Annotated in this window: 59 protein-coding genes (1 of these 59 cut by a window edge); 24 read left to right on the top strand and 35 right to left on the bottom strand. The window is 63.5% G+C overall.

Annotated elements, in window-relative coordinates:
* Positions 1–355: the 3' portion of a hypothetical protein gene (locus AB0H22_RS22910; RefSeq protein WP_358149236.1), read on the top strand. It extends 131 nt beyond the left edge of the window; only the last 355 of its 486 coding nucleotides appear in the window; the start codon falls outside the window, past its left edge; the stop codon is at positions 353–355.
* Positions 345–1010: a non-oxidative hydroxyarylic acid decarboxylases subunit B gene (locus tag AB0H22_RS22905; protein ID WP_358149234.1), complete on the top strand. Its 666-nt coding sequence runs from the start codon at positions 345–347 to the stop codon at positions 1008–1010. The genes AB0H22_RS22910 and AB0H22_RS22905 overlap by 11 nt, the downstream gene beginning before the upstream one ends.
* Here AB0H22_RS22905 and AB0H22_RS22900 read toward each other — a convergent pair.
* From AB0H22_RS22900 to AB0H22_RS22890, 3 genes are read right to left on the bottom strand one after another with little or no spacing between them, the layout of a single operon-like run.
* The gene (locus AB0H22_RS22900; protein ID WP_358149231.1) at positions 942–1838 is read right to left on the bottom strand and encodes a LysR family transcriptional regulator; all 897 of its coding nucleotides are present in this window, start codon (positions 1836–1838) and stop codon (positions 942–944) included. The genes AB0H22_RS22905 and AB0H22_RS22900 overlap by 69 nt on opposite strands.
* 18 nt (positions 1839–1856) lie before the next feature.
* Positions 1857–2309, bottom strand: a complete 453-nt coding sequence (locus tag AB0H22_RS22895) for an SRPBCC family protein (RefSeq protein WP_180750170.1) — start codon at positions 2307–2309, stop codon at positions 1857–1859.
* 28 nt (positions 2310–2337) lie between these two features.
* Positions 2338–2997, bottom strand: coding sequence for a TetR/AcrR family transcriptional regulator (locus AB0H22_RS22890; protein ID WP_180750171.1), 660 nt, complete (start codon positions 2995–2997; stop codon positions 2338–2340).
* A gap of 33 nt (positions 2998–3030) precedes the next feature.
* On the opposite strand from AB0H22_RS22890, the gene AB0H22_RS22885 reads away from it, so the two are divergent.
* From AB0H22_RS22885 to AB0H22_RS22860, 6 genes are read left to right on the top strand one after another with little or no spacing between them, the layout of a single operon-like run.
* Positions 3031–3561, top strand: a complete 531-nt coding sequence (locus tag AB0H22_RS22885; RefSeq protein WP_358149229.1) for a DUF4242 domain-containing protein — start codon at positions 3031–3033, stop codon at positions 3559–3561.
* Positions 3558–4607, top strand: a complete 1050-nt coding sequence (locus tag AB0H22_RS22880; RefSeq protein ID WP_358149227.1) for an acyl-CoA dehydrogenase family protein — start codon at positions 3558–3560, stop codon at positions 4605–4607. The genes AB0H22_RS22885 and AB0H22_RS22880 overlap by 4 nt, the downstream gene beginning before the upstream one ends.
* Complete coding sequence (locus AB0H22_RS22875; protein WP_358149225.1) at positions 4583–5308, top strand: ABC transporter ATP-binding protein; 726 nt, start codon at positions 4583–4585, stop codon at positions 5306–5308. Before AB0H22_RS22880 ends, AB0H22_RS22875 begins: the two co-directional genes overlap by 25 nt.
* Positions 5305–6474 carry an ABC transporter substrate-binding protein gene (locus AB0H22_RS22870; protein WP_358149222.1) on the top strand — a complete coding sequence of 390 codons (1170 nt, stop codon included), beginning with the start codon at positions 5305–5307 and terminating at the stop codon, positions 6472–6474. Before AB0H22_RS22875 ends, AB0H22_RS22870 begins: the two co-directional genes overlap by 4 nt.
* Complete coding sequence (locus AB0H22_RS22865) at positions 6471–7289, top strand: ABC transporter permease (RefSeq protein WP_180750176.1); 819 nt, start codon at positions 6471–6473, stop codon at positions 7287–7289. The genes AB0H22_RS22870 and AB0H22_RS22865 overlap by 4 nt, the downstream gene beginning before the upstream one ends.
* Positions 7290–7346: 57 nt before the next feature.
* On the top strand, positions 7347–7598 hold the full coding sequence (locus AB0H22_RS22860; RefSeq protein WP_180750177.1) for a hypothetical protein: 252 nt from the start codon (positions 7347–7349) through the stop codon (positions 7596–7598).
* Positions 7599–7605: 7 nt separating this feature from the next.
* Here AB0H22_RS22860 and AB0H22_RS22855 read toward each other — a convergent pair whose 3' ends face one another.
* Together AB0H22_RS22855 and AB0H22_RS22850 are read right to left on the bottom strand one after the other, a co-directional pair.
* The gene (locus AB0H22_RS22855) at positions 7606–8256 is read right to left on the bottom strand and encodes an enoyl-CoA hydratase-related protein (protein ID WP_358149219.1); all 651 of its coding nucleotides are present in this window, start codon (positions 8254–8256) and stop codon (positions 7606–7608) included.
* Positions 8253–8915 (bottom strand): TetR/AcrR family transcriptional regulator, encoded by a 663-nt coding sequence (locus AB0H22_RS22850; RefSeq protein WP_358149217.1) that lies wholly within the window; start codon positions 8913–8915, stop codon positions 8253–8255. The genes AB0H22_RS22855 and AB0H22_RS22850 overlap by 4 nt, the downstream gene beginning before the upstream one ends.
* Positions 8916–9051: 136 nt before the next feature.
* Here AB0H22_RS22850 and AB0H22_RS22845 point away from each other — a divergent pair, with 136 nt between their 5' ends.
* From AB0H22_RS22845 to AB0H22_RS22835, 3 genes are all read left to right on the top strand, one after another.
* Positions 9052–10650, top strand: coding sequence for a cytochrome bc complex cytochrome b subunit (locus AB0H22_RS22845; RefSeq protein ID WP_180750180.1), 1599 nt, complete (start codon positions 9052–9054; stop codon positions 10648–10650).
* An 80-nt stretch (positions 10651–10730) separates the two neighbouring features.
* The gene (locus AB0H22_RS22840; RefSeq protein WP_180750181.1) at positions 10731–11120 is read left to right on the top strand and encodes a ribonuclease domain-containing protein; all 390 of its coding nucleotides are present in this window, start codon (positions 10731–10733) and stop codon (positions 11118–11120) included.
* Positions 11117–11410, top strand: a complete 294-nt coding sequence (locus tag AB0H22_RS22835) for a barstar family protein (RefSeq protein WP_180750182.1) — start codon at positions 11117–11119, stop codon at positions 11408–11410. The genes AB0H22_RS22840 and AB0H22_RS22835 overlap by 4 nt, the downstream gene beginning before the upstream one ends.
* Before the next feature lie 60 nt (positions 11411–11470).
* On the opposite strand, the gene katG is transcribed toward AB0H22_RS22835, so the two are convergent.
* The 4 genes from katG to AB0H22_RS22815 all read right to left on the bottom strand — a co-directional run bounded on the left by katG (position 11471) and on the right by AB0H22_RS22815 (position 15595).
* Entirely contained in the window at positions 11471–13687 is a 2217-nt protein-coding gene (gene katG / locus AB0H22_RS22830; RefSeq protein ID WP_358149215.1) for a catalase/peroxidase HPI, read from the bottom strand.
* A gap of 39 nt (positions 13688–13726) precedes the next feature.
* Positions 13727–14185, bottom strand: coding sequence for a Fur family transcriptional regulator (locus tag AB0H22_RS22825; protein ID WP_180750184.1), 459 nt, complete (start codon positions 14183–14185; stop codon positions 13727–13729).
* A 140-nt stretch (positions 14186–14325) separates the two neighbouring features.
* Positions 14326–14733, bottom strand: a complete 408-nt coding sequence (locus AB0H22_RS22820; RefSeq protein ID WP_180750376.1) for a MarR family transcriptional regulator — start codon at positions 14731–14733, stop codon at positions 14326–14328.
* Between the two features lie 196 nt (positions 14734–14929).
* Positions 14930–15595: a GNAT family N-acetyltransferase gene (locus AB0H22_RS22815; RefSeq protein WP_180750185.1), complete on the bottom strand. Its 666-nt coding sequence runs from the start codon at positions 15593–15595 to the stop codon at positions 14930–14932.
* Between the two features lie 243 nt (positions 15596–15838).
* On the opposite strand from AB0H22_RS22815, the gene ripD reads away from it, so the two are divergent.
* Entirely contained in the window at positions 15839–16393 is a 555-nt protein-coding gene (gene ripD / locus AB0H22_RS22810; protein WP_358149210.1) for an NlpC/P60 family peptidoglycan-binding protein RipD, read from the top strand.
* A gap of 10 nt (positions 16394–16403) precedes the next feature.
* Here the strand turns inward: ripD and AB0H22_RS22805 are convergent, their stop codons facing one another.
* Positions 16404–16859 (bottom strand): SRPBCC domain-containing protein, encoded by a 456-nt coding sequence (locus AB0H22_RS22805; protein ID WP_180750187.1) that lies wholly within the window; start codon positions 16857–16859, stop codon positions 16404–16406.
* A gap of 114 nt (positions 16860–16973) precedes the next feature.
* Here AB0H22_RS22805 and AB0H22_RS22800 point away from each other — a divergent pair, with 114 nt between their 5' ends.
* Positions 16974–17645, top strand: coding sequence for a (2Fe-2S)-binding protein (locus AB0H22_RS22800; protein ID WP_358149208.1), 672 nt, complete (start codon positions 16974–16976; stop codon positions 17643–17645).
* Between the two features lie 29 nt (positions 17646–17674).
* Here AB0H22_RS22800 and AB0H22_RS22795 read toward each other — a convergent pair whose 3' ends face one another.
* Positions 17675–19156, bottom strand: a complete 1482-nt coding sequence (locus AB0H22_RS22795) for an NAD(P)/FAD-dependent oxidoreductase (RefSeq protein ID WP_180750188.1) — start codon at positions 19154–19156, stop codon at positions 17675–17677.
* Positions 19157–19225: 69 nt separating this feature from the next.
* Complete coding sequence (locus tag AB0H22_RS22790) at positions 19226–20677, bottom strand: amidase (RefSeq protein ID WP_358149206.1); 1452 nt, start codon at positions 20675–20677, stop codon at positions 19226–19228.
* Between the two features lie 146 nt (positions 20678–20823).
* Between AB0H22_RS22790 and AB0H22_RS22785 the strand changes: the two genes are divergently transcribed.
* The 3 genes from AB0H22_RS22785 (at position 20824) to AB0H22_RS22775 (ending at position 24079) form a co-directional block, all read left to right on the top strand.
* Positions 20824–21306 carry a hypothetical protein gene (locus tag AB0H22_RS22785; protein ID WP_180750190.1) on the top strand — a complete coding sequence of 161 codons (483 nt, stop codon included), beginning with the start codon at positions 20824–20826 and terminating at the stop codon, positions 21304–21306.
* Positions 21307–21464: 158 nt separating this feature from the next.
* Positions 21465–22712 (top strand): MFS transporter, encoded by a 1248-nt coding sequence (locus AB0H22_RS22780; protein ID WP_180750378.1) that lies wholly within the window; start codon positions 21465–21467, stop codon positions 22710–22712.
* Complete coding sequence (locus tag AB0H22_RS22775; protein WP_358149203.1) at positions 22709–24079, top strand: LLM class flavin-dependent oxidoreductase; 1371 nt, start codon at positions 22709–22711, stop codon at positions 24077–24079. The genes AB0H22_RS22780 and AB0H22_RS22775 overlap by 4 nt, the downstream gene beginning before the upstream one ends.
* On the opposite strand, the gene AB0H22_RS22770 is transcribed toward AB0H22_RS22775, so the two are convergent.
* The 5 genes from AB0H22_RS22770 to AB0H22_RS22750 all read right to left on the bottom strand — a co-directional run bounded on the left by AB0H22_RS22770 (position 24068) and on the right by AB0H22_RS22750 (position 33132).
* Positions 24068–24358 (bottom strand): hypothetical protein, encoded by a 291-nt coding sequence (locus AB0H22_RS22770; protein WP_180750192.1) that lies wholly within the window; start codon positions 24356–24358, stop codon positions 24068–24070. The two genes, AB0H22_RS22775 and AB0H22_RS22770, sit on opposite strands and share 12 nt — an antisense overlap.
* 166 nt (positions 24359–24524) lie before the next feature.
* Positions 24525–25361 (bottom strand): hypothetical protein, encoded by an 837-nt coding sequence (locus AB0H22_RS22765; RefSeq protein ID WP_358149200.1) that lies wholly within the window; start codon positions 25359–25361, stop codon positions 24525–24527.
* Positions 25351–27093, bottom strand: a complete 1743-nt coding sequence (locus AB0H22_RS22760) for a sulfite reductase flavoprotein subunit alpha (RefSeq protein ID WP_180750194.1) — start codon at positions 27091–27093, stop codon at positions 25351–25353. Before AB0H22_RS22760 ends, AB0H22_RS22765 begins: the two co-directional genes overlap by 11 nt.
* 7 nt (positions 27094–27100) lie before the next feature.
* Positions 27101–32527 carry a glutamate synthase-related protein gene (locus AB0H22_RS22755; RefSeq protein ID WP_180750379.1) on the bottom strand — a complete coding sequence of 1809 codons (5427 nt, stop codon included), beginning with the start codon at positions 32525–32527 and terminating at the stop codon, positions 27101–27103.
* 272 nt (positions 32528–32799) lie between these two features.
* Positions 32800–33132, bottom strand: a complete 333-nt coding sequence (locus AB0H22_RS22750) for a hemophore-related protein (protein ID WP_180750195.1) — start codon at positions 33130–33132, stop codon at positions 32800–32802.
* Between the two features lie 253 nt (positions 33133–33385).
* On the opposite strand from AB0H22_RS22750, the gene AB0H22_RS22745 reads away from it, so the two are divergent.
* Both AB0H22_RS22745 and AB0H22_RS22740 read left to right on the top strand, forming a co-directional pair.
* Positions 33386–34273: a universal stress protein gene (locus tag AB0H22_RS22745; RefSeq protein ID WP_358149197.1), complete on the top strand. Its 888-nt coding sequence runs from the start codon at positions 33386–33388 to the stop codon at positions 34271–34273.
* Positions 34274–34333: 60 nt separating this feature from the next.
* Complete coding sequence (locus AB0H22_RS22740; RefSeq protein ID WP_358149385.1) at positions 34334–34840, top strand: DUF1802 family protein; 507 nt, start codon at positions 34334–34336, stop codon at positions 34838–34840.
* On the opposite strand, the gene AB0H22_RS22735 is transcribed toward AB0H22_RS22740, so the two are convergent.
* Positions 34810–35586, bottom strand: a complete 777-nt coding sequence (locus AB0H22_RS22735; protein WP_358149194.1) for a hypothetical protein — start codon at positions 35584–35586, stop codon at positions 34810–34812. The two genes, AB0H22_RS22740 and AB0H22_RS22735, sit on opposite strands and share 31 nt — an antisense overlap.
* Positions 35587–35719: 133 nt before the next feature.
* Between AB0H22_RS22735 and AB0H22_RS22730 the strand changes: the two genes are divergently transcribed.
* Positions 35720–37336: a sulfite reductase flavoprotein subunit alpha gene (locus tag AB0H22_RS22730; RefSeq protein WP_358149192.1), complete on the top strand. Its 1617-nt coding sequence runs from the start codon at positions 35720–35722 to the stop codon at positions 37334–37336.
* 4 nt (positions 37337–37340) lie between these two features.
* On the opposite strand, the gene AB0H22_RS22725 is transcribed toward AB0H22_RS22730, so the two are convergent.
* The 4 genes from AB0H22_RS22725 to AB0H22_RS22710 form a co-directional block, all read right to left on the bottom strand.
* Complete coding sequence (locus AB0H22_RS22725; protein ID WP_180750381.1) at positions 37341–37706, bottom strand: RNA-binding S4 domain-containing protein; 366 nt, start codon at positions 37704–37706, stop codon at positions 37341–37343.
* Between the two features lie 40 nt (positions 37707–37746).
* Positions 37747–38574: an aminoglycoside 6-adenylyltransferase gene (locus tag AB0H22_RS22720; protein ID WP_180750199.1), complete on the bottom strand. Its 828-nt coding sequence runs from the start codon at positions 38572–38574 to the stop codon at positions 37747–37749.
* A gap of 85 nt (positions 38575–38659) precedes the next feature.
* Positions 38660–38905 (bottom strand): hypothetical protein, encoded by a 246-nt coding sequence (locus AB0H22_RS22715; protein WP_255485939.1) that lies wholly within the window; start codon positions 38903–38905, stop codon positions 38660–38662.
* Positions 38906–39142: 237 nt separating this feature from the next.
* Complete coding sequence (locus AB0H22_RS22710; protein WP_180750201.1) at positions 39143–39769, bottom strand: TetR/AcrR family transcriptional regulator; 627 nt, start codon at positions 39767–39769, stop codon at positions 39143–39145.
* A gap of 125 nt (positions 39770–39894) precedes the next feature.
* Between AB0H22_RS22710 and AB0H22_RS22705 the strand changes: the two genes are divergently transcribed.
* A complete protein-coding gene (locus tag AB0H22_RS22705; protein ID WP_180750202.1) occupies positions 39895–41124 on the top strand; it encodes an acyl-CoA dehydrogenase family protein in 1230 nt (409 codons plus the stop codon).
* A gap of 21 nt (positions 41125–41145) precedes the next feature.
* Positions 41146–42294, top strand: a complete 1149-nt coding sequence (locus AB0H22_RS22700; RefSeq protein WP_358149188.1) for an acyl-CoA dehydrogenase family protein — start codon at positions 41146–41148, stop codon at positions 42292–42294.
* Here the strand turns inward: AB0H22_RS22700 and AB0H22_RS22695 are convergent.
* Both AB0H22_RS22695 and AB0H22_RS22690 read right to left on the bottom strand, forming a co-directional pair.
* A complete protein-coding gene (locus tag AB0H22_RS22695; protein WP_358149185.1) occupies positions 42291–42908 on the bottom strand; it encodes a DUF1345 domain-containing protein in 618 nt (205 codons plus the stop codon). The genes AB0H22_RS22700 and AB0H22_RS22695 overlap by 4 nt on opposite strands.
* 72 nt (positions 42909–42980) lie before the next feature.
* Positions 42981–44390, bottom strand: a complete 1410-nt coding sequence (locus tag AB0H22_RS22690) for an Hsp70 family protein (protein ID WP_358149184.1) — start codon at positions 44388–44390, stop codon at positions 42981–42983.
* A gap of 161 nt (positions 44391–44551) precedes the next feature.
* Here AB0H22_RS22690 and AB0H22_RS22685 point away from each other — a divergent pair, with 161 nt between their 5' ends.
* Genes AB0H22_RS22685 through AB0H22_RS22675 form a run of 3 tightly spaced genes read left to right on the top strand, consistent with a single transcriptional unit; the run spans position 44552 to position 45890 of the window.
* Entirely contained in the window at positions 44552–45085 is a 534-nt protein-coding gene (locus tag AB0H22_RS22685; protein WP_180750205.1) for a hypothetical protein, read from the top strand.
* Entirely contained in the window at positions 45082–45348 is a 267-nt protein-coding gene (locus tag AB0H22_RS22680) for a YdeI/OmpD-associated family protein (protein WP_180750206.1), read from the top strand. The genes AB0H22_RS22685 and AB0H22_RS22680 overlap by 4 nt, the downstream gene beginning before the upstream one ends.
* Before the next feature lie 26 nt (positions 45349–45374).
* Positions 45375–45890, top strand: coding sequence for a flavin reductase family protein (locus tag AB0H22_RS22675; protein WP_255485840.1), 516 nt, complete (start codon positions 45375–45377; stop codon positions 45888–45890).
* A gap of 3 nt (positions 45891–45893) precedes the next feature.
* On the opposite strand, the gene AB0H22_RS22670 is transcribed toward AB0H22_RS22675, so the two are convergent.
* The 11 genes from AB0H22_RS22670 to AB0H22_RS22620 all read right to left on the bottom strand — a co-directional run bounded on the left by AB0H22_RS22670 (position 45894) and on the right by AB0H22_RS22620 (position 56243).
* A complete protein-coding gene (locus tag AB0H22_RS22670) occupies positions 45894–46250 on the bottom strand; it encodes a hypothetical protein (protein WP_358149180.1) in 357 nt (118 codons plus the stop codon).
* Positions 46247–47407 (bottom strand): lipase family protein, encoded by a 1161-nt coding sequence (locus AB0H22_RS22665; protein WP_358149178.1) that lies wholly within the window; start codon positions 47405–47407, stop codon positions 46247–46249. The genes AB0H22_RS22670 and AB0H22_RS22665 overlap by 4 nt, the downstream gene beginning before the upstream one ends.
* Before the next feature lie 25 nt (positions 47408–47432).
* Positions 47433–49082: an AMP-binding protein gene (locus AB0H22_RS22660; protein ID WP_358149175.1), complete on the bottom strand. Its 1650-nt coding sequence runs from the start codon at positions 49080–49082 to the stop codon at positions 47433–47435.
* On the bottom strand, positions 49072–50052 hold the full coding sequence (locus AB0H22_RS22655) for an SDR family NAD(P)-dependent oxidoreductase (protein ID WP_358149173.1): 981 nt from the start codon (positions 50050–50052) through the stop codon (positions 49072–49074). The genes AB0H22_RS22660 and AB0H22_RS22655 overlap by 11 nt, the downstream gene beginning before the upstream one ends.
* 14 nt (positions 50053–50066) lie before the next feature.
* Positions 50067–50747 carry a TetR/AcrR family transcriptional regulator gene (locus AB0H22_RS22650; protein WP_358149170.1) on the bottom strand — a complete coding sequence of 227 codons (681 nt, stop codon included), beginning with the start codon at positions 50745–50747 and terminating at the stop codon, positions 50067–50069.
* Positions 50748–50896: 149 nt separating this feature from the next.
* Entirely contained in the window at positions 50897–51736 is an 840-nt protein-coding gene (locus AB0H22_RS22645; protein WP_358149167.1) for an LLM class F420-dependent oxidoreductase, read from the bottom strand.
* Positions 51737–51774: 38 nt separating this feature from the next.
* Entirely contained in the window at positions 51775–52638 is an 864-nt protein-coding gene (locus AB0H22_RS22640; protein WP_180750208.1) for an aldo/keto reductase, read from the bottom strand.
* Between the two features lie 93 nt (positions 52639–52731).
* The gene (locus AB0H22_RS22635; protein WP_180750209.1) at positions 52732–53544 is read right to left on the bottom strand and encodes a helix-turn-helix transcriptional regulator; all 813 of its coding nucleotides are present in this window, start codon (positions 53542–53544) and stop codon (positions 52732–52734) included.
* A 91-nt stretch (positions 53545–53635) separates the two neighbouring features.
* Positions 53636–54385, bottom strand: coding sequence for a glucose 1-dehydrogenase (locus AB0H22_RS22630; protein ID WP_180750210.1), 750 nt, complete (start codon positions 54383–54385; stop codon positions 53636–53638).
* A gap of 165 nt (positions 54386–54550) precedes the next feature.
* A complete protein-coding gene (locus AB0H22_RS22625) occupies positions 54551–55156 on the bottom strand; it encodes a class I SAM-dependent methyltransferase (protein WP_358149164.1) in 606 nt (201 codons plus the stop codon).
* A 34-nt stretch (positions 55157–55190) separates the two neighbouring features.
* The gene (locus tag AB0H22_RS22620; protein ID WP_180750212.1) at positions 55191–56243 is read right to left on the bottom strand and encodes an acyltransferase; all 1053 of its coding nucleotides are present in this window, start codon (positions 56241–56243) and stop codon (positions 55191–55193) included.
* Between the last annotated feature and the right edge of the window lie 28 nt (positions 56244–56271).

The following is a 56271-nucleotide window of genomic DNA, read 5'->3' as shown; positions in this document are numbered from 1 at the left end:
TCGTTCCGAGCTGGAACCCGGTCCGGGGGGCTTGAGCCTCTTCGTTGTAGTGGCCGGACGGGTCACCCGCGCGAATCTAAAGCGCACAGGTGCCGCGAGCCTACTCGCGGCCCACGGCACCGCATGCCATCACGCCAAACTGCGAATGACGCGATCGGTCACCGAGCGTGGGCTCATGGGTTGCGTTTTCACGGTGACCGAATATCGCCACGATGATATCGGAATCGCACTGCAGCCCATGAGTTTCCAAACATCGGAACGGCTGGAACAGCAGGAGAACTGGCAACGGAGCACCGCGATGCTGTCCGCCCTCTCGGCCGCACACCCCCGACAGGCGACATTCGATGACCGATAGACCAACCCGGATCATCGTCGCGATCACGGGCGCCAGCGGAGCTCTATTCGCCATCCGACTTCTCGAAACATTGCGCGAAATACCCTCGGTGGAAACGCATCTGGTAATGAGCACCTGGGCCCGCTCCAATATCGAAATGGAATCCACCCGCTCGGTTCGCGAGGTGGCCCAGTTGGCCGATGTGACGTACAAGCTCGGCGAGCAGGGTGCGGCAATTTCTTCGGGATCGTTTCGAACCGACGGAATGATTGTCGTGCCGTGCAGCATGCGGACCCTTGCCGCGATCCGCTACGGAATCGCCGACAACCTGATCTGTCGAGCCGCCGATGTCGTACTCAAGGAGGGACGTCGACTGGTTCTCGCTCCACGTGAAACCCCGCTCAATACCATTCATCTGGAGAACATGCTGGCACTCAGCAGGATGGGCGTACGCATCGTTCCACCGATGCCGGCCTTCTACAACCACCCACGCACCATCGACGACATCGTGGATCACAGCGTGACCCGCATCCTCGATCAGTTCGGCGTCGATACGCCATATGCGAAACGCTGGCGCGGACTGGATTCCGCACGCCACGAAATGGTTCTAAGTCAGCATCTCCCGCACTCGGGCAACGACATGGCGAACGAACACCGGGGCCGCAGGATTGACTGATTTCCCTTTACGCCAAAGTATTCCGATGCGACCGGGCGGCACGTCGGGCAGCTGAGCATGCACGACACCCTTAGTCTGTCGCATCGCCGATTCCGGTACCACGGCTATGCCAAGCCCTTGGGCGGCGAGCGCTACCAGCACATCTGGGTCGCTGGCCTCAAAGCTGATGCGGGCGGTAATTCCGGACGCATGCAGCGTCTTGTCGAGCTGGGTCCGAATACCAGACCCTGGTGACAGCGCGATCAATGGATACTGCGCCAGAGCTGCCAGAGAAACCGTGTCACCGTGGCGCACCAGGGGGTGAGAGGGCGAAAACGCTGCAACGATGCAATCCCGGGTGAGCTCCCGCGCATGGACGCCAGCGGGTGAATCATCGGTGAGGCTCACAAGGGCGACGTCCAGTTCACCTTCGGTCACCCGTCGCGCCAGAACCGCGGAGGTGTCCTCAATAAGCGACAACTCAACGCCTGGGTGCTGGCGGTGAAATGTTGTCAACAACCGAGGCAGATCGATATGGCGGGGCGAGATAGAGGTGATCGTTCCAATCGCCAAATGCCCATGCAGCAGTCCGGTCAAGCCTTCTACGGACGCGCGTCCCGCAGCCAGGGAGTCCAACGCCGCACGCGCATGAGGAAGAAGCGCCTGCCCCGCGGCAGTAAGAACCGCCGAACGGGCACGGCGTTCGAAAAGCGGCTGTCCGAGCTCGCGCTCGAGCGCCTTGACGTGGGCACTGACACCCGATTGCGCCAGATGTACCCGCCTCGCTGCGCCGGTGAAGGTGCCCGCCTCGACGACCGCGAGGAAACACTCCAACTGATGCAGATCCATATGCCTTGGTGTTCGCTGCTATTCGCCCGACTCGGCAAGCGCTGCGAGTCTGTCCACCGAGTCCTGCAGCCGCTCCGAGGTGGTGCGACGAGCCCGGGGCAGCCTGTTCTCGTCGGCGAGATTCGTCCAGTCATAGGTGTGGATCACCCGGGTACGGCTGTCGCCAAGCGGTTCCAGTTCCCATCGCCACAGGTGGCCGGGTGGTCGCTTGCCCACTTCCGAGGGCAACCACGCGATCCGGCGCGCCTCCTCGAACTCTACGATGCGGTTTTCGCGTACGGCACCATTGGTCAGGGTCATCGCGAACACATCACCCACACCATGAACGCGTTGTCCGGTGGCGGCCTCGGCAAGGTTCTCGTTGCCGTCCCATTCACGCTGCCGTGCCGCATCGGCGATGAACTCGAAGATCACCGCTGCCGGCGCATTCACTTCACGGCTCGCCGAGACCACTCTGACGTCCTCAGTCATATGACCCATCCAACCAGAGTCCTGCCGTCTAGCCGATCAATTCGCGAGTGAGTTTGCGCGCCAGCGTTATCGGCGCTGCGGATTTCTCCATCTTGGATGCGGTCAGAGCGCCGTCGTAAAACAGCTGCACTCGTCGGGCCATGTTGTCCGGGTGTGATACCCCAGCCTCGCGCAGCAGTGCTGTCACGGTCGCGCGGAACCACTCACGATGTGCGCGCACCGGTTCCCATACTGTTCCGGGGAATTCCGTGGCGGCATTGGCGTAGAGGCACCCACGGAAGTTCCTTGTTTTCGCGGCGGTGGCGGCCAGGTCGAAGAATGTCAGGATCTTCGCAACGGGATCGCGCTGCGCCGCGACAGCAGCGTTCCATCGGTTGCGATCACGCTGATCAATTTCTTCGAGGTAGGCGACGATGAGCGCATCCTTGGAACCGTAAGTGCTGTACAGGCTCGCCTTGGCAACTCCCGCCTCGCGCAGGATCTGGTCGATGCCAACGGCGCGAATTCCCTGCGCCGCAAAGAGATCTGAGGCCGCACGCAGCAGCCGATCGGCGGGTCCGAGCACACGGAGGCCCGACGCGGTGTCGGCGGCCTTCGGTGCGGTCGTGGGACTCATGGGAGCAGGGTAACCGAGATAGGACGCATAGACAGACCGGTCTGTCCATGAAACCGTCGAGTTGTCACCCACCCAAGTGGTCCACCGAAGTAAGGAAAGAGTTCCGTGACGTTGCACCTCTACGAGATCGCCATTGAACCCGCCGACAACACCGATGCCACTCAACTGCTCAAGGAGATCGACGGGCGACTTCACCGCGACGGCGGCGAATTGATCGAAGCGCAGGTGACACGCGAGGCGCGCCGCGTCTTCGTCATCGCCGAATTCGACGGTGACGCATCGCTACTGGATGCGGATTCCCTCGGCGTCGAGTCGGTTTCGGGACCGCACACGGTTCGCCTCGTGGGTGCCGATCCCGACCAGCTGAAGTCCGTCCGTCCGGTCGCCGGGTACCTGGTGGAATGGGATCTACCCGCCGATCTGGACATGCAGACCTACCTGGCGCGCAAAATGGCCAAGGCGCCGAAGTACGCCGACGTACCCGAAGTCAGTTTCCTGCGTACGTATGTCCGCGAAGACATGGACAAATGCCTGTGCTTTTACGACGCCCCCGATGAGGCGGCCGTGCTCCGCGCGCGTAAGGCCGTTGACACTCCGGTCGACAGACTGCACGGACTGGGGGATATCTCGCTATGACGGCCGCCGTGGCCAAGAATGTGGACGCGGCGCTGGAGCGCGTCAGCGATGAGGTGGCCGCCCGTGCGCCTGCTCTCGACTCGGATCAAGCCGATGTACGCGCCGATCTAGCCGCTTTGGGAGCAGCGGGCCTGTTCTCCACCGGTATTGGCGGTACGGACCTCGCACCCATGGTGCGGGTGATCGAACGGGTAGCGACGAGCAGTCTGGCCGTGGGCTTCTCCGCCTGGGCGCATCGCATGACCATCGAATACCTGAGCCTGGCTCCTGAGGCCTTGCGCGCCGCGCAGCTGCCCGCGCTGATGACCGGACGCCGCACCGGGGTCACCGCGATGGCAGCCGGCCTCAAACAGGTTGCGGGGCTGGGGGAGGTGCCGCTGCGCGCCGTTACACGTCATGGTGGGCTGCGCATTACCGGACCGATCCGATGGGCTTCCAATGTGTTCCCCAATGCGTTGATGGTGCTACCGGCATGCGGGGCAGATGGCGCAACCTATGTGGCGGCGGTCGATATCAACGCGCACGGGGTACGGATCGACCGGCCACCGAACCTGATGGCGCTGAAGGCAACGGCCTCGACATCCCTGTACCTGGAGAACGTGCACGTCCCCATCGAGAACGTGATCAGCACCGACCTGCCGAGTTTCGTCGCCCGGATCCGGCCGGCCTTTCTTCTGCTCCAGACCGCCTTCTGCTCCGGAGTAAGCGCGGCCGCTCTTGACGGTGCACAATCCGCGCGCGGCGTGCTGGCTGACCAGTTCACCACGGAACGGGTCGAGCTTATACAGCGGAATCAAGCCCAGCGAGAACGTCTTTACGCATTCGCGTCCAGACCATCGGAACCGAGTATCGCCGACCTCCTTCGGCTGCGGCTCGACGCCGCCGTGCTCGCCGGCCAGGCGACGCGCCTGGAGGCCACATTGGTCGGCGGCGCCGGATACGCAGTGGGCACCGCGGCAAACCGGCGGTTTCGCGAAGCCGCATTCCTACCCATTCAGTCACCCTCGGAAGGACAACTGCGGTGGGAACTGACGCAGTACGAATAACGGGTGCCACCAAGCATTTCGGGTCGACGGTGGCATTCCGCGAGATCGACGTCCATGTCACGTCCGGCGAGTTCCTGGCCATCCTGGGCACCAGTGGGAGCGGAAAATCCACCCTGTTGCGGGTACTGGCGGGTTTGGAGGAGCTGAGCTCCGGAACCGTCACCTGGACGTCGGACGGAGGGCGACCCCGAACCGGCGTCGTCTTTCAGGATGCCCTACTGATGCCGTGGCTGACCGTGGCGGAGAACATCGCATTCGCGAAGCGATTCACGGTGCACCGCAATGGGTTCGACGATGACTATGTGGACGACTTGGTCCGACGTTTCGGCCTCCAGCAGCTCGCCGACCGATATCCCGACCAACTCTCCGGTGGCCAGGCTCAACGTGTCGCGATCTTGCGCGCCACAGCGACCCGCCCGCGACTACTGCTGCTCGACGAACCGTTCAGCGCGCTCGATCCGGTGACCCGCGCCGATCTGCAATCCTGGCTGGCGAATCTGGCCGCCGAACTGGCCGTCACGGTTGTCCTGGTGACCCACGATGTCGATGAGGCATTGACGCTCGCACACCGGGTGGTTCTTCTTGGCGACAACGGCCGGATACGACAGGAGTGGGTGCTCGACGACTCGGCGGGGGAGCGCGACCGGATACGCCACGAGATCCTTACCCAGTACCAACCGGCGGACGCGGAGATCGAGTGAACGGTACTACCTCGCGCCGCGCCGTCCTCGCGGGCGCCGCCGGGATAACCACCGCGGCCGGTCTTTTCGGCGCCACTGGGCTGATCCGTGCCGCAACGTCCGACACCACGAACACCACCGCCCAACTACGCATCGGGTATCTACCGATCACCGATGCCGCCCCGCTGCTGATCGCCCATTCCGCGGGGCTCTATCCCGCCGGCACGGTCAGTGCGGCCAAACCGGTGCTGTTCCGCAGCTGGGCCGCGTTGGCAGAGGCGTTCATGGCACGACAGATCGACGTCGCGCATCTGTTGATGCCCATGGCGATCCAGCTCCGCCAGGTGTTGGGACACGGCGTGCGGGTGCTCGGCTGGAATCACACCAACGGATCCGCGCTCACCGTGGCACCGGATATCGAATATCTGGAAGATCTAGCGGGCACACAGGTGGCCATTCCGTTCTGGTGGTCGATCCACAACATCGTGCTGCAACAGCTGTTGCGCGGCCATGGATTGCGACCGGTGATCAGGAGCACCGCGTCCCGCGCCCACCGCACCGTCGAACTCGTCGTGATGAGCCCCTCCGATATGGTGCCGGCCCTGGCCAATCGATCCATCGGGGGATACGTCGTCGCCGATCCGTTCAATGCCATCGCACAGATCAAGAAGATCGGGCGGATTCACACATTTCTCGGCGATGTGTGGCGCGATCACGCATGCTGCGTGCTCGTCACACGTGATGACGTGATCGCACGTCGCGCGTCCGCCGTACAGGGTGTCACCGATGCCGTGGTGGCCGCGCAGCTCCGCATCGATGCCGACCGAAAGTCGGCGGCGAGCGCGCTCGGCGGCGGTAAGTACCTTCCGCAGCCCGTGCCCGCCATACAGACCGCGCTGACCTACCCGAATCCGCCGTATCCACTGAAACATCCGGATTGGCATCCACATCGCCTGGGCTACCAGCCGTTTCCGTATCGGAGCTTCACCCAGCGACTCGTCGAGTCGATGCACGACACCGTGGTTGACGGCGACCGCGGATTCCTTGACCGCCTGGATCCGGCACGAGTGCACGACGACCTCGTCGACGACTCCTTTGTACGCAGGGCGATCACCGCACACGGGGGACCGGCGGCCTTCGGTATCGCGGCCGATTTCACTCGAACTGAACAGGTGCAGGCATTATGAGCATTATCGAGCGCACCCTCACGACTACCCGTGAGAGCGGGCCTGCATCACAGAAGCCACCGCTGCTCGCCAAGATCTGGCCACCGGCACTTGCCATCGGCGCGAGCATCGCCTTCTGGTGGCTCGCAAGCTCAGTGCTCAGTGAACCCCATTCACTGCTGCGCCAGACGGCTCCGCAGAAGGCATTGCCCGCGGCCATTGATCTGCTGAATCGCGGTGTGCTGCTGCCGGATATCGGAGTCAGCCTGTGGCGATTACTGATCGGACTTTCCGTCGCCGCCCTGGTCGGTATCCCGGCGGGACTGCTTCTGGGCGTGAGCACCACCGCGGAACGCGCCGCACGTCCCGTCGTCCAATTTCTGCGGATGATCTCGCCGCTGTCGTGGACACCTATCGCGGTGGCGGTCTTCGGTATCGGGAGCCAACCGGTCGTCTTCCTCATCGCGGCGGCTGCGGTGTGGCCGATCCTCATCAACACCACCGCCGGTGTGCACGGAATCGAACCCGGGTATCTGCACGTGGCGCGGTCGTTCCATGCCACCCGCATCGAACTCCTCACCGCGGTGATACTCCCGGCCATCCGCGGCCACGTTCAGACCGGCGTGCGCATCGCGTTGGGTATCGCCTGGGTGGTTCTCGTACCCGCCGAAATGCTCGGTGTGCGATCGGGTTTGGGCTACCAGATACTGAATGCGCGGGACCAGCTTGCCTACGACCAGGTCGTTGCGGTGATTCTCGTCATCGGGGTGCTGGGCTACGCCTTGGATATGGCGGCGCGGCTGCTACTCGACCGGAGAACGCCGCGGCGCACCTGACAGCGCGGAGTAAGCTCGCACGCGCTTACGTACCCGACTGTTTCGGAGGTGTTCCGAATGAAGATGCTTCTGCGCCGGATGGCAATCGCCGCGCCAGGATCGTTGCTTCCCCTGATCGCGTTGGCGACCATCTCGCCCGCGATCAGTTCCGCCGACCCGCTCGTGCCCAACTGTGAGAACGGGTGGTGGGACCCGGTGGCCAACACCTGTCGGCCACCGGTAGCGACAACGCCGTTGAGCTGCGATGACGGTTGGTGGTGGGACCCGGTGGGCAACGTGTGCCGCCCACCCGTCATTCCTCCTCAGTAGAGCCGCCTCACGCCACCAGGGCCGCGGTGGCCGCGGCGAACATCGTCGACTTGATGGCGCCCAGCGTTCCGCTGTCCTTACCCACCAGTGGCCTCACCAGATCGACTGCGTCGCTGAGTACTTCGTGTTCGACGGCGGCCCGGTCGGCTAAACCGGCTGCTACGGCGGCATCCCCGCCGTAGCGGCGCCCGGTGGTCATGGCGGTTACCGCGGTCTGCGGGGTCACCTTGGCCAGGATCAAGCTCGCCATTCCAGGGGTGAAGGGGATCTTGATATCGACCTCGGGGAAACACAGGTATCCGCGGTCGGAACGCATTACGCGGTAGTCGTGGGCGACGGCGAGCATCGCGCCGGCCCCAAAGGCGTGACCATTGACAGCGGCGACAGTGGGCAATGCGAACGTGAGGACCCTGCTGAGCAGCGCCTGTACGCGGCCGATGTACCAGTCGGCGCGATCCCCGTGGGACATGAGCCAATCCAGGTCCAGCCCGTTCGAGTAGAACTTATCGGTCCCCACGGTGACCAGAGCCTGGGCGCGCACGAGCACATCGTCGAGAAGACCGTCAACCGTATCAAGCCAATCGGGGGAGAACCGGTTCTCGTCCTCACCGAGGTTGAGAACGGCGATCGTATCCTGAAGTTCTAGGGTGGCGGTCATCGCATATTTCCTTTCATGTTGGTGCCCTTGGTTTTTGGGCGTGCTGGGGGTGGGTCGATGGCAAGGACGGCGCGTACTGCCGCCTCCAGGCGCGAACGTGTCGCGGCATCGGGTGGACGGCGCCCCCGAAGTAGCAGACCGGAGGGCAATCCCACGACGCAGTCCTCGATGACCTGTACCGCGCGGCCGTCCTCCCGGCCCCACAGGACTCGCGACAACCGAATGAACAACGCCACGAGGACCTCGTCGGCACTCGCTATCGCGGCGGCGACGCCTTGGGGAACATCGGGCCCGATGAGATCCTCACGCCGCACACCGAGCACGAGCCGCGAGGATTCGGGGAACCGTTCCGCGAAGACGGCGGGGGTGTCGGCCGCGGCGACGACGGCGTTCACCGCTGCCGCCTCAACGGGTCCACTCACCGCAAGGGCTTCGTCCACGGCACCACATTGCATATCGAGAAACCGCTGGGCGGCACGCAACCACGCCCGTCCGACCATCTCGCCGCGCGATCCGAAGGCGTGATAGATGGCGCCGTTGGAAATCCCGGTCACTTGGGATACCGCTCGAACCGTCACTGCCGCCGGGCCGTCCTCCACCGCGATCCGTTCGGTGGCATCGAGCAGATCGTCGACGGAGTGGATACGCGGGCGCGGCACGCAAGCACAATAACAGAGCAATCGCTCTGTTATGAAAAACGACGGCTCAACAAACTCGCCAGAAACTACTACCGGAAGTAGTAATTACGTACTACCCTCCGTAGTAGGCATAAAGTCTCTTTCCCAGGGAGCAGCTATGGGTCAAGCAACGAAGCTTGCCGAAGCAGTCGATTCGCGTTATCACGCGTCACCGGGTTTGCGAAGACAGATGAACAAGGTCTTCCCGACGCACTGGTCGTTCCTGCTGGGTGAGATCGCGCTGTACAGCTTTGTGCTGCTGCTGATCTCGGGCGTTTATCTAGCACTCTTCTTCGACCCGTCGATGGCAGAGGTCACCTACAACGGCGTCTACCAGCCATTGCGCGGTATGCAGATGTCCAAGGCCTACGAAAGCACTCTGCATCTCAGCTTCGAGGTGCGCGGCGGACTGTTCGTGCGGCAGATCCACCATTGGGCGGCGCTGATGTTCGCGGCCTCCATCGTGGTGCACCTGGCCCGCATCTTCTTCACCGGGGCGTTCCGCCGCCCGCGCGAGGCCAACTGGGTCATCGGTTCGGTGCTGTTGATCCTCGCTATGGCCGAGGGGTTCGCGGGCTACTCGCTACCCGATGATCTACTCTCCGGCACCGGGCTTCGCGTGGTCACCCAGGGCATGATGTCGTTGCCGATCATCGGCACCTGGATGCATTGGGCCCTCTTTGGTGGCGATTTCCCCGGAAACATCATCCTGCCAAGACTTTATGTCCTGCATGTGCTGCTCGTTCCGGCCATCATGATCGCGCTCATCGCCGTGCACCTGGCCCTGGTCTGGTACCAGAAGCACACCCAGTTTCCGGGACCGCGTCGCACCGAGTCCAATGTCGTTGGGGTAAGGATCGTTCCGGTGTTCGCCGTGAAATCCGGCGCTTTCTTCGCCGTCGTGACGGCCATCCTCGCGATCATGGGCGGTCTGCTGCAGATCAATCCGATCTGGAATCTAGGTCCCTACAAGCCATCCCAGATATCGGCCGGATCGCCCCCCGATATCTACCTGATGTGGACCGACGGCCTGTTGCGGCTCGTCCCGAATTGGGAGCTGTACATCTTCGGCTACACGGTGCCCGCGGTGCTGTGGGGAGTTCTGGGCATCATGTCCGCGTTCGCGGTGATCGTCGCCTGGCCATGGATAGAGAGACGCTTCACCGGCGAGTGCGTCAATGGGGGCACACCGCACAACTTATTGCAGCGTCCGCGTGATGCTCCGGTCCGCACCGCCATTGGGGCAGCGGCCTTTTCGCTGTACATCTTGCTGACCCTGTCGTGCATGAATGACACCCTCGCGTTCGCATTCCACATCTCGCTGAACGCAACGACGTGGATCGGCCGCATCGGCATGGTCGTCCTGCCCGCTGTCGTGTACTACATCGCCTACCGGTGGGCCATCGGCCTTCAGCGCGCCGACAGGGCAGTGCTCGAACACGGCGTCGAGACCGGCATCGTCAAGCGGCTGCCGCACGGCGCGTATATCGAGGTTCACCAGCCATTGGCCGGAGTGGACGAGCACGGCCAGGTGATCCCGCTCGAATACCAAGGCGCGGCGGTACCCAAGCGGGTGAACAAGCTGGGACTGGCCGGCGCACCCGGCACCGGCTCGTTTCTATCTGCCGACCCACCCGATGAGCAGCGGGCATTGGCAGAGGCCAAACATGCCGCCGAGCGCCTGGAATTGGCTGCACTACGAGGAGGATCGCGATAGCTCAGCCGCCGTCGCCCCATGTTCGGGGATTACGGCAAACGCATGCCGTACCGTCGAGTCGAACTCTTACTCGACAAAGGATGGTCATGTCGCCGCGTTTGCGTGTCATGGGTGCCGCGATCCTGGCACTGACGCTCATCGGTTGCACCGAGCCCACACCGGCCCGCGCCACCATCACTCGGTGCGCCCTGTCCGATCTGCCTTCCGAGGCCTCCGGAACGGTGGGACTGATCCATTCCAATGGACCGTTCCCGTATCCACGAAACGACGGCGTCGTCTTCCAGAACCGCGAGAGAGTCCTGCCATCGGAGCCTCGCGGGTATTACCACGAGTACACGGTCCGCACGCCGGGCAGCAAGACGCGCGGCACGCGGCGCGTCATCACCGGGGGCACTCCGCTGAACGATCCGCCGCACGTCTACTACACGGGCGATCACTACCAGTCATTCTGTGAGGTTGAAGGCGCATGAAGACCTACGTCGTCGACGGCTCCCGCATCCGCACGCGGGCAGACTTCTTCACCGAGCTCGGGCGCGCGGTGAATGGGCCGGGTGGCTATTTCGGCAGCAATCTCGACGCCCTTGTCGATTGCCTGCGTGGAGGATTCGGCACTCCCGACGATGAACCATTCCGGTTCGTGCTACAGGATGTCACGCGGATCAAGTCCGCGGTGGGGAAGAAGGACTGGGACACCATCCAAGAGATCTTCGAGGAAGCCGAGGTGCCGCTGACGACGCGGACCTCACCCAAGGACGACTAACCCAAATCGAGTGCGAGCCCGGCGCGGCAATTCGGGCCAGGCTCGCACTCGATTTGCAGATCAGGACACGTCGAACCGGTCCGCGTCCGACACCTTGACCCATGCCGCGACGAAGTCCTTCACGAACTTCTCCTTGGCGTCGTCCTGCGCGTAAACCTCTGCGAGAGCACGCAGTTCCGAGTTGGCACCGAACACAAGGTCCACCCGACTCGCGGTCCACTTCACCACACCGGTGGCACGATCGCTGCCCACGTAAGTGCCGTCATCGGCCGATGACGGTGTCCACTCGGTGCCCATATCGACCAGATTGACGAAGAAGTCATTGGTCAACGTCCCGGGGTTCTCGGTGAGCACACCGAGCTCCGAACCCTGGTAGTTGGCACCCAACACACGCAGACCACCGACAAGGACAGTCAACTCCGGCGGGGAGAGCGCCAACAGGTTGGCCTTATCGATCAACTTGTACTCAGCCGGAATCTGGGCGCCCTTGCCAAGGTAGTTCCGGAATCCGTCGGCAGTCGGCTCCAGATATGCGAATGACTCGACATCGGTCTGTTCCTGAGTCGCATCGCCACGGCCGGGTGTGAAGGGCACCGTGACGTCGAATCCGGCTTCCTTAGCCGCCTTTTCGACGGCCGCCGCACCACCGAGCACGACGATGTCGGCGAACGACACCTTCTTGCCACCGGCGTTGACCGACTCCCGGATACCCTCAAGCGTCCGGATCACTTGGGCAAGCTCATCCGGCTCGTTGGACTCCCAGCCGGCCTGCGGCTGCAACCGAAGACGCCCACCGTTGGCACCGCCGCGCTTATCACTGTTGCGATAGGATGCCACGGCCTTCCATGCGGTCGAAACAAGTTGCGGCACAGTAAGACCCGACGCAAGGATCTGCTTCTTCAGCTCGACGACGTCATCGGCCCCGATGTTGGTTTCCGAAGCGGGAATGACGTCCTGCCATAACAGGGTTTCCTTGGGCACCAACGGACCGAGGTAACGGGTAACCGGCCCCAGGTCGCGGTGAATCAACTTGTACCACGCCTTCGCGTAGGCATCGGCGAGCTCCTCGGGATGGGCCAGCCAGCGCTCGGTGATCTCCGCGTAGATGGGATCGAACCGCATCGACAGGTCCGTGGTGAGCATCGAGGGATGCGTCTTACCCGTGCCCTGGGCCATGGGCACCGAGTTGGCCCATCCACCGTCCTTGGGCTTCCACTGGTGTGCACCGGCAGGGCTCTTGGTCAGCTCCCACTCGTTGCCATACAGAATCTCCAGGAAGCTGTTGTCCCACTTGGTCGGGGTGTGGGTCCAGACGACTTCCAGGCCACTGCCGATTGCGTCGTTACCCTTACCGGAGCCGAACGAGCTCTTCCAGCCGATACCCATCTGCTCGAGCGGCGCGTCCTCGGGATCGGGCCCGACCAGGCCGGCATCGCCCGCACCGTGCGTCTTACCGAAGGTGTGACCACCCACGATCAGCGCCGCGGTTTCCTCGTCGTTCATCGCCATTCGGGCAAAGGTCTCGCGGATGTCGATGGCGGCGGCGAGTGGATCCGGATTGCCGTTGGGGCCTTCGGGATTGACGTAGATCAGACCCATCTGCACCGCGGCAAGCGGGTTTTCCAGGTCACGGTCACCGGTGTAGCGCTCGTCGCCCAACCAGGTGTGCTCCGGGCCCCAGTAGACATCCTGCTCGGGCTCCCAGCGGTCCTCGCGCCCGAAGGCGAAGCCAAAGGTCTTGAACCCCATGGTGTCCATGGCGTGGTTACCTGCGAACACAATCAGGTCGGCCCAGGACAGAGCGTTTCCGTACTTTTTCTTGACGGGCCATAGCAGGCGCCGCGCGCGGTCTAGCAGCACGTTATCGGGCCAGCTGTTCAGCGGGGCGAACCGCTGCATACCCGCGCCCGCGCCGCCCCGACCGTCGGCGACACGGTAGGTACCCGCGGCATGCCACGACATGCGAATGAACATCGGGCCGTAGTTGCCGAAGTCGGCGGGCCACCAGTCCTGTGAGTCGGTCAGCACGTTCTCGACGTCGGCCTTGAGCTCGTCGACATCGATCGTCTGCACGGCCTTGGCGTAGTCGAAGTCCTCACCGAGAGGGTTCGCGGCAGGGGGGTTCTTCTTGAGGATTTGCAGGTTGAGCTGGGTGGGCCACCATTCGCGATTGGCGTTGCCGCCCTCGACGGGGTAGTTCAGGCGGCCTCCGGCGACGGGGCAACCATTCGAGGGTTGGTTGTTTGCCTCTGCGATGGGCGGGTGTTCTTCAGACACAGCGTTCCTTTCGGGAGTGGATAGTGATGTGGGCTGTGATCACGTGTGTGATCCCGAAACTTGTGATGTGGCCTTCGAAGAAGCGCAGTCGGGGCATAGACCCCAATAGATGACCTCTGCCTCTTCGAGAATGAATCCGTTGTAGTCCGACGGGGTAAGGCAGGGCGCGGCACCGACGGCGCAGTCGACGTCGGCGATGACGCCGCAGGATCGGCATACGACATGGTGGTGGTTGTCGCCGACCCGCGATTCGTATCGCGCGACGGAGCCGGAGGGCTGAATCTTGCGCACCAGGCCCGCCGAGGTCAGCGCCGCTAAGACGTCGTAAACGGCCTGTCGAGATACCTCGGGCAAACCGGTCCTCACCACACCGAAGATGGTCTCGGTATCGGCATGCGGGTTCACTTCCACGGCTTCCAGCACAGCGACCCGCGGCCGGGTCACGCGCAGATCCGCGGTCCGCAGCAGCTCCGCGTACTCATCGGATGTGAAGGACACAACGCCAGTATGCCTCAGTTATCTGGAATGAGTCCAGGAATTCCCAAAAAAGTTAGAAACGGTCAGGTCGGCATCAAGAACCTGACAAATGTCATCAATAGTGTTGACACTGAGCACTTTTGCACTCGAAGGCGGTGGAGTTACCGCGTCGACATCGTTTCGATCACCCCACCCAGCAGCTTGCGCAGCTGGGTCCGGTCCTTCGCGGGCATATTGGCGAGAACTTCCTCGTCGTCCTCGCGCAAAGTCGCATCGGCACGCTCGAAGAGCTTCCGACCCTTGGCGGTCAACTCGGTGGTCAGCACCCTGGCGTCGGCTTGCCGACGCGAACGAGAAACCAGTCCGGCTTCTTCAAGGGACCGCTGAACCAGGCTCACCGCCTGCGGAGTAATCCGAAGCTCGGCGGCAATCTCCACATTGGATATCCCAGGCTGTGCCGAGAGCACGGCCAAACACTCCATCTGTGGAATCGTCACGCCAAAATCGCGCACGATCACCGACGCTCGTGACCACAGCAGCCGGTATATCTGAGACACCAGGATGCCCATGGGAGATTCCTCGTGTCTGCTCATACCGCGCTAACAGTAGCGGAATGTCGAATGTTCAACCGTCCGAAGCGACGGGACCGAGCGGCGTGTCGCCACCGAATGCCTCATCAGTGCCATCCACGGGACTCACACCAATTCGACAGTGCATCAAGCACATTGATCAACACTCTTGACGAGCGCTCCGTTGCGTCGACACTCAAGCAGGGCTGGCCCCAGGGGCCCGCACCACCATGGGGACGGCGGGGAAGTAGGCCGCCATCACCGATCGCGACTTCCGCAAAGCGGCTGTACCGTAACCCCTCTTTCGATGGTCGGGATGAACCCAGATCCGGACGTTCACCTCACCATCGACCAGTTCGCCGAAGACCATGGCCACCTTGCTGTGCCCTTCGATCGCGACGAACCAGGCCGCCTCCTCATCGTCGATGCGAGCCAGTGCTGCCCTCAACTCGTCATCGAGACCGCCCGCCGGGGCGCGCGAACCGTCACCGGCTTCACCTATCTCTTCGGTGCGTACCGCGAAGATATCGATATCGGAGTCCCCGGAGAAGGGGCGCAGTTCGAGACTGTCTCCCGAGCTCGCGGGGCGCTCCATGAGCGTGAAAGTGAGCTGGCTGTTGAGATCCTCGAGCTCTGCGGCATTCTGGCGGCGCGCGTCCTTGGTCAGCTTGTCGAATGACATACCCATGACGGCCTCGCCGCCCAAATGCGAGGTTCCCAACAAGGCAGCGATCGCGTCGATCGCACTCTTTCGGTCATCGGCTTCAACAATCAGATCAAGCACTTCATGACGTCGTTCGAACGCACTCGTGAGTGCGTCGGCAATCTCGCGGCGGATGGCAAGGCGGTCGTGATCGGTCATGGCGTCAGCCTACGACCGGCGGGCCGACGGCGCTCAGGAAACGTTGAGCACAAGGGTTGACCTGCGGCCGGACTGGTGCTCAGTGTCACCGTTAGGTCACGGTACGACAACTCATTGGCTATGTCGCAGAACCTAATTGGGATATCACGACAGTCGGAGGTACAAAGGATCTTGGTGGTCCTCGCCGGCCGGAGGTACCACCCGAGGGGTCAGCGTTCACGGCCGGAGAGAAGCGACAATCGAATGAAACGCACTTACGCCGCCATGCTCGGCATCGCCCTGCTGTTCGCTACGCCGGGGCTGGCCTCCGCCGACGTCATCAGGCGCCCCGCCGACACCCAGAAGACCATCAATGCGGTGATCGCGAGGGGGCTGTCCCAACGCGGTGTGCCATTCACCTATGGGGGCGGCAACACCGACGGCCCAACCACGAGTACCGATAACACACCGGCCGCACCCGCGGCCACCACAAGCCTGCTGGGACTGATTCCCGCTCCGGCTCCTGCGCTCGCTCCGAAGGTTCCAGGATTCGACGCCTCGGGGCTCATGGTGTACTCGTACGCCGCCGCCGGAATCAAGTTGCCCCGTAGGTCGAACGATCAGTACAACATTGGGCGGAAAATACCGCCCTCGCAAGCTATTCCGGGTGACCTCATCTTCTACGGTCCCGAGGGCAGTCAGAGCGTGACAATGTTCCTGGGGAACAATCTCATGTTGGAAGCATCCGAGCCCGCGGTACAGGTCTCGCCGGTTCGATTCGACACAATGACCCCCTACCTGGTTCGCGTGATCGAGTAGTCACATCACGTCACGGCGTTGACCGCTCGCGCAGAATCTCGTCGATTCGGTCCAGCACCGCGGGCCATCCGACCGCACACAGCTGTCTGAATTTCATCTGCTCGTGGTCGCCCGGATCGAATCCCGTCGCGTCGACCACCAGTCGCGTTCCCTCCGCGTCCGGACTCAGCGACCAGCGCGAGTCTATGGTGATCGAACCATCGCGGGTGGCCAGTCGGTACGCCAACAGCCGATCGACGACGGCATCGGTGAACCGACCATCGATCGCACCCACGAAGCCGCTTCCCACGAACGGAAAAACATTGAACGAGAAGGCAACTCCCTTCTCGTACCGGACCGGGTCGAAATCCTTGACCCATTGTCCGAACAACGACGGAGAGGTCAGTACCGACCACACCCCGCTGGCGGGACACGAGTAGTGATACTCAAAACCGATTGATGTGAGGTCCCCGACCTGCTCAACCACGGGCCCACCCTCCCTTGTAACGCCTGTCGAATGCGCTGACAGTCCTCAACCTAACGCACGGAATGCGCGCGGGGATCTTGATCGGAACTACCCGGACGGTGGCATCATCGGCGTGTGCTCACGGAGCTATCGACATTCGGGCCCTTCTTCGTCGTCGAGACACACGATGTCGGCGATGCGCCGGTAGCACCGTGGCGGCCGATGGCCGATCTCGTCGACGAACCAGCAGGGCTGCCTACTCGCATCAACGCCGTCAGAAACGCCCTCGCCGCACGCACCGGACAAGACCCCGATGACGTCGACCTCCGCGTGGCTTCCTCCATCGCCCACCTCGGACTCGTCGCACGCATCATCGCGCCGGTGATCGGCGCCATGGCATGCGGCCAGGTCCATATCTCACAGGAGTTGGATGATCTGTGGTGGCAGGACCAACTGGGCGGGCCGTTTCCACTGTCGGTAACCGTGCGGACGGAACCCGGGAGCACCGGTCTCGGTCCGGCAGTCGTCGTGCTCACGCAGCGATTCCTCGACCGCACCGGCGTAAGTGACCGTGTCCTGTGGGGAAACGTCGGATCAGCCGTGAACAGTGCCGCGTACCTTATCGCCGCATCGCGACCCGAGCTGACCGATACCGCCCGCGAGACGGCCGATACGTACCTGCGCGATCCGCGCATCGACGACGGCGCCCTGCGTGCCGGACCGGATTTCCGTAGGCGGAGCTGCTGCCTCATCTACCAGCTCACCGACGACCGCTCCGCGGTGTGCGGTGACTGTGTCCTGAAGTAAGGCCTTGAGGTAAGTCCTGAGGCACCCGACTAAACGAGCTGGTACGCCTCCAGCGGGAAGGATTCCTGTTCCTTGTAGGCGCTGGCCGTCGAGGTCGGACGCAGGAGCGCCGCCTCGCCGTGCTGGTTGAAGTAGTAGCTTCGCGCCGTCTGGCAGCTGCCGAGATAGAACACCGAATTGTCCAGGTTACCGACCATGCGGTTCAGGAATTCGGTGTTGGCTTCCTCGGTGACCTCGAAGGTTTCCGCACCGGTGCGCGACATTTCGCCGAAGAGGCGCTTGATATGACGCATCTGCGACTCGATCGTGTCGAAGTAGGACAACCCGCTGTACGAGTACGGGCCATTGAGCGTCAACAGGTTTGGGAACTTGGGTATTGCGATACCTTCGAATGCCTGGAAACGGCTGTCCCGCCAGAACTTTCCGAGGTTGTAGTCCTCGCGGCCAATGATTTCGAACGCCGGGAAGGCTGATTCCCAGAGGTTGAATCCCGTGGCCAGCACCAGGGTGTCGATGACTGTCTTGCGGCCGTCGGCGGTGACGATGCCATCGGGTTCGATGCGTTCGATCGAGGCCGTCTCGAGGGTGACGTTCTTCTTGCTGAACGCACGGAAGTACGAGTTCGAGAACGTCGGGCGCTTGCAGCCGAAGTCGTAGTCCGGGGTGAGTTTGCGGCGCAGCTCGCGATCACGCACCTGCACAAACAGGTGCGCCTTGGCCAGCGTTGCGGCCCCGGTGTTGAGCTTCCGGAACTGGCGGAAATGCAGCACCCCGCCCACCATGATGGCCTCGAGAATCGCCGACCCCACTGTGCGGGCCAATTTTTGGGTGCGCGGTACCCGCGCGAAGAGCTGCTTGACCACGCCGGGGACCTTGGCGTCGGCCTTGGGCACCACCCAGATTGGGGTGCGCTGGTACACGGTCAGGTGCTGCGCATCCTTGGCGAGCTCGGGGATGAGCTGGACGGCGGTGGCGCCCGTGCCGATCAGGCCAATCTTATGGCCTGCAGCGCGGAAGCTGTTGTCCCACTTGGTGGTATGAATAACCTTACCGGCAAAGGTCTCAATGCCTTCGATATCGGGCATCTTCGGCTGGGACAGGTATCCCGTCGCCGTCAGCAGATAGCGGCCGGTCACGGTATCGCCGGCTTCGGTCGTCACCACCCAGTGCTGTTCCTCTTCATCCCAGCGCGTGCCGGATACCGGGGTGTTGAAACGCATGTACTTGCGCAAGTCGTACTTCTCGGCCACGTGGGCGGCATACTGCTTTAGCTCCGAGCCGGGCGCGAACAACCGCGACCAGTAAGGGTTCGGCTCAAACGAGTACGAGTAGGTCGCCGAAGGGATATCCACGGCCAGGCCGGGGTAGTGGTTGACATGCCAGGTCCCACCGAGGTCATCCTCGCGATCCAGAATCGCGAGATTGGTCAGGCCCAGCTCCTTGAGCTGAATTGCCGCCCCCATCCCGCCAAAACCGGCACCGATGATGACGGCGTCAAACTGCGTTGTCATGTCCCAATGCTAGCCGTCACCGCAAATAAATGGTCGACCCGTCCAGATGTACGCCATGCCGGCTCATCCCTACTTCGGTCCGTGGAAGCCGCCGATTTTCTGTTCGAGCAGTTCGGCCAGCCGCAGCGGGGTGCGGTCCTCGAACATCGGGCCGATGAGCTGCACTCCTACCGGCAGACCTTCGGGGGAGAGGCCCACAGGTATGGCGGTGGCGGGCAGGCCGGGCATAGTCGCCAGTCCGGCCCAGACGAACTGGTCGACGAACGGGTATATGGCTCCGTCGATATCGATGCCCCGTTCCCCCAGATTCGGTTCGTGGTCGTGCGGGAACGCGGGAGTCGGCGTGATGGGACACACCACGACATCGAACTCGGCGAAGAGCCGCCGCCAGCCGTGGCGGTGCAGCTCGCGGCGGTTGTTCGCCTCCATCCAGTCGCGGTGGCTGAACACCGGGCCACGCAACCACGCCGTGTTAAAACCCCGTTCGTCCGTGTTCAGGGTGGCGGCGTCGGATCGCAGTTGTGCGTATCTCTCCACCGAATAACCTGCGGCGACGTTCGACGTCAGTAGTTCTATGTAGAGCGTCGCGGCCTCGGTCAGATCGGGCACCACCGGACTGCGCCGTTCCACGCCGGCGCCGCCCGCGAGAAGCGCGTCGGCGACTCGGTTCACGGCCGCCCGCACCGCGGACCCGGTCGGAATGAGTGGATGCTCATCGAGGACCAGGACACGGAAGTCGCAGAGCCGTTCATGGCGGGCGGGCGGCAGAGCCAGGTCGAACGCGACTCCACGAGTCAGTGGGTCCGGTCCAGCCATCACATCCAGCAGCAGCGTGAGGTCGCGGGCAGTGCGCGCCATCGGACCGACCACGGCCAGGTCACGGTCGGCAGGCAATGCCGGCGCACGCGGCGGGACCATGCCGCGGCTCGCCGCTAGACCGAGTGTCGGCTTGTGTGCATAAACGCCGCAGAAATGCGCGGGGGTCCGCAGGGAACCGGCGATGTCCGAGCCGATGGACAGTGCGCCGAATCCGGATGCCAGAGCAGCCGCTGATCCACCGGAGGATCCGCCCGGCGTGCGGCTGGGATCCCACGGGTTGTTGGTGGTGCCGTAGATCTCGTTGAAACTCTGCAGATCTTGCAGCATGAACGGCACATTGGTCTTACCGAGCACCACCGCCCCGGCTGCCTTGAGACGCGACACCTGCACCGCATCCTCGGTCGGTAGGTAATTCCTGTGCAGCGGCGCGCCCCACGTCGTGGGCAGCCCCGCGATGTTGTAAGACTCCTTGACCGTCACCGGAATACCGAGCAACGGCCCGTCTTCGCCGCGGGCGCGCGCCTGGTCGGCACAATCTGCGGCGGCCCGCGCGCGATCGAAGTCCGGCACACAGATCGCGTTGGTCACCTCATCGTCCCGCTCAATACGGGCGATTGCCTCGTCGGTCAGGGCCACCGATGTCACCGCACCGGTACGCAACGCGGTCGCAAGCTCTTCGGCCGACCGAAAACTCCACTCCATCAATCGGACGCTATCGGCCTGCCTCCGAGGACATAAAATGCCGCTTCGCGCAACGTCGATCGATTTCGAATGAAGGTCTTAGGGAACTGTTGCGCCGATCCGTACGACCTCTAGTGTCGAGGCTGTTCGGAATCAGGAGGCATCGGGTGAGAACTCAGCGGCACGACGCGGGGATCGAGGACACGCTGCGCGCTATCGAGCTGCGCGTGCTCGAGGACGTGTGGATGAGCCCCTCGCGACGGAGAGTCGCGCTGGTGGCGACTGTCGTCCTGGGTGTGGCCGCGGTGGGGCGTTGGTCCAATCTGGGTGCGCATGCCAGTCCGACCCTGCATGTCGACGCGGTGGTACCGGGGACAGCAGCCATGTTCCTGGTCGCCTGCGTGGTTTCGGCGGTGGCGCTGCGTCGCCGGTACTTCCGGTGGTGTTGCGCGGCGGCCTACACGGCGGCGCTGAGCACAGTCATCAGCCTGGCCGCATTGTGGTGGCATCAGACGGCGGACGGATCCGACCCGCTGTGGTGGACAGTGGCCGCGGCGCTTTCCGCTGCCACCTTGGCGCTCACGTGGCTCACCGTCATCCTCGCCCCATTGGAGGATTCTCAGCCCGATATGCGGGCCGGTGGTGTCTAGTCCGCTGCTGAAATCCCGCCGAGCGCAAAGGTTCCCGCCGGCAACCCGGTGATACACCATGGCGTCACGTGACTACCACCAGCGCGGCACCTGCCGTCCATGCGGGTGGACCGGCCGATAGGGGAGTCCCGAGTCCACGCACCGTCGCACTGAGCTGCATGGTCGGCACCACGATCGAGTGGTACGACTTCTACCTCTACGCGACGGCCGCAGCACTTGTCCTCAAACCGCTGTTCTTCCCGACCGTCTCGTCGACGGCCGGGACTCTCGCCTCGTTCGCCACCTACGCGGCAGGTTTCGGCGCCCGGCCCGTCGGGGCCGTGATCGCTGGGCATCTGGGGGACCGCGTGGGGCGCAAAACCGTTCTCGTCGGGGCGCTGCTGCTCATGGGTATCGCCACCGCGGTGATCGGTGTGCTGCCGACCTATGCCGAAGTGGGAGTCCTGGCACCGATCGCCCTCGCCGCCTTGCGAGTTCTACAAGGGCTGGCCGCCGGTGCGGAATGGGGCGGAGCAGCGCTGCTGGCGGTTGAACACGCACCGCCCGGCCGCCGCGGGCTGTTCGGCAGTTTCACACAGTTGGGTTCACCCGCCGGAATGCTCTTGGCCACTGGGGTCTTCGCGCTGACCCGTGCGCTCACCGGGTCCGAAGCATTTCTTGCTTACGGCTGGCGGATCCCCTTCCTCAGCAGCATCATCCTGGTGGCCGTCGGTCTGGCGATCCGCTTACGGCTGAGCGACTCGGCGGTTTTCGAGAAGGTGCGCGCGCGAGGGGAGGTGGCACGGCTTCCCGTCGTGGAGGTGCTGCGCACGCAGCCTCGTAATGTGTTGCTGACCACTGGCTTACGGCTATCGCAGATTGCACTGTTTGTGCTGTTGACAACGTATTCGCTGACCTACCTGCAAGACATATTCGGCAAGGACAGCCAAGTCGGGTTGACCTCCGTCCTGATCGCCTCGGCGATCGGCCTGCTGAGCACTCCCGCATGGTCCGCGCTCTCGGACAAGCTTGGGCGCCGGCCGCTCTATCTGTTCGGTGCCGTCGCGGGCCCGGTGGCATTGGCACTGTTCTTCCTGGCCGCCCGCACCGGGTCGGAGATCCTCGTCGTGCTGTCGATCGTTTTCGGGATCAACGTCGTCCACGACGCGATGTATGGGCCCCAGGCCGCATGGTTCGCAGAGCTCTTCGACACTCGCGTCCGGTACAGCGGGGCATCTCTGGGCTACCAGCTCGGTGCCGTGCTGTCCGGCGGATTCGCCCCGCTGATCGCCGCGGCGCTGCTGGCCGCGAATCACGGCAACCCCTGGCCCATCGTCGTCTACTACCTGGCGCTGGCGGCGCTCACTTTCGCCTCGGCACGTGCTGCGCGTGAGACCTACCGCGACCGGATCGGAGATTCACTGTGAGCAGGATCTATCTCAACGCCTTCGATATGGCGTGTGTCGGCCACCAATCACCGGGCCTGTGGCGCCATCCCGAGGACCAAGGGCACCGTTATCGCACGCTGAGCTACTGGACCGAGCTCGCCCGCTCACTTGAGACCGGCGGTTTCGACCTGCTGTTCCTCGCGGATGTGCTGGGCGCGTACGACGTCTACGGTGGATCACGAGACGCTGCAGTGGCCGACGCGGCGCAATTCCCGGTCAACGACCCGTCATTGGCCGTCTCGGCGATGGCGGCGGTCACCGAGACACTGGGATTCGGGATCACCCTGTCGCTCACCTATGAGCAGCCGTATGCACTCGCCCGCCGGCTATCGACCCTCGACCACCTCACCGAAGGGCGGGTCGCGTGGAACATCGTGACCTCCTATTTGGACAGTGCGGCAAGGAATTTGGGTCTGGACTCGCAGATACCGCACGACCGGCGCTATGACATCGCCGACGAATACCTGCAGGTCTGCTACAAGTTGTGGGAGGGCTCATGGGAGGACGGCGCCGTGGTGCGCGACCGCGAGCGAGGCATCTTCACCGAACCCGCCAAGGTCCACGACATCGCGCACCACGGGCGGTATTTCACCGTCCCGGGACCGTTTCTGTGTGAACCGTCCCCGCAGCGCACGCCGGTGTTGTTCCAGGCCGGCGCGTCCTCGCGCGGTGTCCGATTCGCGGCCGCCCATGCCGAAGCGGTGTTCGTATCGGGCCCGACCCCTGAGGTGGTCCGCGGGCCCGTGCAGGCTCTGCGTTCGGCCGCGGCCGAACTGGGCCGTGACCCGCGGTCCATCAAGGTGTTCACGATGGTGACACCGATCGTCGCCGAGACCCGCGAGCTGGCGGTCGACAAACTGCAGGAATATCGCCAATTCGTCAGCCCCACAGGAGCATTGGCATTATTCGGCGGCTGGACCGGAGTCGACCTGGCCGAGGCAGTACCCGACGAGCCGTTGCGCCACGTCGAGACCGATGCCAATCGTTCGGCCCTGGCCTCGTTCACGAAAGACCCGAACCGCACCTGGACAGCGCGGGAATTGGCCGAAGAGATCGGGATAGGCGGCCGCGGGCCGGTTCTGGTGGGCTCCGCCTCCGATGTCGCCGACGAATTGGAACGCTGGGTCGATGAGGCCGATGTCGACGGCTTCAATATCGCGTACGTCACGACTCCCGGAACTTTCACCGATTTCGGCCGCCTCGTCGTTCCCGAGCTGCGCCGCCGCGGCCGGGTGCCGCATCAGCGGGAGCGAACCACCCTGCGTCAGCACCTCGGCGGTGCTGGACCCCGGCTTGGCGGTGACCACCCGGGGACGTCGTACCGCCGGGCGAGGCTACCCGGCTGACCGAGTCGAGTGGTCGCCGAATCGATCGCTCAGCGCCACGAGCAATTGGTCGAGGGCAGCCAATTCTGCGCGCTTAGCACCGACGAGCCGATGCAGGCGGGAGAGGTTGGACGGCTTGCCACTCAGCCTTCTTCGCTCAAGAGAAGCCAGATGATCATCCAACTCTCGCTGGGCCGCCGAATGCAGATCGCCGAGGAGATCCTGGTAGTACTGCGCCTGCCGCGTTTCCGCATTCCGGCCGGGAAGAATCGGATTGACGACCGTGACCAGGCCGCTCACGGTTCACCGCCCATACTTCGCCTTACGGGTGTCGCTTCCATGCGCACACGCTAGAGCCGCACAATTTCCCGGACGCTGCCTCCAATTCACCGGGACATCTCAATCTGTTCACACGCCACCGGTTGCCCGCTGTGAGCAGCGCATCAAAGTATCTGGCGTACCGCCGTCAATCGCCGTCCGGCAGCGAAGCAACCATGTGTTCCCACGCCTGGTGAAGTCGCGCCGTGATCGGCCCCGTCTGCGTGATGGTGGTGACACACCGGTGACTGTGGTCGTACAGCTCCACCGAGGATGTCAGCCCCTGTGTGCCATGCGCGTATGTCACCCAGCTTTCGGCGATGAACACCGGGTCCATGGCGTACCGCGAGGCCCCGAAAATGACGGCGATATGTGCACCAGCCTGTTCGACCATCGCGGCGTGGCCGCGGTGCAGCTGTACGCAGCCGCCGCCGGGGACCGCGATCGTGAACGGCATGTCCACGTCCACCAGGTGCGCCAAGAGATAGGGGACCACCCCAGAGTCAATTTTGCGTGCACCGGTAAACGGGAGTATCCGGTAACGCCCGGGCGTGAGCGCGTCGAGATGGGTGAGCTGGTCGGTGTCACGCCAGTTGACTTCAGACCAGTCGGTGACGGGGAACGTTTCCGGAATCACCGCGGGCGCCAACTCAAGGGCACTCACCACCAGCCGATCCGAGAGCGGAGTGAGATAGGCGCGGTGAGTACCGGTGTCACCGACCATCGTCAGGCCGCGCGGGGCCAGGAACGCGTCGCGGACGAGCGCCGGATTCAGCCGGAGCGCGATGTACTCCTCATCGCAGCTGAGCGCCTCCCCGGGAAATGAGGGTTCAAGGTATTCGCCGGTATGGCTCAGCAGGGCGGCATCGTTCGCGGTGACCGCCACCACCGTGCCAAGGGCGGAGAGTGCTTCGGCAATGGCATTTGGCCCCGCGGCGATCCGCCGGGCGGGGCAATGCTCGCAGCGCCGGCCGTCAGTACACATCGCGGACGTACCGCTTTTCCCGCTTGAGCGTGTTGATGTATTCGGACGCCTCATCGGAGCTGAATCTGCCGTGCTCACCGACGATCTCGTGCAGCGCCTTGTCCACGTCCTTGGCCATGCGCGTCGCATCACCGCAGATGTAGAAGTGCCCGCCGTCCTGCAACCATGCGAACAGATCCCTGCCATGCTCACGCATCAGTGTCTGCACATAGACCTTCTCGGCCTGGTCGCGGGAGAAGGCCAGGTCGAGACGATCGAGAAGACCGGAGGCGTGCCAGCCTTCGAGCTCGCTCTCGTAGATGTAGTCATGGGCCCGGCGCCGATCACCGAAGAAGAGCCAGTTGCGGCCTCCCGCACCGCTCTGTTCGCGTTCCTGCAGGAATGCCCGAAAGGGTGCCACGCCCGTACCGGGGCCGACCATGATCATCGGAGCGTCGCCGTCGCTGGGCACCCGGAATGACTTGTTGGGCTGCAGGAAGATTCGCGCATCGCCGCTGCGGTCGGCCAGGAAGGTGGAACACACGCCGCCGCGCTCACGACCCAGGCTCTGGTACCGCACACTGGCCACCGTCAAGTGGATGCGGTCCGGGTGGGCCAGCGAGCTCGACGAGATCGAGTAGGCACGGTGCGGCAGCGGCTTGAGAAGGCCCATGAACTCCTCGAGGCTCAGCGCGTCCCCGCCGATACGAAGGATGTCCAGAATGTCCTTGCCGTACAGCCAGGTGTCCAGCACCTCCTTCACCCCGCCGCGCAAGGCGTGCGAGAACTCCTCGCTCTCCGCACGGCTCTCCACCTCGCTCAACAGATCTCGCGACGGTGTGCTGATCTCGTAGCGCCTGCCCAGCAGCTCGCCCAGGGGCTCGCCGTCGACGAGGGTGCCGGCGGAGACACGGAAGTGATCCGTGATCGCCTCCACCAGTGCCGGGTCGTTCTCGGGGATGACAGCCAGGGCGTCACCCGCCTCGTAGACGATGCCGCTGTCGGCGAGCGCGAACTCGTAGTGCCGAATCTCTTTGTCCGAACCCGCCCGTGAGAGCAACCGGTTGACCCGTACCTCCGCCGGGAACGGGTTCTTCCGGGTCCAACCGGAGCGCACCACGATGCTCGGCGGGGGAGTTCCCGGGCCGCCACTGGCTCCGGCCAAGGTGACCAGGCTCCCCACCGCACCCAGGACCCACTCGGCGGCCTGCGCCTCGTAGTCGATATCGCAGTCGGCGCGCCCGACCACACGGCTCGCGCCCAACTGCTCGAGCCGTGTATCGATGAGTTTTCCCGCCTGACAGAACCCGTCGTAACTGGTGTCGCCGAGCGCCAGCACTCCGTACGACACCCCTTCCAGGCGCGGCGCCAGCGTCGAAGACAGTGCTTCCCAGAATAATTCGGCGTTATCGGGCATCTCGCCCTCGCCATAGGTAGACGTGACGATGAGGACGTATTTCAGTCCGGCGAACTCATCGAGAGCGATCTCGTCGAGTCCGCTGACCGTCACGTCGAATCCCTGAGCCTTGGCGGCCGCCGCGGTATCGCCCGCCACGATCTCGGCGTTTCCGGTTTGGGTGCCGTACAAGATGCGCAGCGGTGGACGCGGAGCCGTCAGGTCGGCGGTGGCCGATGGGGGTGGCGACGCCAGGTTCATCGCGAGGCGGGAGTGCAGGCCCGCCAGGAAACCCGAGAGCCAGGCTCGCTGGTCCTCGTTGAACGGGGCGTCTTCGGGAATGTATGCGATCTTCATGGCTTCTTCACGTGGTCTGGAGGGCGGGACCGGATAGGGCGACGACCGGCAGTGCATGATGCGCGAAAAGCTCTTCGAAGGAAGGCAAGCGGCCGATCTTGTCGATGTTCTTGGCACTCTGGTGCAGGATCCAGCCATAGGTGCCGGGGCTGTCCATCGACAGCACGTTGCGCTGGCTCAGCGCGTCCTTGTAGTCGGTGAGCCGCTTGTCCGCGATGAGCACGGCCAGGTCCTCGTCGGTATGTCCGTCGATCGCCTCTCGCGCGTACTTCTGCAGCTTCTGAATCAAGAAGAAGTCCTCGGTGAGCACGAGATTGCGTACCGCCCTGCCGATCCGCGGATCGGTCACGTCCGTGACGTTCGGCATCCGGGACAGCGCGAGCTGCTGGGCCATGTTCAGCACCGTGTAAGTGTTGAGCAGCGCGTACATGCCCTCGGTATCGGTCTCACCGTATGCGGGCACCGAACCGCCGAGGACATCGCGCTGGTCACGGTAGGACAGCTTGAATTTGTGCACCTGGTAGCCGGCCAGGGCCGCGGTGAGCTCGTCCAGGAGCTCCTTGCGCGTCTTGCCCTGCAGAATGGCGTCGGAGTCCTGGTACTGCAACAGAGCCCGCGACATCGTGTAAACGAGGTGCTGCCGGGTGATCTGCCAATCATCGAGCAGGGCTTGGCCTCGCGCCGATCCGGTGGCCTCCACATGCCATTGGAGCAGGATGCGCGCGGCGGCCTCGTGGAACGGGGCGTCGGTGACGGGGAGTACCAGCACCGAGTCGGTGCTCACCTTGGACGGCAGTTGGCCTTGCGGGTCGTACTGGTAGAGGAACCCGCCGCTCATCCCGTTGGCGACGCCTTTACCAAAGCCGCCGATATTGAGCACCGCGCCGTTTGTCATGTATTCGCACAGGAATTCGCCAACGCCCTCAACCACCGCGGTCGCACCCGAGTTCCGGACCGCGAAACGGTCCCCGGCCTGTCCTTCGACGAAGAGCCGACCTCCGGAAGCACCGAAGAGGGCGAAGTTCCCGATGAGGACATTGCCGCCGTGAGTGCCCGAACCGCCGCCGGGTGAGCGCACCGTGATCGTGCCGCCACAGGCGCTCTTGCCTACGCCGTCGTTGCAGGTGCCCGTGTGCGTGAGCACCATGCCGTCATTACAGAAGACGCCGTAACTCTGGCCGGCGGAGCCGGTGGTCGTGACGATGACGCTATCCGGCAACAGATATCGACGGCCACGCTCGTCGGCGGCGACCGCCGATCCATCGCCCCCCCGATAGTTGAGCGTCCGCTCGATGTCGATCGCCAGCTGCCCGCCCACACTCTTGTTCTGGTTGGTCAGCTGCAGGGGCGGCAGCATCACGCCATCGAAATCGAGCTGGTCGGCGAACCGGTCGTCCACCGAGTAGTCCTTTTCCATATACACGGGGTTATCGACCACGAATTCTTCTGCCACCGCCAGCATTCGGCGCAGGTCGAGCCTGCCGATACTGGAGGGATGGTCGAGTAGGTGCAGCAGATCGCTGCGCCCGCGCGCCTCGCGCAGTGACTTCATGCCTAGCGTCGCCAAGATCTCTCGCACTTCGTGCGCGATGTTCAGCAAGTACTGCGCAAGCGCACGCGGATCACCCTCGAAAACCTCGGCATTGGTGGTCAGCCCGGCTGGGCACTTGATATTGCAGTTCTTGGCCATTACGCACTTGAGCATCATCAGTGCGGTGGTGCCGAACTCAAAGCTGTCCGCCCCAAGCAGCGCCGACTTGATGACGTCACTGGCGGTCTGGTGTGCCCCCGAGCAGCGCAGCACCACCTTCTGCCGGATACCGTTGGCGCAGAGCGCCTGATGGACCTCGGCGACACCGATCTCTGCCGACCTGCCCGCATATTTGAGACTCGTCACGGCCGCCGCACCGGTTCCGCCGGTGTTCCCCGCCACGTTGATGACATCGGCCCCGGCCTTCGCGACACCCACCGCGATCGTGCCGATGCCCTCGGAGGACACCAGTTTCACGATCACCCGGACACGGGCCGCCTTGCAGTCGTGGATGAGCTGAGCCAGGTCCTCGATCGAGTACGTGTCGTGATGGGGTGGGGGAGAGACGAGTTCAACACCGGGGGTCCCACCGCGCGCTGCCGCGATCTGAACGGTCACCTTTGGCGCCGGAAGCTGGCCGCCTTCACCGGGTTTAGCGCCTTGGCCGATCTTGATCTCCAGCTCCTGGAGCATCGGGTCGGCAAGATATCCCGCCCACACCCCGAAACGGCCCGACGCGAATTGCTTGATACGGGAGCCGCGGATGGTGCCATACCGGCTGATGTGCTCACCGCCCTCACCGCAGTTCGACAAGCCGCCGACCAGGTTGGTTCCGTGAGCCACCGCCTCATGCGCCGGGGCCACCAACGCGCCGTGGCTCATGGCTCCCGAGGTGAGGGCGGGCGTGATCTCGCTGGCCGGTTGCACCACAGGCAGCGGAATCGATTCCGGCGCTGTCCTGATCTTCGCCAGGTAGCTCCCGGCCTGGCCCGTCGCCCGCAGCCTCAGTTCACCGTCGATGATCTCCTGCCCGGTGATCTCGCCGCCGAACCTCGCACGCAGCGAGGCCGCAAGCGCGGTGAGACGCTCGTGGGTGTGGGAGAGTCGTAGCACGAAATCATCACCCGCCTGCCGACAGGACAGCCCCCGCACCTGAAAGTCGTTGTTCCCGAAACGGGCGAACTGGCCCATTTCCCTTCGGAATTCGGCGGCCGTGCGCACGAAGTTGACGTCGGCGGGAAGCGCCAGCACATCACGCAGCGCCGCCGGGCGCCGGGTGCGTTCGGTGTTCATCGATCGGACGAAGTTCCGGTACCCGGGAGTGATATCGAAGCTGTCGACCGCGCGCGCAGGAAGTTCGTCGAAGCTGTTGTTGCGGTAGGCATCATCGTCCAGGCCGAAAGCACCCTCGAGCTGGTGCAGCGGCAGCAGCCTCAAATAGGCCGGGTCAGTCATGCCGGGGTTCTCGGGCCGCGCTTCGTCGCCGAACGAAATCGACTCCTCGGTCATGTCCACGAACCCGCGCACCGCCGTCGTGCCGTAGGAGTGGCCCGCCCCCTCGGCCCGTTCCTTGAACAGACCGAGGAGCGGAACGTCCTTCTCTCCCGTTACCGCGAGTGCCCGCGCATGCCAGTCGGCAACGCCTGCCGCCAGCGTGGAGAAGCCGACACCGGCCACCGGCGACATGACGTTGGGGAAATACTTGCGCAACACCGAATCCGCGGTGTCCAGGTAGTTGGGCTCGAAGAACTCCCCGCCAATGTAACTCTCGACGGTACAGAGGCCGACCCTGCCCATCGTCTTCATCAGCGACTTTTCGGCGGCCTTGGCGAAATGCTTGAATGCCTTGACCGCGTCGTCTACGTCAGTTCCGTACTTCTCCTCTGCCCGCATCTGCACCGCCAGCGGATACACCGCGGAGGCACCGAATCCCAGCACTGCGGCCACGTGGTGCGAGGAGCACAGCTGACCGCTTTCAGCGATCAACGAGACGCGCAACCGCAGGCCTTCCTCGATCAGCCGTTGGTTGATGGCGGAGATCACGATGATGAGAGGCATCGCCGCGCGGTCACGCGAGACGTGGCGATCGGAGATCACCGCGATACCGCCCGTCTCCCGCGCGAATTCCTCTACCGTGTCGCATAATTCGTCGATCGACTGCACGAGCCGATCGGAGTTAGACACCGCATCCGAGAGATCAACCCGGTAGCGCATCCCGAAGCGCCGGACCGGGGTGCGGTGCTGATCCCGGATCTTGAGCATGTCGAGATGAGTGAGGATGGGGGAGGGCACCACGATCTGCGGGGCGCCCTGTGCGCCGCTGTTCGGTTTCGCCCCGAGTGCGACGCGCAGGGTCATGCCGTCCGCTTCGCGGATGCTGTCCAGGGGCGGGTTGGTCACCTGCGCGAACCGCTGCGAGAAGTACTTCGCAACGCCGCCTTCCTGATTGGAGAGCGCGTTGATGGCTGCTCCGTACCCCATCGCGGAGATCTTCTCCTGGCCGGTGGCCAGCATTGGGTCCATCAGGAACTTGAAGCTCTCCTGGTTGAGCGAGTAGGCCACATACCGCTGGTGGCGGTCGAGGTCACCGTCGTAGCGCGCCGGTGAGCCCTGGTCCACGGGGGAAACGTCCGGGAGATCCGCGATATTCACCCGGGCCCGAGCCAGCATTTGTGGGTAATCATGCCGCGCCGCAAGCATTTCCAGCGCATCGATGGTGCCGTACGACCGGCGCTCGCTGTGGTCGTAGTACAGCATGCCGCCCGCTTCGATACGGCCTCGCTCGAGCACCTCGGCAGGGTCGAAGTACACCTGCCCGGCCTCGGACATCACACCCAGGTACTCGGCCGTCTCGACGGTACGCAGGGGCCGCAGGCCAAGCCGGTCCAGGCGCGCACCAATGATGTTGCCGTCACCGAATATCAGCGCAGCCGGCCCGTCATTCTTCTCCTCGTAGAGGCTGAAGTACTCCAACATGGCGGTCACCCGCGGCGACAGTGTCGTGTCGTTCTCCCACGCCGGCGGCATCATCGCGACGACGGCGGTGACGAGGTCGAGATCATCCTCGAGGACCCGGCTCTGCAGGGTCTGGTCCAACCGGCAGCTGTCCGATTGCCCGAGGGGACGAATGATCGCCCGATTACGCGCACGCGCCATCGCATTCTCCGACAGGCGGTTCTTCTTGTCCGTGTTGAGCTCGCCGTTATGTGCCATCAACCGGAACGGCTGGGCCATGGTGGCATTCGGTGCGGTGTTCGTCGAAAAACGAGTGTGGAAGAACATCGAGTGCACTTCCATGCGGGGATCGGACAGGTCGCTGAAGTAGGGGACTACCTCGTTCGAGTTGAGCCGACCCTTGAGCACCTGGGTGCGGGTGCTGAGCGAGAGCGGGTAGAGCCCCAGCAGTTCCGGGCGCGTGTAGGCGGTGGCCTCGATCGCCATCAGCGCCTCGTGCGTCTCGCGGTCGGAATCAGAAAGGAACACCCACTGCCGAACCGGCAGCTGGTATTTGACGGCTGCCGGGCGGATCGCGCTGTTGTCCACCGGCACATCACGTTTGAGCAGAATCGTGAAACCCTGCGCCAGCAGTGCCTGCTCGATCACCGTTTCGGCCTCGGCGTGGAACGCCGGGTCGTTGGGTAGGAAGAAGTTACCCACACCGAACTGTCCAAGTCTCAGTCGCGGGTTGCCCGTCAACTCGGAGAAAAAACGCAGGGAAAGGTCAAGATTGACGCCGGCACCGTCACCGACGCCCTCGGAGGACATTCCCCCGCGGTGCGGCACCGCGCACAGCGCCTCGTGGAGTTTGCGCACGACATCATGTGTCTGAATGCCGTCCTTGCGGGTCAGGAAGCCGACGCCGCAGCTACTTTTCTCCTGGTCCTGGTCATACAGCCCGTTCAGCCGATTCTCCTCACCCAGCGCCGCGCACGGCGTATCCAGCGTGTGACGTTGGGTTTCTCGTTCGTTGAGCGAACCCGCCCTGACCAGCATTCCGCTTGGTCTCGAACCGACAGGGAGCTGATGACCGGCTCATTGAGGTCAGTTAAACCAAGCCTAGCCTAAGTACATCAAGTCGGATAGCTGCAGGGACATTCGTCACACCGACACCAGGTGTATCGAGGGCCTTCGGAATCAACAGACGCCACCGGCCACGCGCGGGTGAGAACTGCCGGTCAGTAGTTAGTGCAGGAGGTGGCTACCTGGTTGATCAGGACGGTGTATTCCTGAACCGCAGGCATCCCTCTGACCTCGTTGACCATCTGCTGACGCTTGACCCGCGGAGAGGCCACAAACTGCTGTAGCCACGCTCCGGCGATCGGGTTGGCGTTCACCTGTTGCGCCGCCTCGGGCGACTGCGCGTTCAATGCCGCCATGATCTGCGGGTACGTGCACGTGGTGTTGACGATGGCACTCACGTCAGGTTCCGCAGACGCAATCCCACCACCCGCGACCAGCGACAGCAGCACCGCGCCAGAACCAACAATCAACTTCGCCGTCAAGGCCATTTTCGTTTACCTTCCGCCACATCCCCGACGTGCATATCGACCATCGATGGGATTCCGTTACTGACCACGCTAGCAGGACCTGCAGAGTCGTTAGTCCTGCGAACTGCCGCACCTTCGGCTCCAAACAGTTGCTCTGCCAACACGACTGACCCCGCACGGCGTGATCCAGCACACGTATGTACGGGCGAAAGTCACTCAGAGTGGGGCTATTGGTCCATGGAGGCCATGCGAGGCGGTCAATAGCGTTGGAGCCATGACCACCACAGTGCCCAGTCCCCACATCCTCGTGGGTGTCGACGGATCGACATCGGCGCTGCACGCCTTGACCTGGGCCGGGGCAGAGGCAGAGCGTCGAAATCTGCCGCTGACACTGGTCCATGCCGTCGACTACGGCAGCTTCGGACAGGGATACAACCTCGGGGCGTCCGCGAGCTTCTTCCAACACCTGGATACCGACGGCGCCGAGTTCCTCAGTCAGGCCAAGGATCACGTCTACGCATTACACCCGAATGTTCAGGTGTCCACCGTCAAGGCGATCGGTAAACCCGTGGCAATCCTCGTCGAACTGTCCAGAAACGCCGTCATGACGGTGCTCGGTTCCAGCGGACTCGGTGGATTCACCGGGATGATGGCCGGCTCGGTGTCGGTGACGTTGACCGCAAAGGGACACAGTCCGATCGTCGTCGTCCGGGAATCTGGAGCACCGGCAGCCGGACCGGTTGTCGTGGGCGTCGCCGACTCCGATTCCAGTGACGGCGCGATTGCCTGGGCATTCGAGGAAGCCGCGATGCGAGATGTCGAGCTTGTGGCGGTGCATGTGTGGAACAACATTCCGCCGGGGTACGTCTACGCCTACACAGCCTGGAGCGCGACCGATCGGGTCGAGGAGGAACAGCGCCAGGAACAGATCCTCGCCGAGCGTCTGTCGGGATGGCAGGAAAAGTACCCGGACGTGACGGTCCGGCGTGTGGTCGCGGTCGGGCATCCTGCCGACGCACTGCTCCACGATGCCGAACATGCGCAGTTGATCGTCACCGGAAGCCGGGGTCGCGGTGATATCGCAGGCTTCTTCCTCGGCTCCACCAGCCATGCGCTGATACACAAGGCGACCTGCCCGGTACTGGTGACACCCCGGCCGTAGGCTCGCTGGGTGACCGACAGTCAGCTCGCGTTGAAGGAGTGGAGCGCTGCGATACACGGCATGCTCGACGGTCGGCAGACGATTCTGCTGCGCAAGGGCGGAATTCACGAAAAGCGTTTCACACTTGCCGATTCCCGGTTCTTACTCTTCCCGACGGTCGTGCACGGCCACACCGAGCGGGTACGTCCAGAGCACCACGATCTGCTGAAAGCCGCCGCGGCCGATAGCACCGAAACCGAAGTCATCGTGCGCGCCGGCGCCGAGGTTGTCGCCGCCATCGAAGTCAACCAACCCGACGGGCTCGAACAGATTGCACCACTGCATATCTGGACAACCGAATCGATACGCGCGGACCGCCTGGATTTTCGACCCAAGCACCGTCTCACGGCGCTGGTGGTGCGAGTGCACCCATTGGTCGCACCCGTGCGGCTGCGGCGCAGCGGCGAACACGGCGGCTGTACCAGTTGGGTGCAGCTGGCGATTGCCCCGGAGTGGGCGGCGCCGGTGCACCAAGAGTCAACGCTCGCCGAGATTGTTCAGCGGGTCCGCGACTGCGTCGGTGTTTGAGGGAGTTCCGGTGTTGGCGTGCCACCGATGGCGTCGAGCCAGCGCTCACGCAGCGGACCCCACCTGCGGTCGAATGCCAGCGCCCGCCGCCGCGCCCGCGTGACCTTCTCGGCCGAGTAACGCCACCGCGCCCACGGGGATGTCGGACGGGCGAGACGAGCAGCCGATAACCATGCGACGGGAGCGATGAAGATCCCGATCATCGCGGTGGGGTACTTGCCTTTCAGCGCGGTAATCGCCACCAGCCCAAGGTGAACGAGCAGCAGGACTACCGCGACTCCACGCGCAATTGCGATGACACCGGTCAGGCCGTCCACGTTCAGTGGAGACACACCGACGGCGGCGAGGCCAATGCACGCGGCGGCGAGCGTGACCATGTCGACCGATAACTGGCCCTCGTTCGACCAATAGACATCCTGCAGGTGGAAGATCATCGCGAACTCATCGAGCACCAGGGAAGCACCGATCCCCACCAACGCGCCCGCCAGGTATGTCCACGCCGACAGTGGCGGCGAACCGAGGGCGGTGAAACCACCGACTATCAACATCACCACACCCGGTACCGAATGGTGGATGTGAACACCACCGCCGGAAATATTGTGAAAGGGACCCTTCCCCGCGCGGATGAGCCGGGTGATGGTGCGGGTCACCACAAAGGTCACCACGAACGCCACGAAGCCAAGTAGGAGCGGACCTTTGTAACCGTCCACCACGTCGTACTGCCACCAGGTATTCAGCCAGGCCACTCTCGGATGCTAGCGGGTTCATACGCGGTCCACCCAGACAAAAAGAGGGGGCGCTCCCAATGGCCGTCACCATCCAAGTAAGGTTGCCCTTACCCAGCGCTGGGACCAGCCCGCGCGTGAGCGAGGGAGTGCAGTGGGCGCCCAGCCGGATTTCTCGATGATTGTCGGCTACGGCACCGATATGGGTAATGCCGAGGACGCCGCCATGTCGTTCTCGGAGGCACTGGACGAGGCCACCGGCATCAAGTCCGAGGCGATCGAACTCAATCAAGTCGATATCGCGGACCTGCAATCGGCCACCCATTTCGTTGTGGTGGTGTCGACATTCGGCGACGGTGAGTTTCCCGATAATGCGCTGCTGTTCTGGGAGGCGCTCAGCGCCGAAGCCGCCGATCGGCTTGAGCATCTGAATTTCGCGGTGCTCGCCCTGGGCGATAGCAGCTACGAGTTCTTCTGCAATGCGGGCCTGCTGCTCGATGAGCGCCTTGCGGTCCTGGGTGCCACCCGGCTGGCGGAACGTATCGACATCGACGGCCCCTACCTACAGCAGTCGAAGGACTGGACAACCGACCTGGTCAAGCTCCTGGCAGCCGAACACGCCAGCCCCGCGACGGCGACCGTCGTGACCGAGGTGCCCGCCCCACCCAAACGCGACCGCAACGAACCCGCGCAGGCCCGGCTTCTCGTCAATCGACTGCTCACCGCTGCCGATTCCGATAAGGAAGTCCGCCATTACGAGGTGGATCTCACGGGGTCCGGAATCGCCTATGAGGCAGGCGATTCGATTGCCATACACGCGGCGAACGATCCCGTCCTCGTCGAGGCGATACTCGCCGAGCTCGGCGTCGCGGCCGATCACCGGGTAGCCGGTCACGATGAGCCGTTCGGTGAACTGCTGTCCGAGCACCTGGAGATCCGTACCCCCTCGCGAACACTTCGGGCGCTCGTGGCCACTCGAACAGAGAACGCGGAGGCGGTCGACGCACTCGGCGGGGATGTCATTCCCGCGCCGGGTTCGTGGCTGTACGGCAAGGACGTCCTCGACCTCATCAGGTTGGGGGAGTTGACCGTCGACGAACTGGTCGACAACCTGCGTCCGCTGCAATTCCGGGATTACTCCATCGCGTCGAGCCCGGCGGTCCACCCCGACACCGTGCACCTGACCGTGGCGACGATCCGATACACCGATGCCGATCGCACGTATGGCGGTGTGGCATCGACATTCCTGGCCGATCGCGGGCAGTCGATGCGGGTGCATCTGCGGCCCAACCACACGTTCCGGCTGCCCGCCGCCGACGTACCGATCATCATGATCGGCCCGGGGACAGGTATCGCACCATTCCGCGGCTTTCTGCAGGAGCGCCAGGCTGCGGCCGCAACGGGGCGTTCGTGGCTGTTCTTCGGTGACCGGCGCCGTGCGACCAGTTTCCTCTACGGCGAGGAGCTTCAAGGCTTCGTCGACTCGGGCACCTTGACGCGACTCGACCTCGCGTTCTCCCGCGACGGGGCCGAAGGTGAACCCAAACGGTATGTCCAGCACCGCATGGCGGAGAACGCGGCAGAGCTGTACGACTGGCTGCAGGCCGGCGCATACGTGTATGTCTGCGGCGACGCCGACCACATGGCCAAGGATGTGGACGCGACACTGCACGATATCGTCGCCCGTTGCGGCGACATGGATGCCGCGGGTGCACACGCGTACGTCAACGAGCTCATCAAGAGCCATCGATACGTGCGCGACGTCTACTAACGGCTCATTCCCGGCCCGCACGCCATTTGTCCAGCATTCGCCGGTCCCGTTTAGTCGGCCGCCCGGCGCCGCGATCACGCAACGCCACCAGAACCGGAGGAACCTCAGGCCGAGCAGGTGTTAGGTCGAGGTAGCAGGTGACGGCATCGGCGGCACCAACCCGTTTCTGGATCACCCGCACCACCTTCACGATTCGTGTCAGGTCACCCACCTGAGCGCGGACCTCGTCACCCGGGGACACCGTCGTCGACGGCTTCGCCGGTCGATCGTTGATCCGCACGTGCCCGCCTCGGCATGCCGCAGCGGCGTCCGGCCGTGTCTTCGTCAGCCGGACCGCCCACAGCCACCGATCGACGCGGTACGACTCCATGGCATCCATCATGAAGCACCGTCCTCGGCGGGTGCTGGTATTAGGGAAGCGCGACAACCTCCTCGACGCGCAGCGACAAGATCTGCTCGATCTCGTGCTGTAGCCGTTCGTGCTGGAATGGTTCGAAGCCGAGGGCTGCTCCAGCACGCGCTGACAGACGCGCGAACAGATCCACCGTTCGACGCAGGGCCGCGGTGGTATCGCCGGCGTCGAAATGGCCCCAGCAGCCGTTGATTTCGTCGCGGACATCGGCGTCCATCCAGCTGTTCATGCGGATGCCCAGGTATCGAGTGTCGTATGCAGTGCCATACCGAACGCGATGGTCCCACTCGATGATCCGCAGCAGCTCTTCCTTCAGGTCTTGGTCACGCAGCTTCGCCGACCAGAGTTCATTGCGCACTATCGCTTTCGCGCACATCAGGGCCGCGGCGTAGCCCCAATGCACGCACTCCTCGAACTCTTCTTCCGCGGGCGGTCCACTCTCGCCCGCACTCACCGAGGCCGGATCGGGTGCGCAGCCGTCCTTGTCGAGCAGCACCTGAAACGGTCGGTCGTGCTCCGCCGCTGCGAGGTCTTCGAAGGGAATCAGGGTGAAGTCGAGCTTTCCGCCTGCGTAATAGATCAGTCGGGTGGGGTACCCGAGGTCTTCATCCTCGAGTCTCTCGACGACCAGGACCTCACCCAACGATGACCACCACGAATCGTCCTCGACCAGCTCATCGGGGTCCGACGCGTAGAGCTCGATATCCCGATCTGACAGGGGATGGGCATCCCCAGTAGCCGCGGACCCCGTGACAAGCACCGCCCGGACGGTATCCGTCTCAGTCGCCCACGCGACCAACTTCTCAAGCACCTCACCGTAATTCACACCCATATCCTTGGCTGCCCACCTCGGTGTTCTCAAGGGCTTTTCCGCGTGTCGAGCAGGTGTTCCCAGCGCGTCGCGTCGCTCGCTAGCCGGCGTTGTTCTTGTTCGTGCCATCTGGCACGAACGGATTGACACCGGGGGGTGTCAACGGATTGGCGCCCTCATAGGTCGGCTGATGCGCACCTTGCTGGTACTCGACATCACCCGGCGCAAGACACGGGTCGAACTCGGTGGAGCCGACGCTCGGCTGGTTCGCGTAACAAACGGGCGGCGGCTCCGGCGCCGCCATCGCGAGCGGCGACCCGATCAGCGTGCCTACGCCGAGGACCATTGCCGAACCCACTGCCGTCAACACTCTCATGTCCGCACCTCTCCAAACTTTCAACTAACAGCTAATCGATCCGATGGCGATTCACGTCCGATCAGATTCATGTCCATCTATGCATATATTAATTTCAGGAGGTATGTCTACATCGTTCTCAAGAAAATCAGGAAGCTCTCACGGAGATCTCAGCTAATGCTCAGTATACCGGCGCGGGGTATGGGTACAAGGCCCGACGGTTGACCCTCAGAGCTGCGTGGAGCGCTCGGGTCCGTGGGCCAGCAGCATGTCGACCAACTGGTCGATGAGGGTCTCCTCGGTGCCCGCGACGTCCTGATTCAGCCACGCCGCGACGGCCTGCCCAACGCCACCCACGACGAAATGAGCCAGCACCGGAAGGCTGCCGTCATCGTCACGACGAAACCAGTCGCGCAAATGCTGGGCGAACAGTGACACAAACATCGCAGTGGCTTCGAACCGCTTGCGAACCAGAACCGGATTGACCTGATGTGGGCTGTAGAGCAATTGCCCGATGCGGCGGTCCGCATTGATGACACGCACCACGCTGCTGATACCCGCTCTAACCTGCTGGCGGGGCAGCGCCGCAGCCACCTCGGATTCGATGGTGGACGTGAGTCCTTCAACGGCCCAATCGAAGATCGCGACGGCGAATTCGTCTTTGTCGGCGAAGCTTTCGTAGAAATAGCGTTGCGCCAGACCAGAGCGCTGACAGACGGTGCGCAAGGTGAGATCGCCGGGTCCGTCCGGGGCGCCGAGGATGTCCAGCCCCACCTCCAGCAGCTGCCGCCGACGCCGAGCCAGGCGTTCGTCTGCGGGAAGGCCACTATACGAGCGGCCGGCTGAGGATGACACCCGACCAGTCTTGCAGGAGCCGGTATTGCCCGGGAACGGAACGCGCATTAATCTGAATGCGCTTGCATCCAGATTAATGCGATTCATCGCTTTTCCCACCGCAGACTCGACACAACGGAGTGCACATGGACCTGGCCTTCTCGGCAGAGGAAGAACAATTCCGCACGGAGGTCCGGGGGTTCCTGGAGGAGAACCTCACCGAGGATCTACAGGCGGCGGGGCGTCTACAAACGAGCGTGTACAGCGACCACGAGGCGAGCATGCAGTGGCAGGCGATCCTGCATGAAAAGGGGTGGGCCGCACCGTCCTGGCCGGTGAAGCACGGAGGCCTACCCTGGAGCGTCGCACAGCACTACATCTTCGCGGTCGAATCAACCCTTGCCGGCGCACCTGCCTTGTCGCCCATGGGTATTCGGATGGTCGCACACGCCATCGTCAAATTCGGCACGCAGGAGCAGAAGAAGTTCTTCCTGCCTCGCATACTCACCGGCGAGGTGTTCTTCTGCCAGGGATACAGCGAACCCGAGTCCGGCTCGGACCTGGCGTCACTGCAGATGTCGGCGGTCGCCGATGGCGATGATGTGATCCTCAATGGCTCCAAGATCTGGACCACCCATGCGCGCGAGGCGAATTGGATGTTCGCGCTCGTTCGCACCACCAGGGGGGTGAAGAAGCAGCTCGGTATCACCTTCATCCTCATCGACTTCACCTCGCCGGGAATCGAGGTGCAGCCGTTGGTGATGAGCTCGGGGGAGGAGGTCCAGAATGTCGTGTTCTTCGACAATGTGCGCGTCCCCAAGTCCAATGTCCTCGGTGAGATCGACGACGGCTGGACCGTCGCCAAGTACCTGCTCGAGTTCGAGCGCGGCGGTGGGGCAGCGGCTCCGATGCTTCAGGTGGGCCTCGATCAGCTGAGCGCTGCTGCACGGGCGATGCCCAGCGAAAGTGGAACGCTGGCAGATGATCCCGTGTTCGCCGCCAAACTCTCCGATCTGTCCATCCGAGTCGACGTGTTGGAAGTTCTCGAGCACCGAGTGCTTGCGGTGGTGGCCGGTGGCGGCAATCCCGGCACCGCGTCCTCGATGCTCAAGATTCTCGGCACCGAGCTTTCACAGGAGCTCACCACGCTCACATTGGAGGCCGCGGGTCCGCGCGGTCGCGTGTATCAACCTCATGTCACGAAGCCGGGCGGTCCGGTTGTCGAATACACCCCGCCGGCCGACGGCTACCACAGCGGTGAGCTATGGCAGGCAGTGGCGCCGCTGCATTATTTCAACGACCGCGCCGGATCAATCTACGCGGGTTCCAACGAGATTCAACGCAACATCCTCGCCAAGGCCCAACTCGGCCTCTGATAGACAAGAGCGAATATCACCATGGATTTCAGCCTCACCGACGAACAACAACTCCTCAAGAACTCCGTATCGGATTTCCTGTCCAATCGGTATGCCTTGGATACCAGCCGACGCGCGGCGCGCTCGGATGTCGGCTGGCAGCCGCTGGTGTGGAAGTCCTTCGCCGAGGAGCTCGGCATACTCGCCGCCCCGTTACCTGAGGACCGCGGAGGTCTGGGTGGCGGCGCGGAAGAAGTTCTTGTCATCGCCGAGGTACTCGGACACCACCTCGTCGTGGAGCCCTTCATCGGCACGGTGGTGCTCGGCGGCGGACTGCTCCGCCGATCGACCTGCGACCTGGCCGAGGAGCTCATCGGTGGTATCGCGGCTGGCGATGTGGTGACCGGATTCGCCGCTCTGGAGCCCACTTCCGGGCAGTCGTTCCACTCGGTACAGACGACCGCTCGCCGCGACGGGCAGGACTGGATACTCGATGGGGAGAAGATCGTGGTGACCGATGCGCCGATCGCCACGCATCTGCTCGTCACCGCACGGACCTCCGGTGACGCCGCAGACACGGCGGGCCTGACGTTGTTCGCGGTGCCATTCGATCCCGCCAATCCGCCCCCGGGAATCGCCGCACATCACTACCGGACGATCGACGAGCACCACGCCAGCGACCTCGTGATAACCAATCTGCGCGTGCCGGATTCGGCGCGCATCTCAGAGGTGGACGCCGCGTGGCCGCTGATCGATGCCGCGCTTGACGAAGCTACGGCCGCCACCGTGGCCGAAGCGGTCGGCATGCTGCGCAAGGTGCTCGCCGACACGGTCGAATACTCCAAGCAACGTCAGCAGTTCGGCGTGGCGATCTCCAATTTCCAGGCGTTGCAACACCGCATGGTGAACATGCATATCGAGGTCGAGCAGGCGGTCGCGGCCTCCTATCTCGCCTCACTCAACCTCGACGGTCCGCGCCGCACCCGTGCGGTATCGGCTGCCAAGGCGACGATCTCGCGGGCGGCGCGCGTGGTGGGGCAGGAGGCCGTCCAGTTGCACGGCGGCATGGGTATGACCGAGGAGCTGGCGATCGGGCATTACTTCAAGCGTCTCACCGCAATTGAGTCAGAATTCGGCAACCGCGACTTCCACACCGCGCGGTATCGGCGGGCACGAAGCACCCAGGACTAGCCGACGAGATTGATGACCAGGTTGATCGTGCACGCGATGATCAGGGTCCCGTAGATGTAGCTAAAGAGACAGTGCTTCAGCACAACATCGCGGATATGCGACTCGGTCACCGCGGTATCCGCCACCTGGTAAGTCATACCGAGGTTGAACGAGAAGTAGTAGAAATCGACATAGCGCGGCGGGACTTCGGAATTGAAGTCGATGCCACCGGGGTGGCCCTGGTAGTAGATCCGTGCGTACCGAGCGGCGTAGATCGTATGCAGCATCGCCCACACGGTCAGAATGGACCCGATACACAGCCCCGCGTAGGCACCCTTGTCCTCGTCATTGGCAGAGATCAGAAGAATCCCAATGGCGGAGAGGCTGGCGACCAAGATCAGCAGCAGCGCGAGATCGCCCAGCTCGTCCTCCATGTCCTCGCTGCTCGCACGGGCACGTGTCTGTTCGGGATCCATGGGCCACAAGACAATCAGTGACCACATGACGTTGACGACGGCGGTCATGATGACGACCGCTAGGAGAGCAACCTGCCAGCGCTGCAACAGAGTCCACGTCAGGGCACCGGTAGTCACCCCAACCAACACTGCGATCCAGAATCGTTTGGCGCCGGTCATGCGTCCAGTACACACGATCTGCGCACGGCGGCCGTCATCCGTCCAGGCGAGGCGGAAGTGGCCGAGAGGCTGCTAGGGGTGCGGCGAACTCGGTGCTGTCGTCGTGGTCGACGGCCGCGTACTCGGTGATGGAGCGTCGTCGCGGTCCTGCCATGCGATGAACAGGGCCGTGAACACCGCCGCCGAAAACACCGTCGCGACAAGAAACCACAGGGCGGGTCGTTGGAACCAGCGCATTCGGTCGGTATCGCGATAGTCGGCCGGTGCGGGGTTGAACGTCACCTCTGGCCGCGCGGCGGTAGCGGGTGTCGAGTAGTCCTGGAATTCCTCCAGTTCCGGGGAAGTGTCGGCTTCCGACCATGCCAGCCCGGATTCGACGGTGTCCATGGGCGCGGATGCTGGACTCTTCGTGGTGTCCTCACCGGTGGGCGCCGGCCGCATCATGGTTGCTTCGGGAGACGGTGTTTCATCGGGTCTACCGGCCAGGATGGCCGCGCCGAACGCCGCGGCGAGCTGGGGCCGCGGTGCGGCGATGATTGGGCATCGCAAGCGCTCGGAAAGCTGTTGGGTGATAAGGGGGATGCCGGAACCGCCGCCGATGGTGAGGACGGCGCTGACTCCGGCGGGAGGAATGTTGTTATGTTCCAGGGTCTCCTGAACCCTGGAAATCAATGCGGCAAGTGGCTCGCGGATGCGGTCTTCCAACTCGCTGCGGGTGAGCCGCACATCGGCGGTGGCTCCCGGCAGTTCCACGGGGACAACCGTGGCGATGTCGGTCGAAAGATGTTCCTTGGCCGCGCGGCAGCGATCACGTAACCGGGTCAGTGCCCCGAGGGACGCGGTTCCGTCCGGATCCTGGTTGAGATCGGCAAGAACCTGCGCCAAAAGCTCCTGATCGATCCGCTGCCCCGAGAAGTCCCGATGGCGGACTGTATCGCCGATCCGGTCGAAGTTGCTCGCGGTGTCGGCCAGCGTGATGCTCGTGCCGGTTCCGCCGAAGTCGCAGACCACGATAACGCCGCGATCGGGGATACGGTCGCCCATACTCACCAGGGCGGCATGTGCGTCCGACACCAACTTCATCGGCTTTCCGCCCGGCGCAAGGGCGGGCACCCTATCTATCGCTGCACGTAACGCGGCAAGAGAGTGCGCGCCCCAGTGTGCGGGAACGGCGGCCGCCAGCACAGGGGGAGTGTCGAAGTCCGCGACCACGGCCGCGTCGGCGATCATGACCCGGACGGCCTCGGCCGCGGCCCAATCGGCGCTGTGCACGGATCCGTCGGCTCCGACGATGCCCACCGGGTCTCCGACTCGGTCGACGAATCCGGTGAGTGCCAAACCCGGTTCGGTTGGAATGCCGACTTCCGAGAGCCGGTCCTCGTGGAGCGTGAGTATCGAGCTTCGCACGACGGGAACACCGTCGGAGTTGCCATCGGTGGCAACCAGCTGTGTAGCCCCGATCGACATTCCGAGTGAGTTCATTCCCTACCTGTTCGCCTGTTCCTTTTGTGATTCTAGGTGGGCGATCCTAGGCGAGAGGTCTAGAGGGCGTGGGCATCGACGATCACGGCGGCGAACGCCCCATCGCCGCGCTGCACGGCCACTGACCAGCGGCTGCAGATCGTCTATGCGACGATGGCTGGATGGACGCAGCCAAGCTGTTCGTCGCTGGCGTGATCGTCGCTGGCGCCGCGTTGTCTCTGTCGCCCCCCGCCGGAGCTGATCCCGTGGCGCCGGGGCCTCCGCCGGGGCCGTCGACTCCGGACGCGGCAGCCGCGGCTACCGAACCTGTCGGTCCACCGCCCCCACCTCCCGGTCAGCCATCGGTGCCCGAGGTCGCGAACCCGGTTTACGGGTCTGGGTCCGGGTCCGGCCCACTGGGGACGATCCGCGACCTGTGGCATCAAGCCCGCGACGGCAACGTCGACGGAGCGGTGGGACCCGAGGAAGGGGCCGTGGCACCGCCACCGGCCGGCGCCGGTCCCGCACCGAAGCTACCCCCCGGCTACATCTCCTTAACCGACCCGGGTTCGTCGACCCCCAGAGCTCCGCGGGACCCGTATGCCGGACCGGCGCCCTCGGGACCGCCGCTACCGCCGGGGTATACCCCGTTGACGGGACCTCCGCCGCCCGGCTACGAGCCGACCGCTCCGGCTCCGGGCAGCCCTGCCCCGTGAGTGCTCCGAAGGTCGCGGGCGGAGTGGTGCATACGCTGCCCGCCGATCTGCGCACGGCACTAATCGGGAATCCCACGGCTCTGGCCCTGTGGCAGGACATCACACCGCTGGGGCGCAACGAGTTCATCTGCTGGGTCGAGGATGCCAAGCAAGACGTCACCAGGGAGCGACGCATTCGCCGAACCCAGGAGGAACTCGAGGAAGGCAAGCGCCGACCATGCTGCTGGCCCGGCTGTAAACACCGCGAGCGCACCGGCAAGTAACCGCGGGTAAGGGAGCGTGCAGAAGGATGCCTGGCGAGGATTCACCAAGACTCGACGCCGGTACGGCATTCAAGAGCCTTATGGGCCAACTGCACCACCCGATGTACGTGGTGACCGTGCAAGGATCCGACGGCCCGTCGGGTTGTCTGGTTGGTTTCGCCAGTCAGGTCAGTATTGATCCGCCGTTGTTCCTCGTGGGGCTCTCCGAACAGAACCACACCTTGCGCGTGTCACATGGGTCGAACCACCTAGGCGTGCACGTGATCCCGCGGGACGCAGATGAGCTGGTGCACCTTTTTGGGGAGGAGACCGGCGACAGGGTCGACAAGTTCGCATTGTGTACCTGGCGTACCGGTCCGCATGGTGTGCCGATTCTGCGAGACGCCTCGGCCTGGTTCGTGGGCGAGATCCTGGCGCGCATCGAGCTTGGCGATCACATTGGTCACGTGTTATCACCGGTCGCCATCGGCCGGCCGCCAGCAGTGACCGGATACGTGACATCCCGCGACGTCAAAGGTTTCACTCCGGGCCACGAAGCATGAGGGTCAGGCCGCTAAGGCACTACCTCGCTCGATCCGGTAGCACTCTTGACCCTCTCCACAAAGCCGTTCAACGCCGAAACCATCACGTCCGGACCCGGGTACCCAACCGGGCAGATTGCATGCGAAGACGGGATGTCCTTCTGAGATAAGCATGGGCGCAATCCCGTGCCAGTAGAACTGGCCTGGCACGAACGAGCCGGGCACCAGTACGACGGGCACACGACCGTTCGGGTGCGCTCGCTCAGTCCAGTCATTGACCTGACCCGGCCAGCGCCTGTCCGCCGACACGGGGTTGACGGCGCGAACCGCGCCGCGTGCGGCTGCGGTCACCACACCCGCACTTCGTTGGATCGCGCTCATCCCGCTTCCCTTTCCCTCGACGACTCGCTGACGACAGCATGGCGGAATTGATCGGATAAAAATGCGAATCCTGCCTTCGCGAATTGCGGTGCAGCGGTGATGTGCTCACCGAATCTGATCGGATGCTGGCGCACATCGACACCGAGAGCACGCCATCGTTCGAGCAACAGTTCGGCCTGGCGGTACGGGATCACTTGGTCTTGCCGCCCGGTGCCCACCAGCACCGGCGCAGCGGGGGCGAGATGTCCAAGGCTGTTGTCGCGCAGCTGGGCGACCCACGCCGGCTGCGTGAATGGGTCCGCACCCGACAGATAGCGCCGCCGATTCTTGGGTAAGAACAGGCCGAGAACGACCGCACCAACGATGTGGGTGCGTCGCAGCAGCGCAGTGACGAACCGTCCACCCCGGTTGAGGTAGTCGTGCAATCGCAGGTCTGGATAGGCGCTATCGAGTCCGATCCCGGCATAGAGCAAGAGAAATGCGAACAGTCCGCCGTCCAGGTCTGTGGCGAGCTCCAGGAAATCCACCGGGGCCGCCCCGACAGCTGCGCCGCTCAGCGGCATATCAGGGGCGTAGCTCGGCTGCAGTTGCGCGGCCCACCCGGCCGAGTTACCGCCTTCAGAATAGCCGTAGATACCCGCCGGGCCGCTGGCGTCAAGGTCGGCCTGCGGCAGATGCCGCGCGGCGCGCATGACATCGAGCAGTGCTCGTCCGTTGGTTCTGCCAACGACATACGGATGTACACCGGGGGTGCCGAGCCCTGGGTAATCGGTGACGGCAACCACCCAGCCGCGCCGCACCGCTGCCGTCAGGAATCCGGCTTCGTACTCCACACCGAGTTCTAGTAGACGAGACAATGTGGCAGAGCGCGCCAAACCCTGAGTCCCGGGCGCAAACCCGAGTAACGGTCTCGACGTCAACGGATTTGGAGTATCCGGAATGAGGACGACGCCGGACACCGCGATCGGGTCGCCCGTAGCGGTGGTCGACCGATACAGCACGCGCCAAGCACGGGCCGGCATCGCCACACCGGGAAGCAACCGGGCCGTCATCGGTGCTGCACGCAGCAGATCACCGGGGGAGCCACTCGCGTCGAGGTACGGCGGATCGTAGAACTGATTCCGTTCTCGGCGGGTGCGCGCGGGTACGTGAGACATCGTTGTCCTCGGGTGTTGGTGACGCTTACCGGGCGCCAAGTGAATACAGTTGCGCGCGAAGCACCTTGCCGCTTGCGTTACGGGGTATCTCGTCGAGAAGGACAAACTGTTTGGGTACTTTGTAACGCTCCAGCCCCTCACGGACGTACGCCTTGAGCACATCGTTCGATGGCACCGGAGCACCGGCCGCCGCAACGACGAAGGCCCGCAACACCTGCCCGAACTCGTCGTCGGGTACTCCGATGACGACGGCGTCCACGACAGCGGGATGCGCGGTGAGGCGGTCCTCGACTTCGCCGGGGAAGATGTTCTCTCCACCGGAGACGATCATGTCGTCGGAGCGGCCGTCGATGTACAGCTTGGCATCGGTGTCGAAATGACCCATATCGCCGGTGTTCACGTGTCCGTCGACGATTTCCTTGGATGCGGGGCGCGCGGCCTTGTCGGGTGTGTAGCCCTCATATTCCAGGCCGCCGCGGACGAAGATCATCCCCGTTACTCCGGTCGCAACCTCCCGGCGATCATCCCCAAGGATGCGCACCGACACCCCAAGTGCCTTGCGTCCCGCGGTGTTCGGCGCGGCAACGAGGTCTGCGGGGGTAGCGATGGCCACCACACCGGCCTCGGTGGACCCATATCCATTCACCAGTATCGGCCCGAAGGTATTCAATACGCTCGAGACGGTGGCGGGGGATATCGGCGCCGCCCCCGTGACGATCAGTCGCAATGACAGTCCTCCAGTGACCTGCCGCCCCATGTCGGGCACTGCCAACAACCTCTGCAGCATGGCCGGTACCGCGAACAGCACCGTGACACGTTTCCGCGCAATGTCTTCCAGAGCCTGTTTGGCGTCGAATCGTCGTCGACACAGTACGCTTCCGCCGAGCGCCATCGGCCCCAGGAGCGCGGCCAACCCAAAACCGTGGAAGAACGGCGGCGCCACCAACACACGGTCTCGGGAACGCAGCCGCACCGTCGCCATCGCGGTCACGCACATGAGCACCAACTGCCGGGGCCTGATCGCGCGCGGCACTCCCTTGGCCAGACCGGTGGTCCCGGACGTGAGCAGGGTGAGCTTCACTGGGCGGCGCACGGGCGGCGGTTTCGGATGCCGTTGATCGGCAAGCGCATCCAATGTCGTCGAACCTTCTGCGGCCAGGCTCTCGTGCCAGGCCACGACGCGCAGGCCTTGGTACCGGGCTTCCTCGACCGCTTCTGCGTACTCGGCGTCAAAGATCAGCACATCGGGGTCGTGACGCTGCAGGATCGCTTGCAACTGTTGAGGAGTCAGTTCAGTGTTGATGAAGACCAGTTCGGCCCCAAGCTTGGCACCGGCCAGCATTGCCTCGACGAATCCGCGGTGGTTGCGGCACACGATTCCGACCGATCTGGGGGCCGATGGTGCCAGCGCATAAACAGAGGCAGCAATCGCGTCCGAGCGCTCGTGTAATTGACGGTATGTGAGCTGCCCGGAATCATCGACCAGTGCGATCCGGTCGGGAAATCGAATGGCCGTGGCCGCCAACAACATCGCGGGCGTCGGACCGTACTGCCACAGGCTTCGCCCCAGTGCGACCATCGCTCGTGGACCGATCGGTGTCAGCGCACCCGAGGTGACGGCCGCGGGCACTGCCGCGCCCCACTGCCTGAGACCTTGTCGGAACTCATTCGGCATGAGCATCAACCTTGTCCGAGATCGCGGCGGCGGGAGTCGGCAGCGTTTGATCTGCGGCCACACTGGCCAAGGAGGCTTGAGTGTCACCCAGGCGGCGATAGACGAAACCGAGGATCGGTTCCAGCGGAAAGCGCAGTACTGGAGCCAAGATCGCCGAAAGATGCCCGTAGACGGGGGTCAACGTTCGCGGCTTCTGCACCACGGCACGCGCTATTACCCGTGCTGCGTCGAGCGGGGTCTGGCCGGGAAGCAGCCGCATCCACCGACTCGGGGCGCTCATGCGGGTGTGCATCAACCCGGCATAGAAGGTCGTGAGGGTCACGCCGTCGCCGCGGGCTTCCATTCCGACCGCCCGCATCCAGATGTCGAACGCCGCCTTGGACGATAAATAGAAGCCCCACTTGGGAACTACCCCGAACATCACGCCCACAGTCGACACGTTGACGATATGTCCGCTTCCGCGGGCGCGCATCCCCGGCAGTAGTGCCAAGGTGAGCCGCATCGGTCCGACGTAGTTGGCGCCGGACGTCGCGTTGACATCCTTGGGCCTGTCGTAGGAGAGATGTACGGAGCGGCGCAGAGACTTGCCTGCGTTGTGGATGAGGTAGTCGACCGCACCAAAATCGTAGAGTACCGCCGCCGCGAACTCCGAGACCGACCGTTCCGAGGTCAGATCGAGCTGGTAAACCGCTGCCTCCCCGCCATTTTCGGTGATGTCGGCGGCGACCTGCTGGAGTTGATCCAGCGACCGCGCGGCCAACACCACCCGGGCTCCTGCCTGTGCGAAAAGCTCGGCCGTGGCGGCGCCGAGGCCGTAGGAAGCGCCCGTGACGACGACGACCTTCCCGGCGACCTCGTCGCGGAGCCGATCAATATCCCATAGACCGCGCGGACCGATCAGGTACGCAACCGCACGAGCGAGCGGGTGGTGAACGACAGCAGAGGGCCCGGAGGGCAGAGATGTTGACATGGAACCGCTTTCGTCTATGTGGAGTTGCCGGCCGAAGGGCCGAATGGGGCCAGGGCGGTGAGCATGGACAACAGCTGCGAATCAGGTAATACGGCGTCGACGACCCGTTGGCTGAGCTCGATATCGGGGTCTGATTGCACGGCACTGAGGACGGTGCCGAAGAAGTTGGCCATGATCAGGTCGCGAACCGTGTCCCGGGATACCTCCTGGGTATGCATCCAATGCAGCACGATGCCCTCGATGAACGAGAGGCATCCACTGATTGCCGCGCGCAGCACCGGCGTCGATTCGGTGCCGGTGATCTCGACGGCCAACGCATGGGAGAGGCGCTGGCGATGCTGTTCACGGATCCGGCGCACCTCCGCATCGGCCACGTCGGCAAGCAGCGCCTCGAAGGCGCCCGGTTCCTGTTGCGCACGGTCGAGGAACTTGCCGACTCCATCGGACAGCCGCTCCAGGGCCGGACCACGCATCTGCACGAGCTCACCCCAGAACTCGTCGGCCGCTTGCTCGACGACCGCCAGGTAGAAGCCCCGTTTACCGCCGAAGTGATAGCTGATCGATCCTGCTGCCACACCGAGGGAGCGAGCCAGATCGACGATCGACACCTCCCCGTACCGCTGCTCACTGAAGGCGACGCGGCCAGCCTCCAGCAGGGCAGCCCGTGACGCCACACCGCGCCGGTTGCCGACCATCACACCTCCAGTATTTGAATTCAATTCAGAAACTAGTGGATCCGATTGGCGACTGTCAAGAAGTTTCTGAATCAGATTCAAACTTTGGGCAAGGTCCCAAGGTCACGCAATGTCGGCGACTGAACGCGAGCGGTCCGGCCGGATGAGCCCTACTGCGTTAAGAGGATGGCGAGATCGTCCAGACGCCCAAGTACAGCCTCGGATGACGTAGCGGGAAGTAGTCCGCACAGAACCCGGTACACACCCAGTTCTCGCATCTGCTCGAGGTCTCCCGGTTGCGGGTCCAGAAGGGTGACCGTGACGGGCACTGGAGGAAGCTCGCGAGCATCGGTGAGCTGCCTCAGCTCTGCCACACCACGCTCGATCTCATTGACGCTCAACCCGGTCGGCGCTAGCCAGCCGTCGGCCTGGGCGAGGATCCGCTCGTGCGTCGACGGGCCCCAGCCTCCTAGCCATAGCGGTGGGCGTGGGCGCTGGAGTGGTTTGGGCCAGGACTGAATGGGATCGAAGTTCACGTACTTTCCATGGAACTCGGCGTGCTCCTCGGTCCAGATGGTGGTGACCGCGTCGATTCTCTCTGTTTGCAGCGAGACTCGCGTCTTGGGATTCGTGCCATGGTTCTGCATTTCTTCCCGGAGCCAGCCAGATCCGATGCCCAGTTCGAGGCGCCCGCCGGAGAGTCGGTCCAGGCTCGCGGTCTCTTTGGCGAAGGTGATGGGATCTCGTTGCACGAGCAGAGTTACCGCGGTACCGAGCCTGAGTGTTGTGGTGGCTGCGGCCGCGAATGCCAACGAGACGAACGGATCATAGGTTCTGCCGTATGCGCGGGGTATCTGGTCCCATCCCGGGTGGATTGCCTCAATGGCGACCGGTATGTGGGTGTGCTCGGGAACGAACAGGGATTCGAATCCGCGGGCCTCTATTTCGCCGGCCAGCTCGCTAGGACCAGGAGTTTCGTCGGTGATGGGGGAGAATATTCCAACGTGCATAAAGGCTTTCCTTTCGCCATCGCCCGCTACATCGATACCTAGTCGCTGATCGAAAGTTCGCTGATTTCGTGTGCAGCGAGGTCAATCCGGGCCGCTCGGAGGTTGTCAAGCAGATGTGGGATGGATGAGGTCCCGGGGATGGGCACGAGCACTGGCGAGCGCTTGAGCAGCCAGGCCAGCGCTACCTGTTTGGGTGTGCTGCCGTGGTCATTGGCTATGCGGTCCAGGATCGCCCCGCCATCGGGTAAGCCGTCGGTCGCCAGCGGAAAGTAGGGGATAAACGCTATGCCGTGGGCCTGCGCATACTCGAGAAGATCGTGCGCACTCTGATCTGCCAGATTGAACAGATTCTGTACCGAGGCGATCGGTGCGATCTTCTGCGCAGACTGCAGCTCGCGTATGGACACTTCGGAAAGTCCGATGTGCCGAATCTTTCCTTCTTGCCGGAGGTCGGCGAGAACACCGATTTGGTCCACGAGTGGCACTGTGGGATCAATGCGGTGCAGCTGCAGCAGGTCAATGCGCTCCAGCCGCAGACGGCGCAGGCACATCTCCACCTGCTGGCGTAGATATTCTGGCCTGCCCACGGGAATCCAGTCACCGTGACTCGGGCCTGTTCGAACCAGTCCGACTTTCGTTGCGATCACTAGGTTTTCCGGATAAGGGTAGAGCGCTTCACAGATAAGCTCTTCGACAGTGCACGGCCCGTAGGCATCCGCGGTGTCCAAGAAGTTGACGCCTTCATCGACCACTCGTCGCAACACGCCGCGGGCGGCGTCGAGGTCGCTCGGTGGCCCCCACACTCCGGGGCCTGTCAGCTGCATTGTCCCGTAACCGATTCGGTTCACAGTGAGGTCACCACCGAGATCGAACGTGGTGGCCGTGGGCACATCGATAGTCATGTCTTCGCTCCTTCTGTAGGCAGGGTTTAGCAAAGAAGGCCACCCGACGGGATGCCTTCTTGGACAGGACGATCCATAAACCGCCTGGTTAAGTCATTCGAATGTATTCAGTAGTGCCAGGGCATCTGCGCTGGCACTACCGGGGTCGGCCCGATAGATCAGGAGCTGTTGCCCGGGTGCCTCGTTCACAGAAAAGCCCTCAAAACTCAGGTCGATCTCGCCAACGACACTGTGGCGGAAGCGTTTAGTTCCACCCAGGCGTGGCCTGATGTCGTGTTGGGCCCAGAAGAGCGCGAAGTCAGCGCTTTCGATACTCAAACGGCCAACTACCGCGAGCATCCGGGGATCGTTGTGGAAGGGCATCGACAACGCCCGCACATTTCGCACCGAATCGCGCGCCACGGTTTCCCAGTCGACGTAGAAATAACGTGCCACCTCGTCGAGAAAGACCATCTCCAGCAGATTCGAGGTGCACGCGAAGTCGCTGTAGAGGGCTCTGGCCTGAGAGTTCATGGACAACACATCCAGAGCCGGGCCGAGAACCATCGCGGGGGCCGCGATGACATCGTTCAATATCGCGACGACACCGGGATGCGCCACAGCCGGCGCCACAGCCGGCACGGATTCCGGTGCTGGCTGGACCAAGCGGAAGAGGTGTTGAGAGGCGTGCACATCGAGATGCAGAGCCCGCGATAACGCATCCAGCACCTGTTCCGAAGGGCGGCGCTCGCGCCCTTGCTCAAGTCGTGTGTAGTAATCGGAACTGACCCCGGCAAGCATCGCCACCTCCTCGCGTCGCAGCCCATCCACGCGCCGCGGCTCGTCATCGGGCAAGCCTGCTTGCTGGGGAGAAATCAACGAGCGCCGCGCCCTAAGGAACTCGCCAAGCTCATTACGCCGAACCATGAATTCGACGCTAGTGCTCTTTGTCGAAACACGCCTGGGTGCAACACACCCACCCAGAACACGCAGGGGCGAACGGGACTGCGCTAGGCATTTAGTGCAGTCCGCCACCGACCACCAGAATCTCGCCGGTGATCCATGAGGCCGCGTCAGAGGCTAGGAACGCCACCGCGGGCGCGATGTCGCCGGGAGTTCCGATCCGGCCCAGGGGAGTGATCTTCTCGATCTCGGATTGGAACGCCTGGCTCGAGAATCCGCTCGCGCGCATACCCTCGGTAACGGTCAGTCCCGGGTTCACCGAGTTGACCCGAATCCTGCGTGGACCCAGTTCGTTGGCCAGTGTCCGAGTTATCGCATCGACTGCGCCTTTGGATGCCGTGTAGATCGTCGAACCTGCTGGCGTGAAGCTAGTCACGCTAGAACCAATGTTCACAATCGCTCCACCGCTTTTCATTACGGTGCCGAGAGCCCCCTTGATCGTCAACGCCAGGCCAAAGACATTGAGGGTGAACTGCCGATGGAACTCCTCGAGTGAAACGTCACCGATGTCACCGATGTCGTAGATCCCAGCGTTGTTCACCAGGATGTCCAGACTCGACACCTGATTCGCGAGCTGACCGAACAGTGCTTCGACGCTAGCTGGGTTGGAAATGTCCGCCTGGATACTGAATGCCTGTCCGCCTCCGTCGTGAATCGCCTGAACTACGGCATCTGCGCTGCCGCTGTTCGAGGAGTAGTGCACTGCGACACGTGCGCCAGCTCCAGCGAGTTCGCGTGCTACCGCCGCGCCAATGCCTTTCGATGCCCCGGTGACAAGCGCTGTCTTGCCCTCTAGTGCGCCCATATTCAGTCCTTCCACGTCTGCCCCATGCCGGATGCAAGCCACACTTTGTCGTCGTAACCACCGACGGTATGGGCACCAACACGGATGAAACAGGGTGCTTCGCACCCACTCAGGAACGAATGTGCCTCGGGAGCATGGGATGCCCTCAGTGGGGAAGTGGCACGGCTACACCGAGCGAAGGATCGCGACCAGGAAGTCGGAGTCATCGGCGAATGGCCGCAGATCCCAGGTGGAGAGCAGCAGATCCGGTATGAATCCGGCCGCTGCGGCGTCGTCGAGGAACTGGGCGAACTCGTAGTCGCGACCGGCGCCGAAGCCGATCACCGCCCGGCCGTCACCCTGAAGATGTGCGCGTAGTCGGCGCAGCACCTGAACACGGGTGCTTGGGGCAAGAAATGCCATGACGTTTCCGGCCGAGACAATGACGTCGAACGGCTCGGAGATACCGCGTGCGGGTAGGTCAAGTTCGGCGAGATCGCCGACCACCCAACGCGGTCCAGGGTGATCCTGCTCGGCCGCCTCGATGAGGACCGGGTCGACGTCCACACCGACCACCTGGTGACCGGCCGCAGCCAAGAAACCGCCCACGCGGCCGGAGCCACAACCGGCGTCGAGGATGCGGGCGACACGGGGCACCAGCGCATCCACGAGGCGAGCCTCACCGGCCAGATCCTCACCGTCACGCGCCAGCGAGCGAAAACGCTCGATGTACCAATGCGAATGGTTGGGATCGGCCGCGACCTTTTGCATCCAGATGCTCTTCTCGACCATGCGTCCATTGTCGCAAGCGGGGCTCGCGGGCCGATCAGGCCGTCACGTCCGCGTTCACCGAAGAGTGCTTGACGGACCTCCGGACGATCCGAGCTTTCAGGGCCAGCGCCCGTTTCTCCACCACGAACCAACTCGCCGCGGCAACCGGCAAGGTAGCCGCCGTCGCAAGGACAACGAACACGAACGGATTCAAGCGAGCAAGCCCGAAGGTGGCCAGCAACTGCTGGACCGGGAATGCGTAGATGTACACGCCATACGAAAAGTCATTGCGCAGCCGTGCTTTACGGATGAGGGCGCCCGAAACGATGACGGCGTACGCCAGCGGTAGGGCGCCGATGACTCGATAGTTCTGCGTAAAGCCGGACGCCGCGACGATGGCGACGCTGAGCGCGACCAACGACCAGCGGGCCGGCACCTTGTCTTGGTACTGGCACAACAGCGCTCCCGCCAGGAACACCACAAAAAACCGCGCCAGCATCTGCGGCAAGCTGTACAACGGCGGCGTGTATGAGACGTAGGCCGACCAACTTATCGCCGCGACGAGCAAGGTCGGAATTACCCAGCGCCGCTTGAGTAAGCCGACAAAGCCGAGTACGGAGACCATCACATCGCAGAGCAGAACGAAGAAAAGGGTCCAGACAGATCCGTTCCACACCCCCGGATACGGCACATCCGTGGGGGTGCCGTCGATACCGGCGTAGGCCACATTGAGTAGCGCGTTGTTGACCACATAGCCGAGCTCTGAGGACCACGCGACCGTGGTGTGTTTGATTTTCGCGGCGATCGGGGCGATGACGAAGGCAATCACAAGCAGGCATACCCAAAGGCCCGGGAAGATTCGCAGCACGCGGGACGTCCAATATTCCTTCAGGTACGGGCGGCGTATCCACGCTGCCGTGATGAGAAACCCCGAGATCACGAAGAATCCGTCGGCGAAAATGTCGCCGAGTAATCGCTCCGCAGGCGCGTAGCCGATCTCGCGGCCGGTCAGGGGCCAGGAATGCCAGAAGATCACGCCTATCGCGAGAATGAGACGCCACAACGTCAGTACATTGTGGCGCCGATCGAATACCTGCCCCAGCTTCATAAACCCCTAGATGCCGATGCTTCGCTTT

Source organism: Mycobacterium sp. NPDC050853 (assembly GCF_040653875.1).
GTDB lineage: Bacteria > Actinomycetota > Actinomycetes > Mycobacteriales > Mycobacteriaceae > Mycobacterium.
The sequence above is the reverse complement of the archived record's forward strand: the minus strand, read 5'-3'. Positions and strand labels throughout refer to the sequence as shown.

Bases quoted from the DNA above. Each gene is read 5' to 3' on its own strand.
- AB0H22_RS22905 (WP_358149234.1), top strand. From the start codon at position 345: ATGACCGATAGACCAACCCGGATCATCGTCGCGATCACGGGCGCCAGC.
- AB0H22_RS22900 (WP_358149231.1), bottom strand. From the start codon at position 1,838: ATGGATCTGCATCAGTTGGAGTGTTTCCTCGCGGTCGTCGAGGCGGGC.
- AB0H22_RS22895 (WP_180750170.1), bottom strand. From the start codon at position 2,309: ATGACTGAGGACGTCAGAGTGGTCTCGGCGAGCCGTGAAGTGAATGCG.
- AB0H22_RS22880 (WP_358149227.1), top strand. From the start codon at position 3,558: ATGACGGCCGCCGTGGCCAAGAATGTGGACGCGGCGCTGGAGCGCGTC.
- AB0H22_RS22865 (WP_180750176.1), top strand. From the start codon at position 6,471: ATGAGCATTATCGAGCGCACCCTCACGACTACCCGTGAGAGCGGGCCT.
- AB0H22_RS22860 (WP_180750177.1), top strand. From the start codon at position 7,347: ATGAAGATGCTTCTGCGCCGGATGGCAATCGCCGCGCCAGGATCGTTG.
- AB0H22_RS22855 (WP_358149219.1), bottom strand. From the start codon at position 8,256: ATGACCGCCACCCTAGAACTTCAGGATACGATCGCCGTTCTCAACCTC.
- AB0H22_RS22845 (WP_180750180.1), top strand. From the start codon at position 9,052: ATGGGTCAAGCAACGAAGCTTGCCGAAGCAGTCGATTCGCGTTATCAC.
- AB0H22_RS22840 (WP_180750181.1), top strand. From the start codon at position 10,731: ATGGTCATGTCGCCGCGTTTGCGTGTCATGGGTGCCGCGATCCTGGCA.
- AB0H22_RS22835 (WP_180750182.1), top strand. From the start codon at position 11,117: ATGAAGACCTACGTCGTCGACGGCTCCCGCATCCGCACGCGGGCAGAC.
- AB0H22_RS22820 (WP_180750376.1), bottom strand. From the start codon at position 14,733: ATGGGCATCCTGGTGTCTCAGATATACCGGCTGCTGTGGTCACGAGCG.
- AB0H22_RS22815 (WP_180750185.1), bottom strand. From the start codon at position 15,595: ATGACCGATCACGACCGCCTTGCCATCCGCCGCGAGATTGCCGACGCA.
- ripD (WP_358149210.1), top strand. From the start codon at position 15,839: ATGAAACGCACTTACGCCGCCATGCTCGGCATCGCCCTGCTGTTCGCT.
- AB0H22_RS22795 (WP_180750188.1), bottom strand. From the start codon at position 19,156: ATGACAACGCAGTTTGACGCCGTCATCATCGGTGCCGGTTTTGGCGGG.
- AB0H22_RS22790 (WP_358149206.1), bottom strand. From the start codon at position 20,677: ATGGAGTGGAGTTTTCGGTCGGCCGAAGAGCTTGCGACCGCGTTGCGT.
- AB0H22_RS22780 (WP_180750378.1), top strand. From the start codon at position 21,465: ATGGTCGGCACCACGATCGAGTGGTACGACTTCTACCTCTACGCGACG.
- AB0H22_RS22765 (WP_358149200.1), bottom strand. From the start codon at position 25,361: ATGTGTACTGACGGCCGGCGCTGCGAGCATTGCCCCGCCCGGCGGATC.
- AB0H22_RS22760 (WP_180750194.1), bottom strand. From the start codon at position 27,093: ATGAAGATCGCATACATTCCCGAAGACGCCCCGTTCAACGAGGACCAG.
- AB0H22_RS22750 (WP_180750195.1), bottom strand. From the start codon at position 33,132: ATGGCCTTGACGGCGAAGTTGATTGTTGGTTCTGGCGCGGTGCTGCTG.
- AB0H22_RS22745 (WP_358149197.1), top strand. From the start codon at position 33,386: ATGACCACCACAGTGCCCAGTCCCCACATCCTCGTGGGTGTCGACGGA.
- AB0H22_RS22740 (WP_358149385.1), top strand. From the start codon at position 34,334: ATGCTCGACGGTCGGCAGACGATTCTGCTGCGCAAGGGCGGAATTCAC.
- AB0H22_RS22725 (WP_180750381.1), bottom strand. From the start codon at position 37,706: ATGGAGTCGTACCGCGTCGATCGGTGGCTGTGGGCGGTCCGGCTGACG.
- AB0H22_RS22715 (WP_255485939.1), bottom strand. From the start codon at position 38,905: ATGGTCCTCGGCGTAGGCACGCTGATCGGGTCGCCGCTCGCGATGGCG.
- AB0H22_RS22705 (WP_180750202.1), top strand. From the start codon at position 39,895: ATGGACCTGGCCTTCTCGGCAGAGGAAGAACAATTCCGCACGGAGGTC.
- AB0H22_RS22700 (WP_358149188.1), top strand. From the start codon at position 41,146: ATGGATTTCAGCCTCACCGACGAACAACAACTCCTCAAGAACTCCGTA.
- AB0H22_RS22695 (WP_358149185.1), bottom strand. From the start codon at position 42,908: ATGACCGGCGCCAAACGATTCTGGATCGCAGTGTTGGTTGGGGTGACT.
- AB0H22_RS22690 (WP_358149184.1), bottom strand. From the start codon at position 44,390: ATGAACTCACTCGGAATGTCGATCGGGGCTACACAGCTGGTTGCCACC.
- AB0H22_RS22685 (WP_180750205.1), top strand. From the start codon at position 44,552: ATGGACGCAGCCAAGCTGTTCGTCGCTGGCGTGATCGTCGCTGGCGCC.
- AB0H22_RS22675 (WP_255485840.1), top strand. From the start codon at position 45,375: ATGCCTGGCGAGGATTCACCAAGACTCGACGCCGGTACGGCATTCAAG.
- AB0H22_RS22670 (WP_358149180.1), bottom strand. From the start codon at position 46,250: ATGAGCGCGATCCAACGAAGTGCGGGTGTGGTGACCGCAGCCGCACGC.
- AB0H22_RS22665 (WP_358149178.1), bottom strand. From the start codon at position 47,407: ATGTCTCACGTACCCGCGCGCACCCGCCGAGAACGGAATCAGTTCTAC.
- AB0H22_RS22660 (WP_358149175.1), bottom strand. From the start codon at position 49,082: ATGCCGAATGAGTTCCGACAAGGTCTCAGGCAGTGGGGCGCGGCAGTG.
- AB0H22_RS22655 (WP_358149173.1), bottom strand. From the start codon at position 50,052: ATGTCAACATCTCTGCCCTCCGGGCCCTCTGCTGTCGTTCACCACCCG.
- AB0H22_RS22650 (WP_358149170.1), bottom strand. From the start codon at position 50,747: ATGGTCGGCAACCGGCGCGGTGTGGCGTCACGGGCTGCCCTGCTGGAG.
- AB0H22_RS22645 (WP_358149167.1), bottom strand. From the start codon at position 51,736: ATGCACGTTGGAATATTCTCCCCCATCACCGACGAAACTCCTGGTCCT.
- AB0H22_RS22640 (WP_180750208.1), bottom strand. From the start codon at position 52,638: ATGACTATCGATGTGCCCACGGCCACCACGTTCGATCTCGGTGGTGAC.
- AB0H22_RS22635 (WP_180750209.1), bottom strand. From the start codon at position 53,544: ATGGTTCGGCGTAATGAGCTTGGCGAGTTCCTTAGGGCGCGGCGCTCG.
- AB0H22_RS22630 (WP_180750210.1), bottom strand. From the start codon at position 54,385: ATGGGCGCACTAGAGGGCAAGACAGCGCTTGTCACCGGGGCATCGAAA.
- AB0H22_RS22625 (WP_358149164.1), bottom strand. From the start codon at position 55,156: ATGGTCGAGAAGAGCATCTGGATGCAAAAGGTCGCGGCCGATCCCAAC.
- AB0H22_RS22620 (WP_180750212.1), bottom strand. From the start codon at position 56,243: ATGAAGCTGGGGCAGGTATTCGATCGGCGCCACAATGTACTGACGTTG.